Annotated in this window: 47 protein-coding genes and 1 other annotated feature (1 of these 48 running past the window's edge); of the genes, 28 read left to right on the forward strand and 19 right to left on the reverse strand. The window is 39.5% G+C overall.

Features of this window, described 5'->3' with window-relative positions; genetic code table 11:
* Nucleotides 1-50 precede the first annotated feature (50 nt).
* A protein-coding gene (locus tag ND6B_RS17675) for an IS3 family transposase (RefSeq protein WP_089368775.1) occupies nucleotides 51-1,270 on the forward strand; the annotation gives its coding sequence in 2 pieces (ribosomal slippage) (nucleotides 51-330 and nucleotides 330-1,270; 1,221 coding nt in all).
* Nucleotides 329-445: a sequence feature (AL1L pseudoknot), on the forward strand. Its footprint overlaps the gene before it by 117 nt.
* A 384-nt stretch (nucleotides 1,271-1,654) precedes the next feature.
* Nucleotides 1,655-3,763, forward strand: coding sequence for a TonB-dependent siderophore receptor (locus ND6B_RS17670; RefSeq protein ID WP_033102582.1), 2,109 nt, complete (start codon nucleotides 1,655-1,657; stop codon nucleotides 3,761-3,763).
* 41 nt (nucleotides 3,764-3,804) lie between these two features.
* Here the strand turns inward: ND6B_RS17670 and ND6B_RS17665 are convergent, their stop codons facing one another.
* Entirely contained in the window at nucleotides 3,805-4,185 is a 381-nt protein-coding gene (locus ND6B_RS17665; RefSeq protein ID WP_033102583.1) for a hypothetical protein, read from the reverse strand.
* A gap of 873 nt (nucleotides 4,186-5,058) precedes the next feature.
* On the opposite strand from ND6B_RS17665, the gene ND6B_RS17660 reads away from it, so the two are divergent.
* From ND6B_RS17660 to ND6B_RS17645, 4 genes are all read left to right on the forward strand, one after another.
* Nucleotides 5,059-7,125: a catalase gene (locus tag ND6B_RS17660; protein WP_033102584.1), complete on the forward strand. Its 2,067-nt coding sequence runs from the start codon at nucleotides 5,059-5,061 to the stop codon at nucleotides 7,123-7,125.
* Nucleotides 7,126-7,211: 86 nt separating this feature from the next.
* A complete protein-coding gene (locus ND6B_RS17655) occupies nucleotides 7,212-8,195 on the forward strand; it encodes a DNA topoisomerase IB (protein WP_033102585.1) in 984 nt (327 codons plus the stop codon).
* A 213-nt stretch (nucleotides 8,196-8,408) separates the two neighbouring features.
* The gene (locus ND6B_RS17650; RefSeq protein WP_033102586.1) at nucleotides 8,409-8,903 is read left to right on the forward strand and encodes a general stress protein; all 495 of its coding nucleotides are present in this window, start codon (nucleotides 8,409-8,411) and stop codon (nucleotides 8,901-8,903) included.
* 118 nt (nucleotides 8,904-9,021) lie between these two features.
* Nucleotides 9,022-9,615, forward strand: coding sequence for an acyl carrier protein phosphodiesterase (locus tag ND6B_RS17645; RefSeq protein WP_033102587.1), 594 nt, complete (start codon nucleotides 9,022-9,024; stop codon nucleotides 9,613-9,615).
* 23 nt (nucleotides 9,616-9,638) lie between these two features.
* Here ND6B_RS17645 and ND6B_RS17640 read toward each other — a convergent pair whose 3' ends face one another.
* Nucleotides 9,639-9,947, reverse strand: coding sequence for a hypothetical protein (locus tag ND6B_RS17640; protein WP_010390782.1), 309 nt, complete (start codon nucleotides 9,945-9,947; stop codon nucleotides 9,639-9,641).
* A gap of 173 nt (nucleotides 9,948-10,120) precedes the next feature.
* Here ND6B_RS17640 and ND6B_RS17635 point away from each other — a divergent pair, with 173 nt between their 5' ends.
* Both ND6B_RS17635 and ND6B_RS17630 read left to right on the forward strand, forming a co-directional pair.
* Nucleotides 10,121-11,233 carry an efflux RND transporter periplasmic adaptor subunit gene (locus ND6B_RS17635; RefSeq protein WP_033102588.1) on the forward strand — a complete coding sequence of 371 codons (1,113 nt, stop codon included), beginning with the start codon at nucleotides 10,121-10,123 and terminating at the stop codon, nucleotides 11,231-11,233.
* 21 nt (nucleotides 11,234-11,254) lie between these two features.
* The gene (locus ND6B_RS17630; protein ID WP_033102589.1) at nucleotides 11,255-14,416 is read left to right on the forward strand and encodes an efflux RND transporter permease subunit; all 3,162 of its coding nucleotides are present in this window, start codon (nucleotides 11,255-11,257) and stop codon (nucleotides 14,414-14,416) included.
* Nucleotides 14,417-14,481: 65 nt separating this feature from the next.
* Here ND6B_RS17630 and ND6B_RS17625 read toward each other — a convergent pair whose 3' ends face one another.
* Together ND6B_RS17625 and ND6B_RS17620 are read right to left on the reverse strand one after the other, a co-directional pair.
* Entirely contained in the window at nucleotides 14,482-16,662 is a 2,181-nt protein-coding gene (locus tag ND6B_RS17625; RefSeq protein ID WP_033102590.1) for a GAF domain-containing hybrid sensor histidine kinase/response regulator, read from the reverse strand.
* A gap of 236 nt (nucleotides 16,663-16,898) precedes the next feature.
* Nucleotides 16,899-18,593, reverse strand: a complete 1,695-nt coding sequence (locus ND6B_RS17620) for a GGDEF domain-containing protein (RefSeq protein ID WP_033102591.1) — start codon at nucleotides 18,591-18,593, stop codon at nucleotides 16,899-16,901.
* A gap of 219 nt (nucleotides 18,594-18,812) precedes the next feature.
* Here ND6B_RS17620 and ND6B_RS17615 point away from each other — a divergent pair, with 219 nt between their 5' ends.
* The 3 genes from ND6B_RS17615 (at nucleotide 18,813) to kynU (ending at nucleotide 22,312) form a co-directional block, all read left to right on the forward strand.
* Nucleotides 18,813-20,114, forward strand: a complete 1,302-nt coding sequence (locus tag ND6B_RS17615) for a metal-dependent hydrolase family protein (protein WP_024601245.1) — start codon at nucleotides 18,813-18,815, stop codon at nucleotides 20,112-20,114.
* A 126-nt stretch (nucleotides 20,115-20,240) separates the two neighbouring features.
* Nucleotides 20,241-21,074, forward strand: coding sequence for an alpha/beta hydrolase family protein (locus ND6B_RS17610; protein ID WP_033102592.1), 834 nt, complete (start codon nucleotides 20,241-20,243; stop codon nucleotides 21,072-21,074).
* Between the two features lie 2 nt (nucleotides 21,075-21,076).
* On the forward strand, nucleotides 21,077-22,312 hold the full coding sequence (gene kynU, locus ND6B_RS17605; protein ID WP_028834390.1) for a kynureninase: 1,236 nt from the start codon (nucleotides 21,077-21,079) through the stop codon (nucleotides 22,310-22,312).
* 92 nt (nucleotides 22,313-22,404) lie between these two features.
* Here the strand turns inward: kynU and ND6B_RS17600 are convergent, their stop codons facing one another.
* The gene (locus tag ND6B_RS17600; protein WP_033102593.1) at nucleotides 22,405-25,656 is read right to left on the reverse strand and encodes a methyl-accepting chemotaxis protein; all 3,252 of its coding nucleotides are present in this window, start codon (nucleotides 25,654-25,656) and stop codon (nucleotides 22,405-22,407) included.
* Nucleotides 25,657-25,904: 248 nt separating this feature from the next.
* Nucleotides 25,905-27,062, reverse strand: coding sequence for a hypothetical protein (locus ND6B_RS17595; protein WP_033102594.1), 1,158 nt, complete (start codon nucleotides 27,060-27,062; stop codon nucleotides 25,905-25,907).
* A gap of 212 nt (nucleotides 27,063-27,274) precedes the next feature.
* Between ND6B_RS17595 and ND6B_RS17590 the strand changes: the two genes are divergently transcribed.
* From ND6B_RS17590 to ND6B_RS17580, 3 genes are all read left to right on the forward strand, one after another.
* Nucleotides 27,275-27,781 carry a DUF3087 domain-containing protein gene (locus tag ND6B_RS17590; protein WP_008465950.1) on the forward strand — a complete coding sequence of 169 codons (507 nt, stop codon included), beginning with the start codon at nucleotides 27,275-27,277 and terminating at the stop codon, nucleotides 27,779-27,781.
* 15 nt (nucleotides 27,782-27,796) lie between these two features.
* Nucleotides 27,797-28,450: a glutathione S-transferase family protein gene (locus ND6B_RS17585; RefSeq protein ID WP_033102595.1), complete on the forward strand. Its 654-nt coding sequence runs from the start codon at nucleotides 27,797-27,799 to the stop codon at nucleotides 28,448-28,450.
* 66 nt (nucleotides 28,451-28,516) lie between these two features.
* Nucleotides 28,517-28,969 carry a low molecular weight protein-tyrosine-phosphatase gene (locus ND6B_RS17580; protein ID WP_033102596.1) on the forward strand — a complete coding sequence of 151 codons (453 nt, stop codon included), beginning with the start codon at nucleotides 28,517-28,519 and terminating at the stop codon, nucleotides 28,967-28,969.
* A gap of 40 nt (nucleotides 28,970-29,009) precedes the next feature.
* Here ND6B_RS17580 and ND6B_RS17575 read toward each other — a convergent pair whose 3' ends face one another.
* On the reverse strand, nucleotides 29,010-30,107 hold the full coding sequence (locus tag ND6B_RS17575; RefSeq protein WP_033102597.1) for a TonB family protein: 1,098 nt from the start codon (nucleotides 30,105-30,107) through the stop codon (nucleotides 29,010-29,012).
* 232 nt (nucleotides 30,108-30,339) lie between these two features.
* Between ND6B_RS17575 and ND6B_RS17570 the strand changes: the two genes are divergently transcribed.
* From ND6B_RS17570 to csrA, 6 genes are all read left to right on the forward strand, one after another.
* Nucleotides 30,340-30,963, forward strand: a complete 624-nt coding sequence (locus ND6B_RS17570; RefSeq protein ID WP_008465954.1) for a GTP cyclohydrolase II — start codon at nucleotides 30,340-30,342, stop codon at nucleotides 30,961-30,963.
* A 353-nt stretch (nucleotides 30,964-31,316) separates the two neighbouring features.
* Nucleotides 31,317-32,105, forward strand: a complete 789-nt coding sequence (locus tag ND6B_RS17565) for a BPSS1780 family membrane protein (protein WP_008465956.1) — start codon at nucleotides 31,317-31,319, stop codon at nucleotides 32,103-32,105.
* Complete coding sequence (locus ND6B_RS17560) at nucleotides 32,105-32,557, forward strand: regulatory protein RecX (protein ID WP_008115122.1); 453 nt, start codon at nucleotides 32,105-32,107, stop codon at nucleotides 32,555-32,557. Before ND6B_RS17565 ends, ND6B_RS17560 begins: the two co-directional genes overlap by 1 nt.
* Nucleotides 32,558-32,576: 19 nt before the next feature.
* Nucleotides 32,577-35,177 carry an alanine--tRNA ligase gene (gene alaS, locus ND6B_RS17555; RefSeq protein ID WP_033102598.1) on the forward strand — a complete coding sequence of 867 codons (2,601 nt, stop codon included), beginning with the start codon at nucleotides 32,577-32,579 and terminating at the stop codon, nucleotides 35,175-35,177.
* 6 nt (nucleotides 35,178-35,183) lie between these two features.
* A complete protein-coding gene (locus ND6B_RS17550) occupies nucleotides 35,184-36,401 on the forward strand; it encodes an aspartate kinase (protein WP_013464126.1) in 1,218 nt (405 codons plus the stop codon).
* A 90-nt stretch (nucleotides 36,402-36,491) separates the two neighbouring features.
* A complete protein-coding gene (gene csrA, locus ND6B_RS17545) occupies nucleotides 36,492-36,683 on the forward strand; it encodes a carbon storage regulator CsrA (protein ID WP_004587515.1) in 192 nt (63 codons plus the stop codon).
* Nucleotides 36,684-36,738: 55 nt separating this feature from the next.
* On the opposite strand, the gene ND6B_RS17540 is transcribed toward csrA, so the two are convergent.
* From ND6B_RS17540 to ND6B_RS19800, 3 genes are all read right to left on the reverse strand, one after another.
* On the reverse strand, nucleotides 36,739-37,206 hold the full coding sequence (locus ND6B_RS17540; protein WP_008115132.1) for a YcxB family protein: 468 nt from the start codon (nucleotides 37,204-37,206) through the stop codon (nucleotides 36,739-36,741).
* Between the two features lie 171 nt (nucleotides 37,207-37,377).
* Nucleotides 37,378-37,569, reverse strand: coding sequence for a hypothetical protein (locus ND6B_RS17535; protein ID WP_013464127.1), 192 nt, complete (start codon nucleotides 37,567-37,569; stop codon nucleotides 37,378-37,380).
* A 47-nt stretch (nucleotides 37,570-37,616) separates the two neighbouring features.
* Nucleotides 37,617-37,790, reverse strand: coding sequence for a DUF1328 domain-containing protein (locus tag ND6B_RS19800; protein ID WP_002961939.1), 174 nt, complete (start codon nucleotides 37,788-37,790; stop codon nucleotides 37,617-37,619).
* Nucleotides 37,791-38,312: 522 nt separating this feature from the next.
* Between ND6B_RS19800 and ND6B_RS17525 the strand changes: the two genes are divergently transcribed.
* The 5 genes from ND6B_RS17525 to ND6B_RS20245 all read left to right on the forward strand — a co-directional run bounded on the left by ND6B_RS17525 (nucleotide 38,313) and on the right by ND6B_RS20245 (nucleotide 42,842).
* Nucleotides 38,313-38,558, forward strand: coding sequence for an OadG family protein (locus ND6B_RS17525; protein WP_013464128.1), 246 nt, complete (start codon nucleotides 38,313-38,315; stop codon nucleotides 38,556-38,558).
* 12 nt (nucleotides 38,559-38,570) lie between these two features.
* Nucleotides 38,571-40,352, forward strand: a complete 1,782-nt coding sequence (oadA, locus tag ND6B_RS17520) for a sodium-extruding oxaloacetate decarboxylase subunit alpha (RefSeq protein WP_016900617.1) — start codon at nucleotides 38,571-38,573, stop codon at nucleotides 40,350-40,352.
* 14 nt (nucleotides 40,353-40,366) lie between these two features.
* Nucleotides 40,367-41,497, forward strand: a complete 1,131-nt coding sequence (locus tag ND6B_RS17515; RefSeq protein WP_013464130.1) for a sodium ion-translocating decarboxylase subunit beta — start codon at nucleotides 40,367-40,369, stop codon at nucleotides 41,495-41,497.
* 140 nt (nucleotides 41,498-41,637) lie between these two features.
* Nucleotides 41,638-42,609: an aldo/keto reductase gene (locus tag ND6B_RS17510; protein ID WP_033102599.1), complete on the forward strand. Its 972-nt coding sequence runs from the start codon at nucleotides 41,638-41,640 to the stop codon at nucleotides 42,607-42,609.
* 56 nt (nucleotides 42,610-42,665) lie between these two features.
* The gene (locus ND6B_RS20245) at nucleotides 42,666-42,842 is read left to right on the forward strand and encodes a hypothetical protein (RefSeq protein ID WP_013464132.1); all 177 of its coding nucleotides are present in this window, start codon (nucleotides 42,666-42,668) and stop codon (nucleotides 42,840-42,842) included.
* An 81-nt stretch (nucleotides 42,843-42,923) separates the two neighbouring features.
* Here ND6B_RS20245 and ND6B_RS17505 read toward each other — a convergent pair whose 3' ends face one another.
* Nucleotides 42,924-44,237, reverse strand: a complete 1,314-nt coding sequence (locus ND6B_RS17505) for a peptidoglycan DD-metalloendopeptidase family protein (RefSeq protein ID WP_013464133.1) — start codon at nucleotides 44,235-44,237, stop codon at nucleotides 42,924-42,926.
* 490 nt (nucleotides 44,238-44,727) lie between these two features.
* Between ND6B_RS17505 and tyrS the strand changes: the two genes are divergently transcribed.
* The gene (tyrS, locus tag ND6B_RS17500) at nucleotides 44,728-45,927 is read left to right on the forward strand and encodes a tyrosine--tRNA ligase (RefSeq protein ID WP_028834382.1); all 1,200 of its coding nucleotides are present in this window, start codon (nucleotides 44,728-44,730) and stop codon (nucleotides 45,925-45,927) included.
* 39 nt (nucleotides 45,928-45,966) lie between these two features.
* Here the strand turns inward: tyrS and ND6B_RS17495 are convergent, their stop codons facing one another.
* From ND6B_RS17495 to folE2, 4 genes are all read right to left on the reverse strand, one after another.
* Nucleotides 45,967-46,929, reverse strand: coding sequence for a cobalamin biosynthesis protein CobD/CbiB (locus tag ND6B_RS17495; RefSeq protein ID WP_033102600.1), 963 nt, complete (start codon nucleotides 46,927-46,929; stop codon nucleotides 45,967-45,969).
* On the reverse strand, nucleotides 46,930-47,637 hold the full coding sequence (gene mtnN / locus ND6B_RS17490) for a 5'-methylthioadenosine/S-adenosylhomocysteine nucleosidase (RefSeq protein ID WP_016900621.1): 708 nt from the start codon (nucleotides 47,635-47,637) through the stop codon (nucleotides 46,930-46,932).
* Nucleotides 47,638-47,746: 109 nt separating this feature from the next.
* Nucleotides 47,747-48,343 (reverse strand): DUF2726 domain-containing protein, encoded by a 597-nt coding sequence (locus ND6B_RS17485; RefSeq protein WP_013464137.1) that lies wholly within the window; start codon nucleotides 48,341-48,343, stop codon nucleotides 47,747-47,749.
* Between the two features lie 102 nt (nucleotides 48,344-48,445).
* A complete protein-coding gene (gene folE2, locus ND6B_RS17480) occupies nucleotides 48,446-49,366 on the reverse strand; it encodes a GTP cyclohydrolase FolE2 (RefSeq protein WP_016900622.1) in 921 nt (306 codons plus the stop codon).
* A 207-nt stretch (nucleotides 49,367-49,573) separates the two neighbouring features.
* On the opposite strand from folE2, the gene arcB reads away from it, so the two are divergent.
* Nucleotides 49,574-51,892 carry an aerobic respiration two-component sensor histidine kinase ArcB gene (arcB, locus tag ND6B_RS17475; RefSeq protein WP_013464139.1) on the forward strand — a complete coding sequence of 773 codons (2,319 nt, stop codon included), beginning with the start codon at nucleotides 49,574-49,576 and terminating at the stop codon, nucleotides 51,890-51,892.
* A gap of 7 nt (nucleotides 51,893-51,899) precedes the next feature.
* Here arcB and arcA read toward each other — a convergent pair whose 3' ends face one another.
* The 4 genes from arcA to trmB form a co-directional block, all read right to left on the reverse strand.
* The gene (gene arcA, locus ND6B_RS17470; protein ID WP_008110444.1) at nucleotides 51,900-52,616 is read right to left on the reverse strand and encodes a two-component system response regulator ArcA; all 717 of its coding nucleotides are present in this window, start codon (nucleotides 52,614-52,616) and stop codon (nucleotides 51,900-51,902) included.
* Nucleotides 52,617-53,075: 459 nt separating this feature from the next.
* The gene (locus tag ND6B_RS17465; protein WP_033102601.1) at nucleotides 53,076-54,680 is read right to left on the reverse strand and encodes an ATP-binding protein; all 1,605 of its coding nucleotides are present in this window, start codon (nucleotides 54,678-54,680) and stop codon (nucleotides 53,076-53,078) included.
* A gap of 183 nt (nucleotides 54,681-54,863) precedes the next feature.
* On the reverse strand, nucleotides 54,864-55,889 hold the full coding sequence (locus ND6B_RS17460) for a methyltransferase (protein WP_033102602.1): 1,026 nt from the start codon (nucleotides 55,887-55,889) through the stop codon (nucleotides 54,864-54,866).
* Nucleotides 55,890-55,925: 36 nt separating this feature from the next.
* Entirely contained in the window at nucleotides 55,926-56,651 is a 726-nt protein-coding gene (gene trmB / locus ND6B_RS17455) for a tRNA (guanosine(46)-N7)-methyltransferase TrmB (protein ID WP_024601262.1), read from the reverse strand.
* 150 nt (nucleotides 56,652-56,801) lie between these two features.
* Here trmB and mutY point away from each other — a divergent pair, with 150 nt between their 5' ends.
* On the forward strand, nucleotides 56,802-57,671 hold the 5' portion of the coding sequence (gene mutY / locus ND6B_RS17450; protein WP_033102603.1) for an A/G-specific adenine glycosylase. It continues 192 nt past the right edge of the window; 870 of the gene's 1,062 nt are visible here — the first part of the coding sequence; it begins with the start codon at nucleotides 56,802-56,804; its stop codon lies beyond the right edge, outside the window.

Genomic DNA, 57,671 nt, shown 5'->3' on the forward strand with positions numbered 1-57,671 from the left:
TGAATCGCCCCGTGTTTGCCAGAGACTCAATAACTTGAGAAACTGGAACTATGAAAAAATCAAATCGCTATACATCAGAATTTCGTGAACGTGCAATTAGGCTTGTTACCACACAACAGCATGAATACCCTTCTCTTTGGGCTGCGCTAGTATCGATTTCAGATAAACTGGGATGTACCCCAGAAACACTTAGAGCATGGGTCAAGAAATCTCAAGCTCAACCGTCTAAACCCTCTTCTAATACGCAATCAACTGAAGAACGCCTTGCCGTCTTAGAGCGCGAGAATAAAGAGCTCAAGCGAACGAATGATATCCTGAGGCAAGCTGCCGCTTTTTTCGCCCAAGCGGAGCTCGACCGCAAACAGAAGTAATAGTGGATTTTATTGATGCTTGCAGAGAGCATTACGGTGTCGAGTCAATTTGCAAGGAATTGCCGATTGCACCATCAACGTATTATTCTCATAAACAGATACAAAGAGAGCCTGAGCGACTGTCTAACCGCAAAAAGCGTGATGCTGAGCTGATAATACTCATTCGCGAAGTGTGGGAGGATAATATGTCAGTTTATGGTGCAAGAAAAATATGGAAGCAGCTACAGCTTGACGACCATCAAGTCGCCCGCTGTACAGTCGAACGATTGATGCGAGTTATGGGAATTCAAGGTGTTCGTCGGGGTAAAGCACATAAGACAACGATACCTGACGAGCAACAAGATAAGCCACTTGATTTAGTTAATCGTCAATTTACTGCTGAGCAGCCAAATCAACTTTGGGTAGCTGACATCACCTATGTTGCCACATGGAGTGGGTTTGTTTATGTCGCTTTCGTGATAGATGTTTTTTCACGATACATTGTAGGTTGGCGTGTATCAACGACAATGCACACAGAGCTTATTCTTGATGCGTTAGAGCAAGCTATTTGGCATCGTGGCAACCCCGAAGGGTTAATTCACCACAGCGACAGAGGCAGCCAATATTTGTCTATACGATACACTGAGCGACTTGCTGAAGCTGGAATTCAAGCGTCTGTAGGCAGTGTGGGTGACTCTTATGACAATGCATTGGCTGAAACAATAAATGGATTATTTAAAACAGAGATTATTCGCAGAAATGGCCCGTGGAAGAATGTTGATGCTGTTGAATACGCAACGTTAGAGTGGGTCAATTGGTTTAATAATCAACGCTTATTATCTTCAATTGGGTATATTTCACCAGCTCAATATGAAACAGACTACTATGATAATTTAAACGAGTCAGGTAAAGTGGCCTGACTTAAACAAACTGGTCTCCGATGAACTCGGGGCGATTCACGCTCTGCAAACCATATTGCATGAGCCTGTGCTTGTTCGCTGTATGCGCTTGATATTGAAGTGACTAATGCCATGCAGGCGAAAGGTAATATTTTCATTTTTTTCTCTAAATTTTAGGAGGTATTTATTTTTCGATGTTGAATACGTTTAACTCAAAAATAAAAACAACCCCTAATAACTTTGTAAAATTTGTTGCTGTAGGGTAGCTCTTTTTATTCTGCTTGTATATTATTGCAAATAACAATTATTACCATTTGTATTTCGTGCTTGTTTAATCGGCTCTAGTTAAAAATTTTTTTAGTGAAAACTTAACCGATTAAGCTTGTATGATATCTAAGAGATAGAATGAACTTAATAAATCGATACCAAATATCAGCCCTAACAATTGCTATAAGTACCATTTTAGCGCCTTCTGTATACGCAGCTTCAGCATCAGATAACATTGAGAAAATAGCGGTTTCGGGGGTTAGACAAGCTTTTCGTGGCGATGTGCCTTTAAGCGAGCAACCACAAAGTATTGAGTTTATATCAGCAGAAAACCTCGATGACGCAGGAGTGACTACACTCACCGATATATTTGATTTAACGCCGAGTATTTCTGAACAAAATGATTTTGGTGGATTGTGGGAAAGCTTTGCAATACGTGGGTTAGTAGGCGATGAGAATATTCCTTCAGGCTTTTTAATTAATGGTTTTTCATCGGGTCGAAGTTTTAGTGGTACCCGCGATACTAGCAATATTGATTATGTAGAAGTGATGAAAGGGCCTGGCTCAGCTCTTTATGGCCGTTCTGAGCCTGGCGGTACTATTAATATCATCACTAAAAAGCCACAGTTTGAAGAGCAGGGTTCTTTGAAAGTAACAGCCGGTAGCTGGCAAAGTTATCGCGCTGAAGGCGACTACACTAATGCAATTAATGATCAAGTTGCTTTTAGAATAAACGGTGCAATTGAAGACGGTGAGGGTTTTAGAGACTACCACGAAAATAAAAAAACGGTGATCACACCTTCAATTCTTTGGTTAATATCCGACACAACAAAATTAAATTATGAACTAGAGTATGTTGATCAGAGTGTGACGTTTGACCGTGGTATTGTTGCTCTAGATGGGAAGATAGACGCATTACCTATTGAAACGTTTTTAGGTGAGCCAAGCGACAAACCAACAGAGGTTGATGCGATTTCTCATCAACTGACCTTTGAGCATCAAATAGGGCAATGGTCACTTTTAAATGGGCTTAGCTATAGCGATTCTAAATTTATAAGCGAATCGAGTGATGCTGAACTCGCCCCTAGCAGGCAGCTTTATTTTACTGATGGCGAAACCTTAAGTCGGCAACATAACGAGCGTGATTTTCAAACTAAAAACATCTCAGCGCGCACTGAGCTAAGTGGTAGCGTTACTGCTGCTGGGTTTACCCATCACTTATTAATTGGCGCAGATGCCAGCAAGTTTGATTTTGATAAACTCTGGTACAGATACCGCCCTACGCTTGAAGATACGCGCTATGCAATCAATATGTATAACCCCGTGTATGGGCAAACGGCACCCGAAGGCTCACTTTTATTTAACAGCACTGAAGTACAGCACAGTTACGGGGTTTATATTCAAGATCAAATCGACATCACTGAGCAGTGGAAAGTACAAGTAGGCGGTCGTTATGATTGGTTTGATCAGCAAATAGATAATCACATTAATCAAAGTCAGTCTAAAAGCAATCAGAGTACATTTAGCCCACGAGTAGGCTTGGTGTATGCTTACTCAGACGACATACAGTATTACAGCAGTTACTCGGAAGGTTTTAGGCCAAACAGTGGTTACGATATAAATGGTGATGCATTTGAGCCAGAATCGACAACCTCTATTGAGGCGGGTGTTAAATTTAGCACCGATACCCTAAATGGTAGCTTTACAGTATTTAGCGCCGAAAAAAGCAATATGTTGACCACAGATTTGCAAGCAGGCGTGTCGACGGCGTTAGGCGAGGTAACTAGCGAAGGCGTTGAGTTTGATTTACACGGTTATATTACAGAGCGCACCTCATTTGATTTTGCCTATACCTACACCGATGCAAAAACAGCAAACGACACGGTTAATACAGATTGGTGGGTAAAATTACCAAAAGGTAGCCCTTTACTTAATATTCCTAAACACAGTGCAAATGCGCGTATTAAAAGAGAATTAAATGATTTAATCGATTTAAATGCACGCGTTGGTATAGCTGTTCAGTATGAGGGGGAGCGCTTAGGTGAAACCATAGACCCTACGTATTACTTACCTTCGTATACGCTGGTGAATTTGTTCGCAACTTACAACGTTAATGAAGATGTGATGGTACAACTGAACATTAATAACGTGCTTGATAAAGAATATTACTCAAATTCTTACTCTGCAATTTGGACTCAACCCGGTGAGCCAGTTAATTATAAGCTGAGCTTAAAATATAGCTTTTAATTTATCCTTGGGGCAGGCTTAACGATGCTTGCCCCATCACTTTATTCAGGCTGTGCACCTGTTCCAAGTAAAGTGTCAATATAAGCGAGCTCTTCGCTAAAAATACCACTAAAGAATGCAGATTGTTCAATTATTACAGCGTCATTAGGCTGGGCTTTGTAGCTTTGCTGGCACCTGGCAAGTTCACGGGTTAACCAGGAGCACTCATTACTTGCAGTGTTTATAGCTGCTTTTAAAAAAGAGGGCCATTTGATTTTTTGTAAATTAAAGCGATAGAGCATTACAGCGATACAGCCATAGGCTTGTTGTTCTTGTGATGGTGGGTTATCACTCGTTACTACGTCGCTGTTTAACAGTTTACTGTTGAACAGTGCTTGTTGCAGTGCGACCTGTTGTGATTGACTTAAAAAGCTTGTTGTCATAATGCGTGAGTAGCCCTGGTTACAATAGAAAATAGCATTTTGTATTAAAGGCTAAGCAAGGCGTTTTATGACTCATGCAGCACCGAAAAAATGCAACAACAGTGATAACAAAATTGGCCTGACTCTTTACTGAATTATTAAAATACAATTGTAATTGATTGGATAGTTTTGAAGTATATTAGCATCAATATTTTAATATCAATGCAGCGCATAACTGAGTTAGGTAATTGACTAAATAATCACTATTAGATGCGTTTTTAAAGGAATAAAGATGTTTTTATCATTTTTTAAAAATCTTTTATATTGTTTATATAGTAATTTAATCGGTCAAATCTATCACTCATCCGCAGAGACAGATGTTATTGCTTAAGGTGCTTTATCAGTTGAGTTATCAATCTGCGCTAGGTGTTACTGAGAAATAAGAGTTATATACTTTATCAAGGTGTGGGCGTTATGCAGTAAGCCGTTTAAAGAAACTATGCCCAGATAAAGCGAGTAAATTTTTATTACCTAAACTGACATGTACAAAAGCAGAACGCTATTTTAAATAAGAATAAAGCCGAGTAACATTTACGTTCAAACCTTTCTGCGCCCTCAATAAAGACAAAGTCCTCACTAAATCTATCATTGTAAAAATACAGTAATAATGAAAATAAGAATAAGCTGATTGCTTAGTAATTGAATAAAATGATGCTCTGAGGAAAGCTTACATTAGTTGTGTAATTTTTATAGTTTGTATTGGTAAAATATTTTCATTTCTTTCTTAGTTATTGATTTTAAAGCTATTTAGATATGGTCTTTTTTTTGCTTGGTTGTTGTTTTTTAACCCTTTAAAAATATAGAAATCAAAAAATCATTTAAGGAAGAAAAGTTATGGCAGAGTCATTTAAGTACGCAAATAATAAAGGACATGCAGGAGAGCTTCATCAAAAAGCTAATGAAGACCACCCCGTAATGACAACCGCACAAGGTTGCCCTATTAGTGATAATCAAAATTCATTAAAAGCTGGTCAACGCGGACCAGGACTATTGGAAGATCATGTGTTACGAGAAAAGTTGTTTCACTTTGATCACGAGCGAATTCCTGAGCGAGTTGTTCACGCAAGAGGGTATGGAGCACATGGTTACTTTGAAACGTATGATGCTTTAGATGATTTGACCTCTGCTGATATTTTTCAACGTAAAGGTGAAAAAACCCCTGTTTTTGCACGTTTTTCAACAGTGGCGGGTAATCAGGGCTCGCCTGATTTAGCACGTGATGTGCGAGGTTTTGCCGTTAAGTTTTATACGCAGGAAGGTAATTGGGATCTGGTAGGCAATAATATCCCAGTTTTTTTCATTCAAGACGCGATGAAGTTTCCCGACCTTATACATAGCGCAAAAGCAGAACCAGATCGTGGTTTTCCACAAGCGCAAACAGCCCACGATAATTTTTGGGATTTTGTAAGTTTGTCGCCAGAATCCATGCACATGGTTATGTGGGCAATGTCAGATAGAGCTATCCCGCGCTCATTAAGGTTTATGGAAGGGTTTGGCGTTCATACTTTTAAGTTTATTAATGCACAAGGTGAAGAAAAATTTGTTAAGTTCCACTGGAAACCTAAAGGCGGTATGCAGTCAGTGGTTTGGAATGAGGCATTGAAATTAAATGGCGCTGATCCTGATTTTCATCGTCGTGATATGTGGGAATCAATTAATAATGGTGACTATCCGGAATGGGAGCTGGGCATTCAAGTATTTGATCAAAAATTTGCTGAAGAGTTCGAGTTCGATGTTTTTGATGCCACTAAACTGATACCCGAAGAGCAAGTACCAGTTAAAATTATTGGTAAAATGGTGCTCAATCGAGTCGTAGACAACTTCTTCGCAGAAACCGAACAGGTTGCATTTTGCACACAGAATATAGTACCAGGACTTGATTTTACTCCTGATCCTTTATTGCAAGGCCGTAATTTTTCTTACCTAGATACACAAACCAAACGCCTAGGTGGGCCTAATTTCACACAAATTCCTATTAATGCAGCAAAATGCCCGATGAGACATTTTCTTCAAGATGGCCACATGGCAATGCAGAACCCTAAAGGCCGGGTTAATTACGAACCGAATTCATTCAGCGGGGGTGAAAACAACCCGCGAGAGTGCCCTGTACACGGATTCAAAAGCTCAGAATCTGAAACTGACGGTGGTAAATTACGCTATCGCTCAGAAACATTTAGTGATCACTATAGCCAAGCACGACAATTTTATTTAAGTCAAACCGACGTTGAGCAAACGCATATTCAAGACGCTTTAATTTTTGAGTTATCTAAAGTAGAGCATTTACGTATTAGAGAGCGCGTGGTTTCTCATCTGTTAAACATTGATAACAAGCTTGCTGAGAAAGTTGCATTGGGTTTAGGTTTACAAACTATGCCAGATGCGGCAGAAGCGGCGCTTGATACCCGTCAAGATTTACCAGTATCTGATGCGCTAAGCATTTTAAAAAATGCGCCAAATACATTTAAAGGCAGGAAGCTTGGTATATTAGTAAGTGATGGTTTTGATGCTGAAACCTTTAATTTATTAATACAAAGCCTTAAAGAGGAAGGTGCAAGCCATGAAGTTATTGCGGCTCAAGTTGGTGGTGCTAAAAATAGTAAGGGCGAGATTGTTGAGGCCTATCAGGTGATTAACGGCGGACCTTCGGTGCTTTACGACGCAATAGCTCTGCTTACCACTAATGAAGGCGCCAAAAAGCTTGCTGAAATACCGGAGGCGAAAGATTTTGTCAGTGATGCTTATGCACATATGAAGTATATCGGCTTTAGTGATAAAGCAGCTCCTTTAATCGAGGCTACTGGTTTAAATGGACAACTTGATGATGGCTGGTTGGATTTAAATAAAATTTCCGCAAGTGAGTTTGTCTCAAAAATTCGTAACCTTAGGTATTGGAGTCGATAAATCGTATAACAAGGGCTAGTGAGAACTAGCTCTTGTTATTGATGGCACCGTTTTATTTGAGGATTACAAAAATTTAAAGGAATAAAATGAAACTAATTTATGTCGATGATAACTTGCCGGGCATTACTCGAAAGAGGCATGAAAACCAATGGGTTTATTATGATCCTGCAGGAAAGAAAATACATGATAAAGATGAAGTAGAGCGGTTAGACAGCCTCGCTTTTCCCCCCGCATACAAAGATGTATGGTTATGTCCAGAGGAAAATGGGCATATTTTAGCTACTGGCTACGACAGCAAAGGCCGCAAGCAATACTTTTATCATCCCGAGTTTAGGGAGCAGCAAGAGCTTAAAAAGTTTGAAGCATGTGCTTTATTTGGAAATAAACTGCCTTTGTTAAGAGCAAAACTATCGGAATATTTGCGAGGTAATGAGCTTGATTACCAGCGCACAATTGCAGCCGTTGTACGTTTAATGGATCTTGGAGCCCTGCGCGTTGGCTCTAAAAAAAATGCCAAACATAATAATAGTTTTGGTGCTACAACATTGCGTAGCCGGCATGCAAAACTAACGGGTAAAAATATTCGCTTAAAGTATAAAGCAAAATCCGGTAAGCAAAGAGAAGTGAACATAACAGATAAAGTGCTTAGCTCTATCATACAGCAGTTGCAAGATTTGCCTGGGCAGAGCTTATTCCAATATATCGATGAAGGCGAGTATTGTGATATTACCTCCAAAGAGGTGAATGAGTTTATTCAAAGTGTTATGGGCGAGCAGTTTAGTGCAAAACATTTTAGAACATGGCGGGCCAGTGTTTTGGCATTTGAAGTCTTACATAAATCAAACGGCCAGCTTTCGCTTAAAGATATGTTAGATAGCGTTTCAAGTAATTTAGGGAATACCCCAGCAATAGCTCGTAATTCATATATTCATCCAAAGTTGATTGAGCTGTGTAAAGGAGGCAAGGAAGCTCTAAAGGACTTTAATAACTTAGACAAACTACCCCGTAAGACTAAGTACCTGAGTCGCTATGAACGTGGGTTGTTGATGTTTTTAGAAGAACAATGCTAATAACGTTAGTCTCTTTGTAATTCTACTCATATTTCAATCGCTTGAATGATACCTATGTGTGTGAACTTTTTACAACTTCTAGCAACTTTTACTTTAAAGCCTAGAGTTTCACTCTGCTTTTTTATTTATCTAGCTGATTTTAAAGGATTAAAACTTTGGTTTGAATGTTGCTAATTACTAAGCGTACTTTCTTAAACAAATAAAGGAGTTATTATGAGTACTGTTATTACTGGGTTATTCGATAATGCATCACAAGCAACATTAGCAATTTATAGATTAGAAGCTTTAGGTGTAAGTGAGGCGGATATAAGCATTGTCGCTAACGACTCGTATACAAAGGAAGACTTTGCTGTAGATGAAGGGACCAAAGCTACAGAGGGCGGTTTGTTGGGCGCTGCATCTGGTGGCGTGTTAGCGGCAATTATTGGTGGTTTTACCGCTGTTGGAGCAGTCGCTTCGGGTGGTGCCGGTTTATTAGTTGCAGGTCCTTTGGTTTCAGCACTTGCAGCTGGTGGCGCAGGTGCTGCCGTTGGTGGGACTTTAGGCGCAGCAATTGGCGCATTTATTCCAGAACATGAAATTAAGTATTATGAAGACGCAATTGAGAAGGGTTCAATACTCGTCGGTGTTAAATATAACAGCGATAACAAAAATAGTGTTGAAGAAATTCTTGATAATGCTGGTGCAAGCAAGGTTTCAAAAGCGTAATATTTTAGAATGCGCTATCAGTATCTAAAATGTATAAAGGTGGAACTGCGTTCCATCTTTTTACGTGTTTGAATTTAAAACTATCTGAGTTTGGTATATTAATCTATATTGGCAACCAATGAATTACTTAGCCCACCTTTATTTAGCACAGCCTACGGCTGATTCTCATTTTGGCAATTTGCTGGGAGATTTTGGTGGCCAACGACAGGTAACGCATCTACCTACAACTGTAAAAAGTGCGCTAGATAACCATTATTTAGTGGATAAATTTACTGATATACATCCTCTAGTAAAAGAAGCTAAGCAGCTTTTTTCAGCCAAGCGCAGGCGCTTTGCAGGAGTGGCAGTTGATGTGGTGTTTGATCATTTTCTTATTGCGCATTGGCAGCAGTTTAATAACCAATCACTAATTGATTTTAAGCACACCAGTTATGATCTTTTGGACAGGCGTATACCTGTAATGCCACAGAAAATGCAGCGTGTAGTAACCAGTATGACGAAAAACGATTGGTTTAAGGAGTACGAAAGCATTGATGGGGTGGGGCGGGCGCTTGATAATATTGCTAAACGTATTCGCTTTACTAATAATTTTGCAGGTACCGCTGAAGATATAATCCGCCATTATAGTGAGCTAGATGAGCTCTTTTTAGCGTTTTTCCCTGAGCTGATTAAGCACGTTAATGAGTTTAATTTGGAAAGCGCACCAAAGTAGAGTGCGCTTACAAAATAAGTGGTTTAGTCGTCTGGTCCTTTTAGGGTAAATACTAAATGTTTGCGCATATCTTTTAAAATTACGCCTTTTTTGAGCATGGCACCGCTTAAGCGTTTTTGCCACTTTAGTAGCTCTGGCTCTGCGGCTGTAAGTGCTTGTTGGTTTTCAAATTGAAAACACATTAGTAAAGAACCTGGAAATAAATGATATTCCACATCAAACCAGCATTGCAGCATACCTGGGATTTCAGCACGGCCTTGCTCTTCTATTTTGTCAGCAACATTGAGAACGAGAGCTTGTTGTTTTACTTGCACAGCAGATAGTTTTTTCATGTGGAGATCCAATTTAGAGGCTAAAAATACAGCCGGAATATTGCATTATACCCAAGCTTTCAGGGTGATAACAATGTTAGCCATACTTTAAATTAGATGGCTCACTGTGAATATTGATTGTGGTTAGTTTGGTAGTACAACCAGTTTGAATACACTATTTATCAAAGGAAATTATGAATTATATAGCTGTTTGTTTCGTTATTATTTTTATGTTGTCAGGGTGCTCTGAAGAGCAAGTTTCTGAGCAAAAATTAAAACCTGTTTCTGTCATAGAGTTAAATAAAACTAAATCGTTTGATAGTCGTATTTTATCAGGTGTTATCCAACCTGCTAACACAGCCACTTTAATGTTTGAGGTTAGCGGAAAGGTCGAAGACGTTTTTTTTGAAATTGGTGAGGCTTTTGAAAAAGGTGAGCCGTTAGCTAGGCTGGAACAAACAAAGTATTTATTGGCGGTGCAAGAGGGCGAAGGGCAGGTCTCTAATGCGAAGGCTATGCTGCTAAATGTTAAGCAAGATTTTGAGCGCAAAGCATCACTGGTTGATGATGGCGCTGTGTCACGCGCGCAATACGATGTAGCAAAGTCGCAATATGAGAGTGCCAAAGATAAAGTCGAGATTGCTAAAGTTCGACTAGCGATGGCAAAAGAAGAGTTACAAGATACCACGCTAATTGCGCCCTATGCAGGGAATATTTCAAAACGTAATATTGAACCTTCACAACAGGTAAGCCCAAATACGTCTGCATTTATAATTCAAGGTAAAGAAAATTTTGAAGTCTCTACCCTTGCCCCTGAAGCGATTCTCTCCTCATTAGCTATTGATAAGCCTGCTAAAGTGACTATTTCAGCGTTAGATAAAACGTTGAATGCCAAAATTAAAGAAATTGGCACAGCTGCTCAAGGCGCGAATGCGTTTCCTGTTATTTTAAAGATATCTGAAAATGATGTTGCAGACATTAGAACGGGTATGAGTGCTGAAGTACAATTTAAACAACAGCAGGAAGCCACAGATGCTTTTGTAGTACCTGTAAGTGCCATTATGGCGCAAGAAAATAATCAGCATTTTGTTTTTAAGCTGGTACCTACAGCGCAAGCTGAATCACAACAAGCAGGTTATGTTTTACAAAAAATAACCGTGGACGTAGTAACGTTTTTTGCGCAGAAAGCGCAAATTAAAGGCGATTTAAAAGAAGGGGAGCGAATTGTTAATGCGGGAATGGCTTTTTTACACGATGGGCAAAAAGTGACGCTTATCGAGGGTGAAATCAAGCGCTTTAATCCATAACCCGTGACGGAGATTTAAACGATGAAAATCCCTACTATTTCAGAGCTTGCTCTTGATCATAATCGCTTGATGCTGGCCATCGTCTTTGGCCTTATGCTATTTGGCGCATTTAGTTATTATCAACTACCCAAACAAGAAGATCCTAAAATAAAAATTCGTGAGGCGGTTGTAACAACCGCTTACCCTGGCATGAGCGCAAAAAAAGTAGAGCTGTTGATCACTAAAACACTCGAAGAAGCGATACGTGAAATGCCCAGTATTGCCGAAATTCGCTCAGTATCTATTCCAGGCCGCTCTATTATTCACGCAGAGCTCAAGCAAAGTGTTGAGCAAAGTGAGTTTGATCAGCAGTGGGATATCCTGCGCGACCAAATTAACGCGGTTCGAGGCGAGCTACCCAGTGGTACTTTACCTTATGTAATTAATGATGATTTTGGTGATGTTGCCGTTTTAACGGTGGCACTTATTGCAGATCCCGCTTATAGCATGGGGGATCGCCAAGATGTGGCGCAACATATTGCTGATATGATGCATCAAGTCGAAGGCACAAAAAAAATTGATATTTTGGGTATTCAACAAGAGCGTATTTTTATTGAAACTAAAAACGCTAAGCTCGCTCAATTAGGGATTGCACCCACACAATTGATTGCGGCTTTAAAAAATCAAAATATTATACGTCCCAGTGGCATTATTGATGCCGATGGTGAAAACTTTATTATCCAGCCTTCTGGGAATTATCAAAGCCTAGCTGATATACGCAATACGCTGATCACTGTTCCCAATCAATCACAAACCATCTTATTACGTGATATTGCCAAAATAAGCCGTGAAGTGATCGACCCCCCATCAAGAACAAGTTACTACAATGGCCGTCAAGCCATTATTTTTGCAATCTCTAAGGATGAACAAGCGGATGTGCTGAAGTTCACTCCTAAAATGGAAGCGATGATAGCTCAAATTAATCAAACTATACCTGCGGGCTATCAATTAAAAAATATTACCCGACAAGCTGATGTGGTTGCCGATGCTGTATTTGGTGTGAGCTTTAGTGTGTTACAAACCATTGTTGTTGTCTCTATTGTGGTTATTATGTTTTTAGGTCTACGCACTGGCTTGATTGTGGGTTCGATTGTACCTGCAGCTATTCTAATCACGCTTTCAATTATGAACTTCATGGGTATTCCGCTGGAGCGTATGTCGCTTGCCACGTTAATTATAGCGCTTGGGCTACTGGTTGATGATGGCATAATAATGGCTGAAGATTTTAAAAAGCGTATAGAAGAGGGCGAAACGCGTGACGAAGCTATTCGTAATACCTCGGGTACGCTTGCGATACCCTCTTTAACCTCATCGTTGACTACTATTCTTGTGTTTTTGCCATTGATGTTGGCGCAAAGTAGTGCGGGTGAATATACACGCTCTATTTCGCTGGTGGTGTTAATTGCATTGCTTATTTCATGGGCGTTGAGCCTAACCTTTACTACTTACTTGTGTCATCGCTTTGTGAAAAAGGAAACGAGGCAAAAGCAAAATATTATTCGCCGTAAAATTAATGGATTTTTCGATAGCCTTAGTCCGCTTTATGAAAAAGTATTAAGACGAATTATGCGCGCTCGCATAATTTTTGTTGTTGTTATATTAGGGCTGTTTTTTGTTGGTGGTTGGGCTATGAGTTTAGTGCCTGCTAAGTTTTTTCCAGACTCCGACCGCGCGCAAATTTTAGTGTATTTAGATATGCCAGCCGGCACGTCAATGCGTAAAACTGATGCAACGATACAAGCCATTTTAAAAAAATTGGATGATAAAGCGCGTTTTCCGCATATTAAAAAATATGCTGCTTATGGTGGATTTGGCGGGCCACGGTTTGTTTTGTCACTCACACCGATTGATCCTGAGCCTTCAAAAGCATTCTTTATGATTGATGTTGGAGAGCGAAAACTAGCTGAGCCAACAATAAATAGCGTGCGCGACATGTTTGCTCAAGACTTTCCTGAAGTTATGGGGCGCGCTACTAAAATGTTTTTAGGGCCATCAGATTCTTCACTGATAGAGATTCAAATTAAAGGCCCAGATAGTAATTATATTTATTCTATTGGCGAGGAAATTAAAACCTTATTGCGCAATACAGACGGCGCATTCGATATTAAAAGTGATTGGGAAAACCGCATTACTACACTTAAAGTTGAGGTTAACCAGCAAAATGCTCGTCGTGCTGGGGTTAGTTCAAGCGATGTTGCCCAAGCATTAGAAACCTACTTTTCGGGACGCACAATCTCTGAGTTTCGTGAAGGTGATGACATATTCCCCATTGTGTTAAGGGCACAAAACAGTGAACGTTACGATCTGGACCGTATTAACAGCGTAAATGTTTATTCTTCGGCTCGAGGCGTTAATGTACCTTTAATGCAAGTGGCCGACATTCGATATGAAACGCAATTTGCGCGTATTGCGCGTGAAAATTTATTTCGTACTGTAACAGTACAAGCTAAAAACCAGATTATGTCGGCGCAAAGTATGGTGCCATTAATTGAAGGAAAGCTTGATAAAATAAGAGAAAAATTACCCCCTGGTTATGAAATAGAATATGACGGTGTAATTGGAGACTCTGCGGAATCGCAAGCGTCAATTTTAGCTAACTTACCGCTGTGTATTGCCATTATGGTGTTTATTATTATTGCGCAATTTCGCTCTTACCGTGCAACTAGTATTGTATTTTTGACTGTGCCATTGATCATCATTGGTGCTGCTTTTGGTTTGTTGATTATGCAGGCAAACTTTGGGTTTATGGTTATTTTAGGTCTATATGCGCTTGCCGGAATTATCATTAATAATGCGGTTATATTAATTGACCGTATTAATATTGAACGTAAACAAATTGAGCACAGTGAACAACAAACCGCTGAGCAGTATAATCAGCAAAATTATGAGGCGGTGATCAGCGCTTCTTTAAGACGTTTACGACCTATATTAATGTCTACTTGTACAACAATAATAGGCTTAATGCCGCTCATTTTATCTAAAGATGTTTTGTTTTATGGCCAAGCAAGCACTATTGCGTTTGGTCTTGCAATGGGAACAATTTTAACATTAGGCTTTGTTCCGGTTGTGTATACTTTTTTCTTTAAAATAAAGCCGGTTAAAGCAGATAAACAACAAACCCAGCGTGAGTTAGAGCAGGCTTAATACGAAGGGCTGATAATAGTTTTATCCCTATTTAGTGGTAATTTTAGCCACTAAATAGGGCTGTTTTATTCATGCTTTATTTGTTTAGATAAAAACAAGTTAGTAACGTCTGCGACTTTGATTAACGACTTTTTATCAGCTTGACTCCAAGTTACCTTTGAGCCCACACTTTCACAACAAATGACACCTAACGGTTTGCTATTAAGTGTATAAATGTAATCAAGTAAAGAATAAATATCGAGTGGCTCAAAGTAAGAGTGAGAGAACGGCTTGGTTACTTCGTTATTTCTGGCATCAGAAGCGTCGAGTACTTGGTTAGCTAAAATATAGTTGAAATAAGCAGGGGAGTTTTCTGTGTATAGAACAGTTCCACTTGACACGTCATTATTTTCATCAAGGCAAATTAAGCAATTTAATGTACTGTATTCCTTATTAAATAACCAAAGGCTCACTCGATTAGCATTGGGAATAAGCGCTTTTAACTCTTTGCATATTTGCTTTAGCTTCCGGTCGCTAGAAACATTAGGATCGCTAATTTTTACTGCTAAGTTTTTTAGGTTGAGGTTTTTAGGATTATAAACATTGAGTAAGCTATTGATCTTAGCTTTATCAAACGGTTTAGTTAAGTAGCCATCTATACCAATATCTAAATAATGCTCAATGTCTTGTTTTAGGGTATTTGCTGTCATAGCTATAATCGGAACGGTTTTACCTGTAGGAAGCGCTCTAATAGCTTGCGTAGCTTTTATGCCATCCATTTCAGGCATTTGTATATCCATGAAAATTAAGTCTACCGAGTGCTCCTTGAAGTACTTAACGCATTCTTTACCGTCCTCTGCGATAATTAAATTAGCATTATGTGCTTTGAGCATTTTAACAATAATAAGCTGATTTATTTTATTATCTTCGGCAATTAAAACAGTACTACCTTGAAGGTTTGTTATATCAGTGCACTGCTTCGAGGTTGGTGGCAATAAAGCAATCTCAAAGCTTTGCTCATAGGTAAACGTGGAGCCCTTATCTATTTTGCTGGTAAAGCTAAGGTGCCCCTGCATTAACTCACTTAAACGAGCGCAAATTGATAAGCCTAAACCTGTGCCTCCATATTTCCTTGAGGTTGATGAGTCGGCCTGATGAAATTCTTTAAATAAATGCTCTTGAACAGTCTCATTAACACCAAGGCCTGTATCAATAACTTCAAAAGTGAGTACTTGTGTTTGCAATGTACTATTTTTAACACTTATCTTCAGTTCTACTTGGCCAAAGTTGGTAAATTTAATCGCATTTGAGCACAGGTTATTTAAAATTTGCGAAATTCGAAGAGGATCGCCTTTTAAATTGTCTGCTATTTTTGGGTCTATCGATGTAATCAGCTTTATGCCTTTAGCAGATGCCTGCTGTAACAGGGGTTTTATTACATCGCTAATAACCTCATTAAGACTGAAGTTGATATGTTCAATTTCTAATTTGCCAGCCTCAATTTTAGAAAAGTCTAAAATATCGTTAACAATATTTGATAAGTAATGTGCTGACTTTAATATGCTTTTTAAGGTGCTGTTTTTTTCCTCTGTGGTGGTCTCTGAGATAGCAAACTCAGCTAAATTTAAAATTCCATGTAATGGGGTTCTCAGTTCATGAGTCATATTTGCCAAAAATTTACTCTTTGTGTTATTGGCGATATCCGCGGCTTCTTTTAACTTTTCTAGCTCTTTATTGTGTTCTTTTTGTTTTTCTAACGCCATAAACAGCTTTTTATTATTAAGCCGAAGCTCTAATTGCGCAATGACCTCTTTGCTCAAAACCGTGAGTGCATTTATTTGTTTGCTTGAAAGCTTTTTTGGTTTATCGCTAATAACACATAACGTACCTATAGCGTTTCCTCTTGGTGTGATCAGAGGTGCACCTGCATAAAAGCGAATATTTGGGTCGTTTGTAACTAAGGGATTATCGTGAAAGCGGGTGTCAGTAAGTGCATTTTGAACTTCGAATACTTGGTTTTCTAGAATTGCGTGAGAACAAAACGAAATATCTCGTGCGGTTTCGGCTACATCAATACCATGCTTTGACTTAAACCATTGCCTGTCAGGATCAACAAGACTTATTAGTGAGATTGGCGTTTCGCAAATATCAGATGCAAGCTGGGTTAAATCGTCAAAGGATTTTTCAGCTTCAGTGTCTAAAACGTCATACTCATATAAGTCTTTTAGCCGTGATAGTTCATCCTCAGGTGTTAACGCTTTTATCATTATGTAACCTTGTTTTTGTTATGCTTAACAATGAGTAATAGAATAAAAATAATAACGCATTGGCTAGTATAAAATGAAAAAATACGCGTTTAATGTCAATTTGCTTAAAGTGTATTTTTATTTACGAATTTATCTACTGTTGAAAACTTAAGCTAAATTATTGTGCTTAAGTATTTAGCTTATATGACCTTTTAAATTTTTACGAATTGATTTAAAACAATCCGTCTTATAGCGAGTCAATCAACTATTTTATTTCGACCACTATTTTTTGCCTCGTATAAATAGTCATCAACGTATTTTAAGCTGCTTTGTAGGCTAATTGTGCCATCGTGGGTAAGCAGTCCAATACTGACAGTAAAGCTAATATTTTTATTACGATAGTAAACTTTATGTTCATTCACTGCGTTTTTAATACGCTCAGCGGCTTGCTTAGCTTCGGCTTTGTTTGTGTTAGGCATAATAATTAAAAACTCTTCACCGCCAAGGCGAAATACGGCGTCATTTTTTCTGGTGAGGCCATGTAAAATATTAGCGAGTTCTTTTAAACCCTTATCTCCAGCTTCGTGGCCGTAGTTATCATTTATGGCTTTAAAGTGATCTATATCGAGCATTAATAATGAAATATAGGTATTTTCATCTTGTGTTTTTAATAGCTCATCGGTAAGAAACCTGTATAAGGTTCGCCTATTTAAACATCCTGTAAGTGGGTCTACATTAGCCTGTTTTTCTAACTCTTTGTTAAGTGTAAATAGTTCTTGAGTGCGTGCCTGTATTCGTTGCTCTAAACTGGTATTAAGGGCTATGAGTTTGTGTTCTATGTTTATTTCTTTGCTTACATCGTTTTGCACCGCAAAGTAATAAGCGATTTTTCCATCTCTATAAATCGGCGATATTGCCAACTCATTCCAATAGGGTTCCCCACTTTTGGTGTAGTTTAAAATTCGGGTGCTTATAGGTAGCCCTTTTTTGAGATGAGTTTTAAGTTTAGCTATCGTTTTTAAATCAGTGTTTTCACCTTGTAAAATAGAGCCGAGCTTTTTGCCTTCGACTTCAAAAAGGCTATACCCTGTCATTTTTTCGAATGATCTATTAACCCAAATAACATGCTTATTTTTATCGGCAATGACCATTCCTACCGTAGTTTCTTTGAGTGCGGTAACTAAAAAGTCTCGTTCAAGGGCTATTTTTTCACTTCCTGTTATATCCTGAAAAATGCCGTATAGCTTAGTAATTTCACCATTTTTATTTCTTGATACGTTACCGCTTGATATCACAGTGCGTTCTTGTTGGTCGTCATCTACAACACGTAATTTTATACAACTCCACTCTTGCCCCGTTAAAAGCGCATTTTCGACAGCGCTGGCTATTTTGGACTTATCATCTGCATGATAAAAGTTTATTGCAGTATCTAACTGTGGTGAATAGCGACTAGGGGAAACACCATGGATAGTGTAAATTTCATCGGTCCAAAATAATTGGTTGCTATTACAGTCGAGCTGCCAATAACCTACTTTTAAAACTTCGCCTGCGTTTTCTATGATGGTTTGTAATTCGTTATTACTAATAACAGAGGACACTTGGGCAAAATGCTGGTTAAAAACTAAAACCATATATTGATGTTGGTTTTGATCCACATTATGTAAGCAGCAATTCAGTTTAATAGAGTAATCGGTTGCAAATGTGAGCTCAATATCAAATTGGTCTAACTCATTATGTTGCGATTTTAGTGCGAGAATTTGTTGCTGTAATAGTGTTTTGCTTTCAGTTGTACAACAGGCATACAGGCTTTCAATGGTTGGCATGTTTTTGGTTGTAATATTTAGCTCTGACCACCCATCTGAGAGATAACTGAGCTGATCATGGTTATCAAATACCATTAAAAGAAAGTTGCATTTTTCTAGCAGTGCAATATTTATGTCTTTAATATCCATAAGCTCCCTACATATGAAAAGTATTACAACAATATTGTTGAGTATAGACATCTTTTTTATTTTTTCCGTTTGAAGACAGTGTAAATAGTGAACAGAATTTTTACTAAAAACGTATTTCAGGTTTGTTTTTGTGACTTTCCTGATAAGGTATTGGTTGTTTAACAATATTTTAACGTTACTTCGTTGCTGTTAACGAAAAGCGAATCATTGGAGATTTTCATGAGCATATTTCGATTGAGTGTTATTACCTCGATTTTTTTAGCCGCAAATTTTTGCGCCAGCAATGCACAAGCCAATACTAAAGTGATTCATGCGGGAGAGCTATTAAGCGTCCCTGGCGAAAAATCACAGCAAAAACAAACTGTAGTAATAGAAAATGGCAAAATAGTGTCTGTATCCGCTGGTTTTTTACCGGCCTCTCGATTTGGTGATGATGCCCAATTAATCGATTTATCGACCAGCTTTGTTATGCCAGGGCTTATGGATATGCATGTGCATTTACAAGGTGAGCTTGGGCCAGATAATAAAAAAGAACTGGTTGAAATGTCTGATGCAGATGTAGCAATGCGCAGTGTTCATTTTGCTAATAAAACCCTAATGGCGGGATTTACCACCGTGCGTGATGTAGGTAGTCAAAGCGAGCAAATGTACGCATTACGAAAAGGGGTGGCGAATGGTTGGGTTAATGGTCCGCGTATTATTGCCGGTGCTGGAGTTACTATTACTGGTGGGCATTTAGATGTTGATGGTATGAGTCCTGATTTACTCACCATAAAAACACCACCAACAGTGTGTGATGGCGCAGTTGAGTGCCGTAAAAAAACACGTTATGCAATTAAGTATGGGGCCGATTTAATTAAAGTGGCCTCTACCGGTGGTGTGCTTTCTGATACCACCACGGGGACGGGTCAACAAATGGAAGACGATGAGCTCAAAGCCATTGTAAAAACCGCACATGGGTTAGGGCGAAAAGTAGCAAGCCATGCCCATGCTGCACAAGGTATTAATGCCGCACTTCGTGCAGGGGTTGATAGCATTGAGCACGGAAGTTACACCGATGAAGAGGGCATTAAGCTCTTTAAAGAAACCGGCGCTTACCTTGTACCAACGTTATTAGCTGGCGATACTGTGGTTAATATGGCAAAAAATTCAGATTTTATGTCTGCACCTATTAAGGCTAAAGCAACGAGAGTGGGGGGCGATATGCTCAACAACTTTACTAAGGCTTACAAAGCCGGCGTTAAAATTGCCTTTGGCACGGACAGTGGCGTATCAAAGCACGGTATTAACGCAAAAGAAGCCGTATTGATGTATGAAGCCGGTATGAGTACCTCCGATATTTTAAAGTCGGCAACCGTCAATGCTGCTGATTTAATTGATATGAGCCAGAGCTTAGGCACTATAGAGCCTGGTAAGTTTGCCGATATTATTGCCTTAGATTCCAGCCCACTTAGCGATATTAGCGCTTTAATGGATGTTGATTTTGTGATGAAAGAAGGCGTAATTTTCAAACAACAATAAACACTATATTTATTTTATTATGAATGACGTTATAACGCTGGTAGGCCGTACAACAGAATGTTTGTAGACGATTGACCAGCGTTATTTTGTTATACCGTTTTTGGATAAAAAAGGAAGTAGTTTATTTTGAAGAGCTTAGTGGTTTTATTTTTTAGTGTATGGCCTTTGTTAGCAAATAGTGCCTCGCAGCAACCAGTTCAATTTCCTGATGTTGAAAATGATGTAGCTTATGCAAAAGTGGCTTCATTGGGATTTAACTTAGCCGATGAAAAAATAGCCTACGGCAGTGATGAGTCACAGTACGCATTACTTTGGCGCGCAAAGCAAGCACTGGTGCAAACGCCGTTAGTTATTTTACTCCATGGTGGCTGTTGGCTTAGTGAGTACGATATTAAACACACGTATGCGTTAAGTACGGGGCTTGCACAAGCTGGCTTTAACGTGTGGTCATTAGAGTATCGAAGAAGTGGTACAAGCGGTGGTGGCTGGCCTGTCACATTTAATGATATAAAAGCCGGTATTTTAGCGGCAAGTACTTACAATAATGGCGAGTTTAAATTAGCTGACTCGGTTGCTGTAGGGCACTCTGCTGGTGGACATTTAGCACTGCTTGCAGGTGGTGAAATAAGCCAGCTTAAAGGCGTTATTGGCTTAGCCCCTATTACTGATATAAAAGCATATGCACGTGGTAATAACAGCTGTCAAAAAGTGACAAAAGATTTTATGCAAGGTATGCCAACTGATAAACCTAAGGCTTACACGCAAGCTAACCCGAGTGAGCAGCCACTTCATCCCCAAAGCATTATTTTACAAGGTGACAAAGACGCCATTGTCCCCGCTTTTAATTTAGCGCAGCTTAAACGCCCGGTGGTGATGCTCGAAGGCGTGGGGCATTTTGATTGGATCCACCCAGGAACTGAGGCATTTAGTACACTAATAAAAAATTTAAATGAGATATAAAAATGAATTTTAATGAGATTGTAGCGCTTGATAAAGCCGACCCGCTGGCTAATAAACGCGATGAATTTGATTTACCCGCAGACACTATTTATCTCGATGGTAATTCACTAGGTGCCTTGCCTAAAGCCGTTAAGTCGCGCGTGGCAGAGGTGGTAAATCAACAATGGGGTAGTCACTTAATTAGAAGTTGGAATGATCACCAATGGATTGATTTACCCACTCAGGTAGGAGATAAAATAGCGCCGATTATTGGTGCTGCAAAAGGCCAAGTGATTTGTTGTGACTCTATTTCAGTTAACTTGTTCAAGCTGTTAAGTAGTGCGTTATCGTTAAACCCTGGCCGAAATGTGGTGTTATCCACGCAAGATAACTTTCCAACCGACTTATACATGGTACAAGGGTTAAGTGACTTATTAGGCCCTGACCTATGTCAGCTTAAATTAGTAGCAGAGCAACACATTGAACAAAGCCTTAGCGATTCAGTGGCGGTGCTGCTATTAACGCAGGTAAACTTTAGAACCGGGCAGCTATTAGATATGCAAAAGCTGACCAAGCTTGCCCACGAAAAAGGCATTTTAGTGATATGGGATTTAGCCCACAGCGCGGGTGCTTTACCGGTTGAGCTCGATAACTGTAATGCTGATTTTGCCGTTGGCTGTGGCTATAAATACTTAAACGGTGGCCCGGGCTCGCCTGCATTTTTATATGTGGCAAAACGTCATCAGGCTAGTGTAAAGCAGCCACTATCAGGCTGGATGGGTCATGCTAAACCGTTTGCTTTTAATGCTGAATATCAGGGCGCTGATAATATAAATCAGTATTTATGTGGCACACCCAGTGTGATTGCTATGAGTGCGTTAGATGCCGCCCTTGATGTATGGCAAAACGTAGACATTTCTCAAATAAGAGAAAAGTCGATTGCACTTGCCGAGGTATTTATTAAATTGCTACAAACACATTCATGCTTAAGTGATTTGCGTTTATGCTCTACTGAAAATGCCTGTCAAAGAGGTAGCCAATTGGCGTTTTCACATACAGACGCGTTCGCTATATGCCAAGCGTTAATTGAAAAAGGGGTTATTGCTGATTTTCGTGCGCCCAATATATTACGATTTGGTTTTACACCTCTTTATACCTCATTTGAAGATATATGGAATGCGGTCACGATTTTGGCTGAGGTGGTTAAAACCCAGCTATATACTCAGCCACGTTTTAATTTAGCAGGTAAAGTAACGTAACGTCATGATGAGCCATTATTCAATAATGGCTCATTGAATTACTTAAGTTAAAAAAGCATCGTGTTAGCAAAATAACTTGCAGTGCTTTTAGTCTATTGTTGCTCTTTTTTTAGATTAAAGTAATTGAGTTGCACTCTCATCTCGGTAGCTTGTTCTGCCATTTGACGTGCTGCCGCCATTGTTTCTTCTGTAATAGCCGAGTTTGCCTGGGTTAAACCGGTTAAACGTTGTACAACAAGGTTAACCTCTTTAATCGCTTGCTCTTGTGCGGAGGTTGAATGCGCTATATGTATGATATTTTTATTAACATCGCTAACAGCTTGCATTATGTGTTTTAATTTCTTCCCTGAGGTGTCTGCTAATTCCGTCCCAAGCGCTATTTTTTGATTACTATTTACAATAATACTTTTTATTTGCTTTGCCGATTTAGCACTACGCCCCGCTAAATCACCTACTTCATTAGCAACTACGGCAAAGCCCCTTCCGTGGTCGCCAGCCCTAGCAGCTTCCACGGCGGCATTAAGTGATAGCAAGTTTGTTTGAAAAGCGAGGTTGTCAATAACCGTAAGTATTTCGTTAATGTCTTTACTGGCTTCATTCACGTCATCAATCGCGCTAACGGTTTGTATTGATAAGCGATTTCCTTCTTCAGCAATTTGCTCTGCATTGCTTGCCAATGCCACGGCACTTTTTGATTGTTCAGATACTTTAGTTAGCTCATCTAGCATTTGCTCAGTACTTGAGCTTGCCTCTTCAAGGTTGGCTGCTTGTTCCTCTGTGCGTTTGCTTATCTCAGTATTACTTGAAGCTATTTCACCCGCATTTTGCATAACTTGACTAGCCGATACTTGAATTTCTTGAATGACATTAGTTAATTTCTCGATAGTTGCGTTGGTGTCGCTTTTTAGGGTATCGAATACGCCTTGATATTGTCCCTCAATATTTTTGGTAAGGTCACCTTTAGCTAAGTTTGATAAAACGCTACTGACTTCATTTATAGCCAATGAAACTAATGAGGTAGACTCATTAACATTATTTTTTAAATCTTCCAACTGGCCTTGTAATGGCTGTTTTAATTGATGAGAAAAATCGCCGTTTGCCATCGCAGCCATTACTTGGTTGAGGTCGTTTATGACACGTTCGAGGTTAGTTACCGAATGGTTTATATCTGTTTTTAAACTATTTAGTTGGCCTGTCATAGCCGATGAAATAGTATGATCAAAACGCCCCTGACTAATTGCTAGCATGACTGATGAAATCTCAGTTAAAGCAGTATCAATAGCAGTGATTGATGTATTGATGTTACTTTTTAACTGCTCAAGTTGACCGCTGGCTTCACCTTTTATCATCTTTTTAAAGTCACCTTGACTAACAAAGGTCATGACTTCACCTATTTCATTCATTACATTATTTAAATTAGCCATACTGGAATTAATATCTTGTTTTAAAATATCAAGCTGGCCAGCTAAGGGGGCCTCTAATTGCGCAGAAAACTGGCCTTGTCGTAATGCACTCATAACGTCACTAATTCCATCTATGGCAATACTTAAACTACTAACTGAGTTATTGACGCTGTCTTTTAGTTGCGCAAGTTTTCCTTTCGCTGGATAGGTGATTTGTTCTTTAAAATTACCTTGTTCTACGTTAGCCATAATATCGACGATACTATTCATTGTGTTATTTATTGAAGAAAGCGATTCGTTAATATTACTTTTTAAGGTGCCTAACTCGCCTGACATTGAGGCATTAATTTGAATATCAAATTGACCATCAGCCATAGCAATCGCAATGGTATTTAATTCGTTTATTGCTCCGTTTAGTGAACTTGCGCAATCGTTGGTTGCTTGTTTTAACGTATCTAATTCCCCTCGACATGGCGCTTCAATACGTTGATCAAATTTACCCGCAGCCATTTGATTCATAACACGGTTTGTTTCACTAATTGATAGCTGTAGTGCATTTAAAAGAGTATTAAATGCTTGAGTGCTGACTCCTATTTCATCATTTGAATAGACAGTTGCTCGTAATGAAAAGTCACCTTGTTGCTCCACTTTTTTCATTGTATCAGCCAGTGCATGTACAGGCTTTGTTAGTGTTCTCGCAAACCAATATGCGGCAATAGTAACAATAAAAATAGTGATAAAAAGAATAACAATGAGTTGTTGGGAAAGTGTTGTTATCGACTCAAAAGCTTCTTGTTCGTCCATTTCTGCTATGAGTGCCCAGCGAACATTAAATACATTTACAGGTGCAAATGCAGATAGCACCATTTCATTGTTATAATCATTTATAACATGTTGTCCTTTTTCATTTCTCAGTGCTTTGATTACAGATAAGGTATTTACTGTGCCTTTATTTGGGTTTCTAAATGAGCTTTCTACAGAATGATTTTTCGGGTCAATATAAGAGTCAGAGCGCATTAACCCCTCAGGACCTACAAGGTAGGTTTCTCCGCTTTCGCCCAACCCGCCACGTTCTTTCATGATTGAATTGACATCTTCAATCGATAATTGGGCTGCTAAAATAGCAATTGTTTTACCATCAACAACAATAGGCTTACCTATAAAGCTCGCAGGGGCGTTATATGAAGGGGAGTACTGTTTATAATCTGCAAATGCAATTGCTTGTGGGTCGTTGCTGTCTTTTAATTGTTGAAACAAGCTCGCTAAATTACTATCAGCGTAGGGGCCTGTTTGCAGCGATGTTGCAAAGTCGACTTCTTTATAAACAGAGTAAACAATATTGCCATTTGCTGGGTCGATAATAAAAATATCGTAGAACTTATTTATATTAGTCATATCGCGTAGATAAGGATGATATTGGCGGTGCGCTTGCTCGTAACTGTCTGATTGCTCTGTGGTGGTTAGTTTTTGTTTTTCACCAATTGGATTTGGGTTATTAGCTAGATAACGTGATTGCAGCTCAATACTTTTTGGATTCATTTGCTCTAATAGAGATGAAGAGACTGTATTTGTTGGGTTTAGCTGTTTAAATTTTGGGGTAAAAGACTCTTCATAAAAGCGATTTAGCGACGCTGATGAATCTGAAGGGGAGATATCATTAAATCCTGCTATAAACTTTGTCGCAATAGTGGCCATTTCTGGATTTGCTTGCAGCGCATTTAGTTTATTTTCAATATTGTTAAAGTAGCGCTTAACAGCGCTTTGTTTTACTTCACTCACCGCATCTAAACGGGAATAAACCTGTTCAGTCATCGAGTTTGACGCTGTATTGATAGTGACCGTGATAATTATTGCTATTGGCACTAGAGCAACAATTAAAAAGGCGGAAATAAGTTTTTTTGTTAAATTTAAAGAATTAAAAAAGTGATTAATTGTGAGCATTACTATGTCCCTGTAATAAGGTTTGTACCTCAAATGAGCATAGAACACAATTTGTGAAGATCTAGTTAATAATTAAAGTAATGAGTTTTTATTATAAAATAGCCGAGATTGATACAGAGCGCTTTTAATTTTAATGTAATTTCAGCATGCTTTTTTAGCGGTTTAAAGCAAAAAAACGTAGAAGCATTTAAGTGCTCCTACGTTTATTAATAGTCGTTCTAACGTTGAAGTTGAAGAAGCAAACGATGTTAGAGTGCGACTAAACTGCGCTCTAACATAGTTTGAATTTGCTTTACTATTTTAGCTTCAGTTTCGGGTTCAAACTGAGCAATTCGTGGGGTGTGAATATGCCCTGTCGGAATATCTGAATTTAGCTGATTTCGCAGGCGAATACTGCGATACGAAATTTCATTAGACAAATAACCACCGCCACCGCCTCGCACTGCAATAGCGTCTTTTAATTCATCGAAACTATTAGGCTCAAAGTCTTTTTTTAGGGTAATAACATGATGGTTATCATTAATAGGAAAAGGGCCTTTTGCGCTTAACATAGCGCTAACGGGTAAGCTAAATTCTACAAACTCAGTACCTGGTAATGGGCGGTCGTTCAAGCTTGGAATGAGCGGCGCTGTTTTACTGCCTCCATACACTACATTGGCGTTGTCGGGCGCTGTTACACTGCGGCGCTTGCCTGGAAAGCGCTCAAGGTCAAAGTCTTTACTACCCATGCTAACGGTAACCACCATATCAACATTATTAAGTGCGTAATAAGGGGCAAGTAAGGATTCTATAATACCGTGATCAAAGTCTTCATAACGCACAGGCACCATCACTGTGTTTATTTCAGCACTAATCCCTTTATAGTTAATGACTTGGCCATCAAGAAGCAGTGCTGCAACACCCGATGGGTTGCTTTGGTTTATATTTCTATCAAGTAAAAACGGGTCAAATCCAGTTAATAATATTTTTTTAGAGGTGTTTTGTGAGTAGCTAAGATCGGTGCGACCCCGGCTGCCATTCTCTAGAAGTGTTAATAACACTGTTTGCTGCGCAGTGCTCAGCGAAAATGCAGGTTTTGTGGTACGAATTATTTTACTTGATTGTAAGCGAGCCCAATAAAGCGCGCGATCATCTAAGTTTTGCGTTGTAGCGATGCGTTTTTTTGCACTAAACCATAATCGTTTTGAGTAGTCATTAATGGCATCTACGGCTTGTGCATAGCTTGAGAGTGACTTGAATTGCTGCTCAAATTGATTAACTTCGCTGGCAAAAGCGCTTAGTACGGCTGGCATCGCTTGGCTGGCTTTTTCAATTCGCAATTCTTCTGGGGTTAGCGGTGTGTTTAAGTTGGCTAACGCATTAGAAGAAGAAAATATTAAACTTGTGGCAATCAGTGTTTTTATCATGATGTTCCTAAACTGAGTCGTATTTGTTGTCTACTATCCTATGCCTAATATGTGGGTGCAAATAAAATCGTTGGTTGGTTTTATGTTGAAAGCAGTATAAAACAGGCGCTAAATCAAAAACTACGGGTATTTTATTAAAAAGAGTCGAAACTCTGTGATGGGTTTAGCTACAATGGGGCTGTGTATTTTTAGTTTTTTACTTTTAGGCAGCTATGCAACTTATTCAAATAGATAAAGCACGTTATCGTAAACATTTAAATCGCGTTATTGTCGGCTGTGCAGCAGGTTTAGCTGTGGGCAGTTTAGCAATTTCACAAACCTTAATTGCATTATTTCCCGATGAAAGTGGCAGTCATTTTCATTGGAACTTATTAGGCGTAATTGTTACGAGTATTGGCATAGGCTGGTTGTTAAATAAATACCGTACACATCCTTTTATGAGTGAGGTGGTGTATGTGTGGGAGCTTAAAAAAGCGCTTAATAAAATCACTCGTAAAATGGCAAAGCTTAAAGCGGCGGGACGAGAAGGTAATCCTGATGCGCTATTAGCCATTCACTATAGTTATGCAGGTTCACGCTTGTTATGGCAGCTTGACGATAACACCATCACCATGGATGATTTAGCGATTAAACAAGCCGAGTTAGATAGCGTTGCGGCTAAATATAATTTAACTCTTAATGCCGATGACTACGATGACGCAATTTTAAAGCAGTTTTAATTTATAGGAATCACAATGAGCATAATTCTCTATGGTGTCCCGCTTTCTCCCTATGTACGTAAAGTGCGTGTATGTTTAGCGCATAAACAACTAGACTATAAACTCGAAATAGTCTCGCCGTTTAATCAACCTGATTGGTTTTTAGAACTGAACCCTCTAGGGCGAATTCCGGCGCTAAAAGACGACGAGTTAAGTTTGGCGGATTCTAGCGTTATCTGCCAATATCTTGATGAAAAATACCCTAATTCAGCGTCTTTACTCGGTGATACTATAGAGCAACGTGCAGCCGTTCGCTGGTTAGAAAAATACGCAGATTACGAGCTGGCTCCTTCTGCAACATTTACGGTGTTTCAGCAACGTATTATTGCCCCCACAATGCAAAAGCCAACCGATGAAGCCTTAGTGCAAAGTGCATTAAATGAAAAACTACCGCCTTTATTTGATTATTTAGAAGATTATTTAGGGGATAACGAGTTTTTTGTTGGCGAGAGCTTAACCCTTGCCGACATTGCTGTGAGCTGCCAGTTAATGAATATGGAGCATGGTGGTGAGCAACTTGATGAGTCGCGCTGGCCTAATCTTGCAGCATTGCATAGCCGTGTAAAACAGGGCACTGCCATGCACACAATGCTTGAAGGCGAGCAAAAAATATTAGCCTCGCTTAAGTAGCTTTTTAATGTTGGTGACTGGAATGTCGCTTATTTTACAAAATCTTAAACAATAAAGGAGCTATCATTGAAAAAAGTACTGATAGTGTGTTTGGGAAATATATGTCGTTCACCTACCGCAGAGGCGGTATTAAAAGCGCGAGCTAAAGAGTTAGGCATTGATTTGCTAGTGGACTCGGCTGGGACTATTGGGCACCACGAAGGTAATCCGCCAGATAGACGCTCTATGCAGGCTGGTGAAAAACGCGGTTATAGTTTTAAAGGTATTTTTTCGCGCAAGGTACGCAGTAGTGATTTTAGCGAGTTTGATTTAATTTTAGCAGCCGATAAACAAAACCTGACGGATCTAACCGCACGCTGCCCTGAGCATTTGCAGTATAAGCTTGCGTTATTTTTAGAGTATGGCGAGCAAGCACAAAGCGCAATTCCCGATCCTTACTATGGCGGTGATGATGGCTTTGAAAAGGTACTTGATTTAATAGAGGCCGCCAGCGATAACATTTTAGCTAAGTTAAAGTAGAATAAACTAAAAAGGCGCTTAAAGCGCCTTTGGTATGTTATTAACGGTTTACTTTAAAGTCGAGCTGTACTTTGGAAGTTGCTGCAACGGCTTTTCCATGTTCAAACTTAGGTGCATAACGCCATTGCGCTAATGCTTCTACTGCCGATTTTTCAAAGGCCACGCCACCTTCAGAACTAAGTACTTGCGGATTTTTTACAAAGCCAGACTCATCTACTTCAAACTCCATAACGACTTTTCCATCTTTACGAAAGCGCGCTTTGTTTGTAGGGTATTTAGGGTTAACGCGGTATAGCGGCGTTTGCTCTTGGCTTTCTTTCCACGGCACCATTTTAGCAATCGCGATGCAGTGTTTGGTGGCTTCATCACTTTTGCCTTGTTTTTCATACAAGCCAATCAATCTTGAGTGTGCGGTAAGCTCGGCGTTGTGATCGTAACTTAAGCTTTCATCAAACACATTTACTACACGGTTAAGTCGTTCTATTGCTTGATCGTATCTTTTTCGACCTTCTGCAAACGATGCAATTAAAAAATCAGCTTTTATTTGTTCAACTGAGTTTTTAGGTAAGTTAGCCAGATAATACTCATCGGCTTCTTCTAGGTAGTTTTTAGCTTCTCGGTATTTTTCATAGCTGAATTTATTAGCTAGTATGGTTGCCGCTTCTAGTTTCATATCAGCCACAAACTTAGGGTTGTTTTGTGTGTTTGCGATTGCTATCACTTGCTCTAAATAATAATCCGCTTTTTGAGCCGAAGGGGCAAAACTAGCCATACCGACTAAAGCATCAATGGTTTCAGGCGATTGCTTACCATGGTTATTAACTAAAATAGTATAGGCTTGTTGATAGAGCGAAAAACGCTTTTCAATCCACTGTTTACCGTATCGATTAATTGATTTTGCATAGTTAATCGCTAAGTTTGCGGTGTTATCAGCATTTTCACCGTAAACAGTTTTACCTAATGTGTAAGCCTGCTCCGCGGCTTGTTGCACATTTTCTTTGGTTTTAATCGCATTTAAGTAATTTTGATACGCGTCGTTGAAAACGGCTTGAGCTTTATTTGTTTGTTCGGCAAATGACGTGGTGCTCAATACAGATAAACCTAAGCCCATCAGTAATGCAAGTTTGTTTAATTTCATAATGATCCCTATTATTTGTCGATAACAAATTAGCAAATCCTTATGTATATGTCATCACTTTAGGTAAATCAAGGTAAACGCTCGCTAGTAATATATTTGCGGTTTAAGATTGAAAATAGTCGCTACCGTCGCCATATATTTGCCATAAACAGTCTTGTACTACGGTGTATTTAACCTATTTTGTGATATTATCACTTTATCGTGTCGTAGTTTTTTAATATTTGGATTGGTCGTGGCGCAAGTAAGAGCAAGAGTCCAGCTTAATGTTGGCAAAAATAGTGATATTCCTGCAGAAATTATTTCCTTTAGTGGCTTAAAAGATGGCCAAGAGCATGTTGCGTTAGTGTTTAAAAACGCCGATACCGAGCAAGATGTTCCGCTTATTCGTATGCATTCTGAATGCTTAACCGGTGATGTGTTTCACTCGTCACGTTGTGATTGCGGTGAGCAGTTAAATGAGTGTATTGAAATGATGCACGAACAAGGCGGTATTTTACTTTATTTACGCCAAGAAGGGCGTGGTATTGGTTTATACAATAAAATTGATGCGTATGTACTGCAGTCACAAGGTATGAACACTTACGAGGCCAACAATCATTTGGGCTTTGCTGATGATTTACGTGATTTTTCGGATGCTGTATTAATGCTCAATGCGCTCAATTTAAAGCATGTAAAATTAATGACTAACAATCCTAAAAAGCTTAACGCATTAAAAGATGCTGGCATAGAGGTGGACTCTGTTGTGGGCACTCATGCACACATTAAAGCTGGGCTTTCAGGTAACAAGGCGTATTTAGAGACTAAAATTAAGCATGGCTCTCATATGCTAGATATTAAGAAAATTAAAAAACCTTAGGGTCTGTTGACCTTTCAAGGTTAAATTTGCAGCAGTCTGTTTGGTATTTAGGCAAGGCAGAGCCTATGTGGTGTGGTTATTCCCCATAAATAGGCGATAACGCAGCATCAATGCCAAACAGGCGCTGCCCGAAGGGTTCTGCCTAGGGGCGATTTACTCTTTGTTGCTCGGTTTTGACTTAGCCCACTAGGTTACAAACCTCGCGCCGCGATTAAATCGCCCCTAGTTTGAACAAATTTTAATCCGTAAAGGGCAACAGACCCTAATATTAACGGCATTTATCGCCGCCACCTCTGTAATACCAACCAACGCCGAGTTATACTCGGCGTGTTTTGTTTTAATTAAGAGCAAGTATGTCTACACAATTACGAATTTTTAAAGCGGATGCGGCATTAAAATGGTTTAAAGCGGGTTGGCTAATTTTTAAAACTCAGCCATTAACCTTTATCTTTATGCACTTGTTTATTGGCATTGTTGGCTTGTTGTCTTTATTTTTGCCGTTATTACAAATAGTCGCAGCATTGGCTACACCATTTTTAACCGCTGGTTTTTATCAAGCCGTGCTTACCAAGCAGCAAGGCGGAAAAATTATGTTAGCCGACATTTTGAAGCCCTTTTCAGCAAAAGGAAATCGGTTAGGCTTATTTCGCTTAGCGCTTTATCAAATGGGTGCCGGTATTTTAATTGCGCTGCTCGCCAATGGGTTATTTGCCGATGCGATGGCGGTTATGACGCAGCCTGACTTAGATCCTAATACAGCAATTAGCCAAATGCTTGAGAGTATTTCGTTTGCCAATGTGGCACTGTTTTTAATTGCGCTGTCGATATACTTTACTTCGTTTGCCTATGCGGTACCGCTGGTTTACTTTAATAAAGAACAACGTATTTTAAATGCCTTAAAAAGTTCGTTTATGGTGTTTTATTATAATATTTTACCATTGAGTGTTTATGGTATTATTTGCGCATTATTAATTGTGGTGTCGATGTTCTTATCGCTACTACCGCTGTTGATTTTAATGCCAATTTGCTACATTAGTTTCTTTGTTTCTTATCAGGCTATTTTTATGCCCGTTGTGCCACCAAGTGATGACAGTAACATTAAGCCTTTAAGTAGCGAGCAAAGCGGGCGCTTTGACGCTTAATGGATGATACGTTAAAACAAAAGTTAAAAAACTATGTGCTTTGGTTACTAGGAAGGCAAGAGTATTCGCGCCGAGAGTTAACCCAAAAGTTACAGCAAAGAGAAGCAACCGACGAGTTCATAGAAAACCTGCTTGATTGGTGCGAAAAGCACAATTTTATTAACGAGCAGCGTTACTGTGAAGGGTTTGTAAGAAAGCACATATTTAAATGCCATGGCTTAAAGCGAATTCAAAGTGAGGCCATGAGTAAAGGGATTGATAGAGCACTGCTTGAAACAGTGGTTGAAGAGCTGGAAATAGATTGGTTTGAGCTCGCGCAGGAAGCGTACAACAAAAAATATTCAACGACACCGGCAAACCTCGAGTACAAAGAAAAAGCTAAGCGCGTGCGCTACTTAATGTATCGAGGATTTAGCTATGATCAAATAAATTTTGCAATGCAAGCACAGTAAATACAGGTGAGACTTTCACATGCAGCACATGACTACCGCACAAATTAGGCAACAGTTTTTAGACTTTTTTGCCAGCAAGCAACACCAAGTTGTTCCTTCTAGTTCGCTTATACCGGGTAACGATGCCACGTTGTTATTTAATAATGCCGGTATGGTGCAATTTAAAGATGTATTTTTAGGCGCTGAAAGCCGCCCTTATACACGCGCAACCAGTTCGCAGCGTTGTGTGCGTGCTGGTGGTAAACATAACGATTTAGAAAACGTAGGTTACACAGCACGTCACCATACCTTTTTTGAAATGCTAGGTAATTTCAGCTTTGGTGATTACTTTAAGCAAGATGCAATTAAATTTGCGTGGGAGTTTTTAACTGAGGTTGTAAAACTACCAAAAGAAAAGCTGTTAGTAACCATTTACCATGATGACGAAGAAGCCTTTGGCTACTGGGCTAACGATATAGGCTTACCTGAAGATCGTATTATTCGTATTGCAACGAGCGATAACTTTTGGTCTATGGGTGATACGGGTCCTTGTGGTCCATGTTCTGAAATATTTTATGATCATGGCGAGCATATTTGGGGCGGTCCTCCGGGCACATCTGAAGAAGATGGTGACCGTTTCATTGAAATTTGGAACTTAGTATTTATGCAATACAACCGTCAAAGCGACGGGACTATGGAGCCACTTCCTAAGCAATCTGTTGATACAGGTATGGGCCTTGAGCGTATTTCAGCTATTTTACAAGGTGTGCATTCAAACTACGAAATCGACTTATTCCAAGGCTTAATTGCGGCCGCTGCAAGTGTTACCAATGCACAAGATATGGATGATAAATCACTTCGCGTGGTAGCCGATCATATTCGTTCGTGTGCATTTTTAATTTCAGATGGGGTTATGCCATCAAATGAAGGCCGTGGTTATGTATTGCGTCGTATTATTCGTCGTGCAGTACGTCACGGTAATAAGTTAGGTGCTAAAGGCGCGTTTTTCTATAAATTGGTTGCTGCACTTATTGAGCAAATGGGTCAAGCGTACCCAGAGCTTGCTAAGCAACAAGAAATTATTGAAAAAGTACTACGTATTGAAGAAGAGCAGTTTGGTAAAACGCTTGAGCGTGGTTTAGCTATTTTAGAAGAAAGCCTAAGTGATTTAACCGGGGATGTGATCCCGGGTGACTTAGTATTTAAGCTTTACGATACCTATGGTTTCCCTGCTGATTTAACAGCCGATGTTGCGCGTGAGCGCCAGATGACGATTGACCATCAAGGTTTTGAAGCATGCATGGCAGTACAACGTAAAACTGCGCAACAAGCGGGTAAGTTTGGGGCTGATTACAATGACCAATTAAAATCAGACAAGCACACTGACTTTAAAGGCTACGATAGCACTCATTACAGTGGCACAGTGGTAGAAATTTTTGCTGGTGGCGAAGCTGTATCATTACTTGAAGATGGTCAACAAGGTATTATTGTTTTAGACCGTACTCCGTTTTACGCTGAATCAGGCGGCCAAATTGGTGATAGCGGAACAATCACAGTAGCCGGCGGTGAGTTTGTGGTGACTAATACCACTAAACTGGGTAATGCTTTTGCTCACCATGGAACAGTTCAAGGGCGTATTGGCGTTAACGATAAAGTGGATGCAACTATTGACGATGCGCGCCGTGACAGCATTAAGAAAAACCACACCGCTACGCATATTTTGCATGAAGCACTGCGTCAGCTTTTAGGTGAGCACGTATCGCAAAAAGGCTCACTTGTGCAGCCAGATCGTCTGCGTTTTGACTTCTCACATTTTGAAGCGGTGACCAAACAAGAACTGCGCGAAATTGAGCGCGTAGTGAATGACGAAATTCGTCGTAACTTTGCTCTTAACACTGAGCTAATGGCAATTGATGATGCTAAAGCAAAAGGTGCAATGGCACTGTTTGGCGAAAAGTACGATGACGAAGTACGCGTTGTGACTATTGGTGATTACTCAATCGAGCTTTGTGGTGGTACACACGTAGAGCGTGCGGGTGACATTGGTTTATTCAAAATTGTATCTGAAAGCGGTATTGCTGCTGGTGTTCGTCGAATTGAAGCGGTAACAGGTGCAGAGGCAATTGCTTATGTAAGCGAGCAAGAGCAACAATTAGCTGATGTTGCAGCGCTTGTAAAAGGTGACAATGCGTCAGTGCTTGAAAAAGTAACTGCCTTGCTTGAAAAGTCGAAAGGGCTTGAAAAACAAGTTGCCCAGCTTAACGATAAACTAGCCAGTGCGGCAGGTGCATCGTTACTTGATTCAGTGGTTGAAATTAACGGGGTTAAACTGTTAGTGGCCAACGTTGAGGGCACAGAATCAAAAGCGCTTCGCGGTATGGTTGATGACCTTAAAAATAAAATTGGCTCAGGTGTTATTGCCTTAGGTGTTGCCAGCGGCGACAAAGTAAGTCTAATTGCGGGTGTAACTAAAGACTTAACTGGCAAAGTAAAAGCGGGTGAGTTAGTTAATCACATGGCAGGCCAAGTCGGTGGTAAAGGCGGCGGTCGTCCAGATATGGCGCAAGCGGGTGGTTCTGAGCCACAAAATTTAACAGCAGCACTTGATAGCGTAACAGCTTGGTTAACTGAGCGTACTTAAGCTTAAGTGGCACTTATAGTTCAAAAATTTGGCGGCACTTCGGTAGGCTCAATAGAGCGTATTGAAGCGGTCGCCGACCTTGTTGTTAAAACTAAGCAACAAGGCCACCAAGTGGTGGTGGTGCTTTCGGCAATGTCGGGAGAAACCAATCGCTTAATTAATCTTGCCAAACAAATCGACTCTCGCCCGAGTAGTCGTGAACTCGATGTATTACTCAGTACCGGTGAACAAGTCTCTATTGCTTTATTAGCGATGGCCATTATTAAACGCGGCCATTCAGCGGTAAGCTTACTAGCCGATCAAGTGAATATATTAACCGATAACATGTTCGGTAAAGCCCGTGTAGAAGAAGTTGCGGCAACGCGTTTAAAACATGAACTTGAACATAACCGTATTGCTATTATTGCCGGCTTTCAGGGGCGCGATATTGAGGGCAACGTGACCACGCTTGGGCGTGGTGGCACCGATACCTCTGCGGTTGAAATTGCTGGTGCAATAAAAGCCGATGAGTGTCAGATCTATACCGATGTTGATGGCGTATATACTACAGACCCGCGTGTGGAACCTAACGCACGACGTTTAAGTCATGTCACCTTTGCTGAAATGCTTGAGCTGGCAAGTTTAGGCGCTAAAGTGTTACATATTCGCTCTGTAGAATCTGCTGGTAAACACAATGTTCCTCTGCGGGTGTTATCTAGCTTTAAACCCGATGAAGGCACGTTAATTAGTTTTGAGGAGAGCGACGTGACAAGCAATGTCGTATCGGGTATTGCATTTAATCGAGATGAGTGCTTAATTAAGGTGCATGGAATGCCGCAAGGCACCAAACATCTTGCAAAAGTTTTGAAACTTTTTGCTGATAATGGCATCGAAATAGATATGATTAATCAAATTAATCATAAAGTTGAAAAAGTCGACTATGCTTTTACTGTGCATTTAAATGATTACTTAAACGCACTTGATTTGTTAACGGCTGAGCAACAGCAATTTGACGCACAGGCAATTGACGGATTGACCAATGTGGCGAAAGTGTCAGCGGTGGGTATGGGGATGAAATCTCATTCCGGGGTAGCGAGTTTATTTTTTGATTCGCTAGCACAAGAAAACATTGATGTGATGTTTGTTGCGACCTCAGAGATCAAAATTTCAGTTTTAATAGATGAAAAATACCTAGAGCTGGCTGTTCGTGCATTACATAAGACATTTTTAACAGAAAATGAATAGATTGAGAGTTTTTACTTACTTTTTAGTCTAATTTTAATTAAAATGTTTGTGCGGAATCTTATAATTTTATTGGAACATGGGAGCAAGAGAATGCTAATACTAACTCGTAGAGTAGGCGAGACCCTTATGATTGGTGACGAAGTAACCGTTACTGTTCTAGGTGTTAAAGGAAATCAAGTTCGTATCGGTGTTAACGCACCTAAAGACGTATCAGTTCATCGTGAAGAAATTTACATGCGCATACAAGCTGAAAAGTCTAACCCTAATCCGGGCAATGCTTAATCAACATAGTATAAAATGTGCTAGTTAATATAACTATGACATTTGTAAAAGCCACTCATTGAGTGGCTTTTTTGTTTATAAAATCAATCGTTTCTTCGTCGAGTATTGCCTTGGAAATGTATTGCATACCGCTTTTACTTTTTAACAATAGTCCACAATCTGTAGTAATAATTTCGTTAATGTCGTGCCAAGCTAACTGGTAATTTTTGTAATGATTGGTTGATTTTATTCCGTCTTCGTCGAAGGTGAGAGTGACTTCAGAACCAGACGCTCTGCTTAGCATTTGCCTGGTAACCCACCATGGGCGGCGATAGTAAAAGGCGATGCATTCGAGTAGGGCTAGCATCAGCAAAAATGTACCTAGGTAATGATCTCCTAAACCATAAATACCAAATAATCCCAATACAACAAGCAGTGCTAATAAAAAATATTTAGGTTGCGCGCGTTTACTATAAGGCAGCGATTGGTCGAAGCATTCATAAAAGTAAGGTTTATCGAGTTTATAGGTTGTCGTAAATACCATGCATCTATACTTAAAAGCTATTTTTTATCATTTTAGCAAGCTATGTGGCAAATGCGCAGCTTAAAAAGAATTAATAGTTCAGAGTTTATAATTAATGGGTAGCAACTTGGCGACTAGTACTAAACACAAAAAAAAGCGACCAAATGGTCGCTTTTTAAAAAGAGGGCTGAATTAGCAATTTGTTTCTTCAGCGTTGACACCTTCTTTTACTTCTTCACAGGCATCTTCTACTTTATTTTGAACATCTGTCACGGCTTCGTCGATGCGTTCACCGGCTTCTTCTGCATGATTGTCTTCACAACCCATAATAAATGCACTTGCGAATAGGCCAATAGCTGCTGCTTTAAGTGTTGATGATTTCATAATGTAATTCCTTGTATATAAATTTAAAAAAGTTCGTTGTTTCTTATCTACCTGGGGCTTTTACCACGTAAAGCGCCAGAGACAAGTGAAATAACCAGTAAAACTAAAAAGATAAAAAATATGATCTTAGCAATTCCTGCTGCGGCTCCTGCAATACCACCAAATCCTAAAACGGCTGCGATTAGTGCGATCACCAAAAATGTAATTGTCCAGCGTAACATTGTCATCTCCTTGATTTATCTAAGTGTTAAAGTGTTGTTTTTATATAAGCGAGTAATGTGCCAGTATTTTATTTTGTTTTAAATCAATAGTTTGATTTGTTTTTTTGAGTTTGGCTTTATATTAGGTTGGTAATTTTTACGGTTTTATCTGTAACTTATTCACAGTGGTGTCTGATGAGATAATAAATAGTTTTTACAGTCGTTATTTTGGTAAGACCAATTAACATTTTCTTTGGCGGTTTTTAGTGGATTAGCTCATTAGGTATATTTTTATGTGTTTTTACAGAATATTAGGGTTTTTATATATTCTTTGTTTATAACGAACATTTTTACCATCTATATATATAGGTTAAATAAGCTATTTTAGATGGTGTTAACCTTATTGGTGATATGTTACTTTTAGATTAATTGGTTTTACCAATTTACAATGTGTAGACAAAAGAATAGTTTTTGTTACTATTGGTGAATATTTATTTAAATAAACTGATTTTTTATGTATTCAGTTTTGAACAGGGGAGAATTATGGATATAGGGGCTTTGCTCACAACTGCAGGCAATTTAATGCTAACCGGTATGGTGGGTGTGTTTGTATTTCTTTCTTTATTGATTGGTGCAGTGACAGTTATGTCTAAGCTGGCTAGCAAATTTTCTCAGCCAGAACTTGAAGTATCACAGAGAACACCATCTTTTAAATCTCAAGGTGTGCCAAATGAGCACATCGCTGCAATTAGTGCTGCCATTGCTCAGTACAAAACAAATAATAATTAGAGGAGCATACCAATGGCTAAATTAAAAATAACAGAACTCGTACTTCGTGACGCACATCAGTCGCTTTTAGCTACCCGCATGCGATTAGACGACATGTTACCTATTGCAAAAAAAATTGATGACGCAGGTTATTGGTCTATAGAGTCTTGGGGTGGGGCTACCTTTGACTCATGTATTCGTTATTTAGGCGAAGATCCGTGGGAACGTATTCGTGCGCTTAAAAAGGCGATGCCAAATACACCCCAGCAAATGTTACTTCGCGGTCAAAACTTATTGGGGTATCGCCATTATGCTGATGACGTTGTTGAAAAGTTTGTTGAGCGCGCACACAAAAATGGCGTAGACGTATTTCGTATTTTTGATGCCATGAATGATGTACGTAACTTAGAAACTGCCATAAAAGCGGCGGTTAAAGTAGGTGCGCATGCCCAAGGTACGATTTCTTACACGGTAAGCCCAGTACACACATTGGATATGTGGCTAACACTTGCTAAGCAGCTTGAAGAATTAGGTTGTCATTCAATTTGTATTAAAGATATGGCGGGATTGCTTAAGCCTTACGATGCAGAAAAACTGATTAAAGGCTTAAAAGAAACGGTTTCAATTCCTATTGCCATGCAATGTCATGCAACAACGGGTTTAAGTACCGCAACGTATCAAAAAGCGATTGATGCCGGTATTGATATGCTCGATACGGCTGTATCGTCTATGAGTATGACTTATGGTCATTCAGCAACTGAAACAATTGCTGCAATCGTGGAAGGTACTGAGCGTGATACTGGGCTTGATTTAAACCACCTTGAAGAAATTGCAGCTTACTTTAGAGACGTACGTAAAAAGTACGCTGCGTTTGAAGGCAGTTTAAAAGGTGTTGATGGCCGAATTTTATTAGCCCAAGTGCCGGGTGGTATGTTAACTAACATGGAAAATCAGCTTAAAGAGCAAGGCGCTGCTGATAAACTAAACGAAGTATTACTTGAAATTCCACGGGTGCGTGAGGATTTGGGCTTTATTCCATTAGTTACACCGACCTCGCAAATTGTTGGTACTCAGGCAGTACTTAATGTGCTTACTGGCGAGCGCTATAAAACCATCACCAAAGAAACCGCTGGCGTATTAAAAGGTGAGTATGGTTCAACACCAGCTCCTATGAATAAAGAGTTACAAGAGCGTGTACTTGATGGCAGCGAAGCAATTACCTGTCGCCCTGCAGATGTGATCAAACCTGAACTTGAAACGCTTGAGGCTGAATTAAGTAAACTTGCGCAAGAGCAAGGCTTAACGCTTGCTGATGAGCAAATTGATGATGTGCTCACGTATGCCTTATTCCCACAAATTGGTTTGAAGTTTATTAAAAACCGCAATAACCCTGACGCATTTGAACCTGTTCCTAGCGCTGATGATAGCTCCAATAAAGCACCTGAAAAATCAGCGGCAAACAATAAAGGCGTTAAGGCTGAGCAATACAGCGTTAAAGTAGATGGCAAAGTATACGATGTCGTGGTTGCTCAAGGCGGTGAGCTTAAAGAGGTGACGCTAAAAGACTCTGAGCATATTCCACAGTCGGCATCAGTTGCCTCAGGTGAAACTCTTAATGCGCCACTTGCCGGTAATATCTTTAAAATTAAAGTAAAGCCAGGTCAGGTAGTAAATGAAGGTGATGTGGTGATTATTATGGAAGCCATGAAAATGGAAACCGAAGTACGCGCCATGCATACCGGTACAATTGCAGACGTGCTTGTCTCTGAAGGTGATTCAGTGTCAACCGGCGATGCAATGATTGCATTAGCTTAAGGAGTAATTAGAGGATGGATGGTATTTTAAACCTCTGGCATGCCACAGGCATTGCTAACTTTACATTTCCTGGGCTGATCATGATTGCCGTTGGTTGTTTGTTATTATTTTTAGCTATAGTTAAAAACTTTGAGCCGCTACTATTGCTGCCCATTGGTTTTGGGGCTATTTTAACTAATATTCCTGTGGCAGGTTTATCTGACCCTGGTGGCTTACTTTATTATGTTTACTATGTAGGTATTGATACCGGAATTTTTCCGTTATTAATATTTATGGGAGTGGGCGCGCTCACTGACTTTAGTGCCTTAATTGCCAACCCGCGTATGTTGTTATTAGGTGCTGCGGCGCAGTTTGGTATTTTTGCTACCTTATTTGGGGCTATTTTACTTAACTTTATTCCAGGGTTTGAGTTTAGTTTACAAGATGCGTCAGCAATTGCCATTATTGGTGGCGCTGATGGGCCAACCGCTATCTTTCTAGCGTCAAAGCTGGCGCCTGATTTATTAGGCGCTATAGCCGTAGCAGCGTACTCATACATGGCGTTGGTTCCTATTATTCAGCCGCCTATCATGCGTGCGTTTACAACGCCTGAAGAGCGTAAAATTCAAATGCCAGAACTGCGTAAAGTATCAAAAAAGGAAAAAATTATTTTTCCGCTGATGGTACTCACTTTAACTGCGCTCTTTTTACCAGCCGCCATTCCACTGGTTGGTATGTTTTGTTTGGGTAACTTAATGCGTGAGTCGGGTGTGGTCGATAGGCTAAGTAACAGTGCTCAAAACGAAATTATTAATATAACCACCATATTTCTAGGACTAGCGGTAGGCTCTAAGCTTGCTGCCGAGCAGTTCTTAACGGTGGAAACCATTGGTATTTTAGTGCTGGGCGCAATGGCGTTTGCTATTGGTACGGCCTCAGGTGTATTTATGGCAAAAGGCTTAAATAAAATATCAAAAACCCCAATTAATCCATTAATTGGTGCAGCGGGTGTATCGGCTGTTCCTATGGCGGCTCGTGTAGTTAATAAAGTCGGTCTTGAAAATAACCCGCACAACTTTTTACTGATGCATGCCATGGGGCCTAATGTAGCTGGCGTACTGGGAAGTGCTGTTGCTGCAGGTATTTTACTTGCTCTTGTGGGTTAAATATAATTTAGACTCAACCTATTAGCGCAGTTTACTGCGCTTTTTTTTGCATAAAATTCACTGTTTTGACTTAAGCGGTTTCTTGTATAGGGTTTTTTGTTTAAAGTAATCACTCTTCATTTTTTTAAAAGGGCTGTCAAATGTTACACACTCCGCTGGCAAAATATTTACCCAAGGTTAGTAAGCTTGTATTTGGTTGTATGGGTTTAGGAGGTGCTTGGAATAAAGACGCCATCAACAGTGGGCACTTAAAGCAAGCTCATTCATGCATAGACGCAGCATTTGAAAGCGGGATTAACTTTTTTGATCACGCTGATATTTATACCTTAGGCAAAGCTGAGCACGTTTTTGGTAAAGCGTTGGCTGAGCGTCCTGAGCTCAGAGAACAAATGTATATTCAGTCTAAGTGTGGTATTCGCTTTGCTGATGAGAAAAACCCGCAGCGTTATGATTTTTCTGCTGATTGGATTGAGCGTTCTGTTGAGGGCTCACTTAAACGATTAAATACCGACTACTTAGATGTGCTTATGTTGCATCGCCCCGATCCATTAATGGAGGTGGAGGAAGTTGCGCAAATATTTAGCTGTTTAAAAGAAAGTGGCAAAGTGCGTCATTTTGCAGTTTCTAATATGTCTCAACATCAAATAAGGTTTTTGCAGCGCGCTTTAGATATGCCAATTGTGGCAAATCAAATAGAGGCCAGTTTACAAAAGCATCAGTGGGTTGATGAGGGCATTTATGTAGGTAATGCCGATGGCAAAGATATTAACTTTACCCCAGGGTGTGTTGAGTATTGTCGTGAGCATGACATTCAAATTCAGAGTTGGGGCAGTTTGTGCCAAGGTTTATACTCAGGCGGTGACCTGTCAAAAGCGTCACAAGCGGATGTAAACACGAGTATTTTAGTTAGTAAGCTTGCCGTTTTATATGGCACAAGTGCAGAAGCTATTGTATTGGCATGGCTACTTCGCCATCCTGCATCGATTCAGCCAATTATAGGCACAACTAATATAGATCGTATTAAGGCATCGAGTGATGCAATTAATATTAATTTAAGTCGAGAGCATTGGTATGAGTTATATATTAGCGCGAAAGGCTGCGCTTTGCCGTAAGTTAATACCCGTTTCAATATTATTTGAACGAATTGGTATAATACAAAGGTGTTGATATGAATATATTTGTCATTTTAATTAGCTTAGTGATTGCTTTGGTGATCATTATTCCTTTGCTAGAAAAGTACCAAAGTAAAATGGGGCTAGAGGGTGCTACCAAATACAGCAAGTATATTTGGCCATTAGTCATGATATCTTTGGTTGTGCAGCTAATTTATGTACTTGTAAATTAAGTTTTAAACTTAAATATCACACACAAAAAAGCCTTTGCGGGTAACCCCAACAAAGGCTTTTTTATTTAATCAGTGAAGTGGTTATCTAAGTGCTAGTTGTAGCTCACGATTACGCTCTAGTTGTGCGATAAAGTTATCAGCAATAGGCTTAAATTTAGCAAGCTCTGAACGAGGTAATGGTTCAGACTTAGGTAGTTTTACGGTTTTAGGGTTACGGTGAACGCCGTTAACCAAAAACTCATAATGTAAATGCGCACCGGTTACACGACCAGTTGAGCCAACAGTACCTATTTTTTCTCCCTGTTTTACCTTTTGCCCTGTTCTGACTAGGCGCTTGTTAAGGTGTAAGTACTTAGTAACATATTGAGTACCATGGCTAATAAATACGTAATTACCATTATATTTGCTATAGCCTGCTTTAATTACTTTACCATTACCCGATGATACAACTGGCGTGCCTGTGCGTGCAGCGTAATCAATGCCGCGATGTGCTTTCACTTGCCCTGTAACAGGGTGTAGGCGGCGAGGGTTAAAGCTTGAACTAATATATTTGAAATTAACAGGCGCACGCAAAAAGGCTTTTTTCATACTACGGCCTTCAGGGGTGTAAAAGTTACCGTCTGTGTGACGAATAGCGGTGTAACGCTCACCTTGGTTTATAAATTCAGCGGCAATAATTTTACCGGTGCCAATAAACTCACCGTCAACAAAATGAGACTCATAAATTAAGCCAAATTCATCACCCTTGCGAATGTCGTTAGCAAAATCGACGTCCCAACCAAATATATCGGCAAAGTTCATGATTTGGCGTTCACTTAAACCTGCTGCAATTGCAGAGGTCCAAAAGCTACTTGAAATTTCCCCACCGGCTGTTTTGCTCAGTGTTTCTATTTCTTTGCTGTCAATTGAGGTGTCGTATTGGCCTTCGTCATTAAGTGTGACGAATAGCGTATCCGTTTTAGAAATAACGTAGCGTAATTGAGCTAATGAACCGTCTTCGGCGGTAGCAAAGCTTAACGTTTCACCTGGGTGAATTTTAGTTAGCTTACGTGTTTCAGCGTTGGTGTTTACAAGTTTATGCAGCGTTTGCGCAGAAAAACCAGCGCGCTTAAAAATAATCGCTAAGTTGTCACCATTTTTAACTTGGTGATCGACAAAATCATATTCTGGAAGTTTTTGTGCTGCCTGCTCTGAATTTAGGTCAGTGAGTTTTTCGTTCTCACCAACTTTAATTTGTAATTCATAGCGCTTACCAATTTCTAGTGTGTTTTCACTATTGTCTTTGGATGCAGTGGCTTTTTCAGAAGGAAGAAAGGCTAAGGCAACAATAGCAGAAACCAAACCTAGAATAAGCATTTTGTGTTTTTTGGGGAGCGTGTTAACCACGTGAACCATAACGTGCCTTTTTCTGCTGTCAAGATAATAAATAGGTTATATTGCAGGATATAACGAATAATCTGTGAATACTAGTATTTTGTAGATTTAAACTCGAGTTAAATTAGGCTAAAATCATAGGGTATTCAGGCTGTTTGTGTTTAAAGTTGAACTGTTACACTATTTTATATTCTTGGATACTTTGCTTTTTCATCATAATGTTAAATTAGCTTATAAAACGGTTTAATTACGAGAAGTGATTAATTTGTAAACTGTTTTTAGTTTGTGATAAACACTTTTGGCGTATTATTAATCGCTCGTTTATATCCCCTTTTAGAACGTACACCCTGCATTTTAGTTGGTGCTGCGATTAGTTAAAAAAGTTGTTCTAATTAGGTGGAAATTTGTTATGTTAGCTAAATAGTTTTATTTGCTTTGTGATAACGCGCTAGCAATAAACCGTGAGCATATTACACCCCTTCGTTGTCAGAATTTTTTGGAGTAACACACAGTGGATTTACAAACCGCTCTAGCAGAGATAAAACGCGGTGCAGAAGAGATATTAATTGAAGATGAGTTGGTTGAAAAATTAAAGTCGGGGAAAAAGCTAAAAATTAAAGCTGGTTTTGATCCTACGGCTCCAGATTTACACCTAGGTCACACTGTACTCATTAATAAAATGAAAACCTTTCAAGATTTAGGTCATGAGGTTATTTTTTTAATTGGTGATTTTACCGGTATGATTGGTGATCCAACGGGCAAAAATGTGACCCGTAAACCACTTACACGTGATGACGTGCTTGCCAACGCCGAAACCTATAAAGAGCAGGTGTTCAAAATTTTAGACCCGGCTAAAACAACCGTCGCTTTTAACTCTACATGGATGGAGAAATTAGGCGCTGCGGGGATGATAAAATTAGCCGCGCGTCAAACTGTGGCGCGTATGCTTGAGCGTGATGATTTTAAAAAGCGCTATGCTGGCGGTCAATCGATTGCGATTCATGAGTTTTTGTATCCACTGGTGCAAGGCTGGGATTCAGTCGCATTAGAGTCAGATGTTGAGCTAGGCGGCACCGATCAGCGTTTTAACCTATTAATGGGTCGTGAGCTGCAAAAAGATGAAGGTCAAAAACCACAAACAGTATTAATGATGCCTTTACTTGAGGGAACTGACGGCGTTCAGAAAATGTCGAAGTCACTCGGTAATTATATTGGTATTACTGATACGCCTTCAGATATGTTCGGTAAAATCATGTCAATTAGTGACGTACTCATGTGGCGTTACTACGATTTGCTAAGTAGCCTTTCTATTGAGCAAATTGCAGCGCAAAAACAGCGTGTAGAGCAGGGCACTAACCCGCGCGATATTAAAATTGAATTAGCTAAAGAGCTAATTGCGCGTTTTCACAGTGAAGCTGATGCGCAAGCTGCTCATGATGACTTCATCCAGCGTTTTCAGAAAAAAGCCTTGCCAGATGAAATCCCTGAGCTGACAGTTAATATTGATGAAGAGTCAATTTTAATCGCTAACTTACTTAAAGAAGCGGGCTTAGTGGCGAGTACCTCAGAGGCCATGCGGATGATCAAACAAGGTGCTGTAAAGCTTAACGGCGAAGACAAAATTACAGATACCAAATTGGAAATTGCAAAAGGCACAACGGCTATTTACCAAGTAGGTAAACGCAAATTTGCAAATATCACCGTAGCTTAAAACTTCGGACATTATAAAAACCAGCTACGGCTGGTTTTTTTATGCGAACTTAAAAACGAGAACAGCCTTAATAATTTCAACGCTAATAATAATCAGAAGCCAAAAAAAGCGAGTTTGGTTAAGTGTATTGAGTAGTTGTGGTACGTCATCGGCGTTGGGAAGACGCTCTACACCGACACGCATTTTATTAAAACGCTGTGTATTATAAATAGCAGGCCCACCAAGTTGAACCCCCAAAGATGCAGAACATACACTAAGTAACCAGCCTGTATTGGTTTGATAGAAGTGTCGGCCATAATGCTTAATATAATGCATGCTTTTTTTACTGGCCTTTAGTGAGGCAATTGTCAGCGCGAGTAAACGTATGGGAATGTACTCAACAATAAAAAGAACCAGTTTAAGCGGCATCAAAAAAGAGCTGTTTGGGGCTATATCACTTCGCCACGCCTGTTGAATTAAAGTGATTAAACGATAGGCGAGAGCGGCGACGGGGCCCAATACTAAAAATATGAAAATTACCACAAAGTAATGACGCGCCGTTCTAAGTATGACACTTTCCATAATGGCTTTAATGATCCCGGGGCTTGAAAGCGCATTAACTTCACGGGCTACTAGTGGCTTTAATAATTCGCGTGCTGTCGATTTTTGATTTTTTTTGACTAGCCTAGCTATGCGTATCGCTTTTTTATTCAGGCTACTGTTTTCTAGGCATAAATATAAAATAAGACCTGATAACAGCTCGGGGTAAAAGGCAAACTGAAGCAGTAAAACTACAATAATAAGCACAGTACTAAGTATAAGCGTACTTGCCATTGAGGCTGCTAAATAATGATATTGCTTGGTGTCTGTTTTTTTATAAATACGCTGGCTTATAGCGCTAAAAATAGCAGAGAGTATGTGGTTAGGGTGATACCAACTTACTAAAGGCAAAAAGCGCTCAGCAAGGAGCGCACAAATAAATACAATAAAGTCCAAATGATTTTGAACAATATTATTGAGCATTTACAGCGTAACCGCCGTTAATTTCTCAAGTAAAGCTACGACCATTTTTGATGAATTTATAGAGGCTGTTTCTAAGTATTCTTCAAATGATTGCGGCGACTCTTTGCCTGCAATATCAGACATTGAGCGAATAACAACAAATGGTGTATTAAGTGCAAAACACGTTTGCGCAATTGATGCACCTTCCATCTCTACTGCTAGCATTGTAGGGAAGTCACTGCGTGCTTTTTCAATACGAACAGGGTCGCACATAAACGAGTCGCCAGTGCAAATTAAACCAACAAGGGTTTTTACTTCACTAATTTGTGCAATTGTTTGCTCGGCTGCTTCTACAAGTTTAGGGTGAGCAGTAAAACCTGCTGGCATTTGTGGTACTTGGCCAATTTCGTAACCAAACGCTGTTACATCAACATCGTGATGACGTACTTCAGATGAAATTACTACATCGCCAACGTTTAGTGATGGGTCGAATCCACCGGCAGAGCCTGTGTTAATAACACAATCTGGATTGAAGTTATCGATAAGTAATGTGGTTGCGATTGTCGAAGCGACTTTACCTATACCTGATTGCACTAAAGTGACGGTATTGCCTGCAAGCTCGCCTGTGTAAAAAGTAAAACCAGCCTTGGTTAAAACTTGTGGATTTTGCATCGCCTCGCGCAAAATTTTAACTTCTGGCTCCATTGCGCCAATAATACCAACATTCATAGTGTTAAATTCCTGAGTTTGAATACGGTGATTATACTGCAAAAAATAACGTGGGGTAAAACAAACAAAAATGCGAGCTTAAAAAGCCCGCACTTTATAAACTTATTGATTATATTTCAGCAAGGGCTGTTGATTGTGCCTTTGCTTGAGAAGGAGACAATACCGCAGGTTTATGAACTCTAGCACGCGTAGGTCGTGAAGGTTTAGATGCCGCTGGCTTACCTAATTTAAACATAATTGCATCGCGTACTTCGCTTGGGCGGTAGCCTGCCTTCACTTTCATACGAATATGTGGAATACCTGCGGCTTCCAATGCGCCATTAACAAACCAGTCGCGCTGTGCTTTGTGGCCATCTTTATTGGCGTTATTAACTAAGTCAACCGCAGCCACTATGGTCATTTTTTCTTTATCTACTAAAACAAAGTCGAGCTGCTTATTTTTTGCTTTAGCCATTGCCGCACGTTTAGATTTAACAGACAGGCCTTGTTTACAGTCAATCACATCGATTAGTTTAACGCGACTAACAATTTTATATTGATCGCCAACAGCGCGCTCTAATAAATTCAGAAACGCCCCTTCTACTTGGGTAAATACACTTTGCTTACGAGTAAAAGGATAAGGGTTTCCGCCGTCATCATTAAATTTTGACGCAACGACAGATGCCCCAACAACTAGCACTAATATTAATAATAAAGCGAATTCCATACGGTAACTCCATAACAACAAATTGACACTGCTTTTCTAAAGCAATTTATGTGCCCAAATAGTTGTTATGGTTGTTTTATTAACGAATGGGGATGAGCACTATTATGCTTTATAGCCGCCTTCAATACCTTTTACGGCAATCGCAACTGCATCATGAGCATGTAAAGACTCATAATGGTTAATTTGCAGGAAGTAATCGCTAAACTCTTTTGACTCTAACGTCGTTTTAATTTTTCGTGCTGCGTCTTCACAAAACATTAAATTTTGACCGTTTAAGCGAGCAAACTCTTGTTCGTCTTCACGTTTTACCGCAGCTTGTACTGGTGTTTTTAGCTCATCTTCTAGTAAGTTTATTAAGTTAACCACATCAAACTGTTCAATGTTATTTGCTAATTTAACTTTAACATTAGCAATTGAACGCTGTGAATGCGGGGTTGCTACAATCCCTTGAGTTGTTCCAAGCCACTCTAAAACTTCTGATTGAGTGAGTGTTTCTTGAGAAAACTTTTCGCTGAATGCGTTTTGAATTAATTGGCGAGCCAGTGCTGCAGAACAGGGGCAAGTTGATGAATAAGTCACATCAACGCTGAGCTCAAAACTAATAACGCCTTGATTTATAGTGCTGGTAAGTACAATGGGATAGCTTTTCCAACCTGCTTTACCACTAAGTAATGACTTACGGCGTAGCGGCAATTCAAATTTAAATTCAATGTGTGCTTTATCACTTAAGCCTTCATGACTGGTGATAAAGGTATCTAAGGCTTGTGCTAAGGTTTGTGGATTGACCTGTTGCTCAGTTGAGAGGTGATCCAACGCTAAAAATAGTCGCGACATATGAATGCCTTTAGCATCTTCTTTGTGTAAATTAACAAAGGCGCGTGCTTTTGCATTAACGGTAACTGGAGCTAAATCAAGAGATTCAAAAATAAAAGGCAGCTCTATATCGCCCATACCTACCCAGTCTAATTTACCTGTTTGTAATGCGGCAGCCGTGTTAGCAATATCTGGCATAGTTTTTTGCATGATACGTTACTCGTTATTTGCAATATTTAAAACGCCGCATTTTACACTAAATAAAGATTTGCTGAAATGCAGCAAATAACACCAAACATGAAATTTTATTGTTTTTGTCGCACAACATGAAAATAGCTGATAGAAAATGCTAAAATTAGCCTTTAACCTTGAAAGGTCAACAGACCCTAAGCATTTAGCTAAGAGAAAAACTGATATATGACTGATTCTTCTTTGAACCCGTGGGTTCGAGTTCTTTCCAGTTCAATAACTCGTTTTGGTGAGTTTAAAACTGCAGCTATTTGCTATGCATTATTACTGACAATATCGCTGGTTTTATCAAGTATGTTTTATTACGTTGCCATAGGCGAAGTAAACTTGGTTGATATACTCGCCGTGGTATTTTTTACCTCGGTTGTTTCTCCTTTAGTTATCAGTATATTATTAAACTCTATTCGGCAACTTGATGCCTCTTATGCTTATTTAGATAGTGCCACAAAACAAGAGAAGCTTTTAAATCAAACCCTCAAAGACAATATTAACCGCTTAAATATTGAAATTGACGAACGTAAAATGGCTTTTCATGCCAAACACCGAGCAATAGAAGAGCTTAGGCGTGAAATTGCAGAGCGTAAAAAAACACAACAAGAACTCGCACAGCAAGGCATGTTACTGCGCTCAATAGTAGACTCCTCGCCGGATTTATTTTATTACCGCGATAACAACGGGGTGTTTGCCGGTTGTAATAAAATGTTTGAAGAGGTAATGGGCAAAACCAGTGGTGAACTTATTGGTAAAGCCGCAGAAGAAATATTCCCAAGCCACTTTTTATCAGAAGTACTCAGAACCGATGAGCAGGTTGAGCGTACGCACCAAGGTTTAACTATAGATGTGGAGTACTCAGTAAACGGTGAAATTAGGTGGTTTGAATTGCGTAAACTTCCCTTTATTAATGAACAAGGGGATTACATTGGTTTACTTGCGTTTGGCCGTGATATTACCAGTCGTAAAGAAGCTGCGCAGGCACTAGAAACAGCTTATAAAGATAAAGGGAAATTTATTGCCACATTAAGCCATGAGTTACGTACACCGCTTAATGGTATTGTGGGCTTAACGCGTATGCTATTGGATACCGAATTAAACAAACAGCAACGCAGTTGGTGTAATACCGTGTTTTCAAGCGCCGAAACGCTAGGTAACATATTTAACGATATCATAGATTTAGATAAAATTGACCGTGAGCAGTTAGATATTGCCGCCAACGAAATTAATGTTTCGGACTTTATCAACGATGTAGTTAACTTTGCAGGCCTTATTGCTGAGCAAAAAGAGCTTTCGTTTGAAGTGAAGCGTTCTGGCATGCTTGACATATATGCTTTGCTTGACCCGACTCGTTTACGCCAAGTGGTGTGGAACTTAATTAATAACGCCGTTAAGTTTACTCAACAAGGGAGCGTAATCTTAGATTGTGCCAGAGAAAACCGTGAAGATGGCCCTTGGCTTATTATTAAAATACTCGATACCGGTGAAGGTATTCCACAAGAGCAACTAACACGCATTTTTGACATGTACTATAAAGCACCAGATCTTAAAGGCACCAATGCCATAGGTTCAGGTATTGGCTTAGCTGTCACCAAAGCGTTAGTAAGCGCAATGAAAGGCACAATAACGGTTAATAGTACCCCAGGAGAGGGCAGCTGCTTTACGGTACAAATTCCGCTGAATTTATGTAGTGCACCTACCGAACATAGTTATGTTGGGCGTAGCTTATATATTTTATTAGTGGAGGATGTGCCACTTAATGCTGAAATTGCTACTAACCTACTAGAGCAACGTGGACACGAAGTGCTGTGGGCTGAAACGGGTGAAGATGCTTTATCGTTTGTCGAAACTGAAGATGACTTAGATTTAGTATTACTTGATATGCAGTTGCCTGATATTAATGGTGACGAAGTGGCAAGACAAATTCGCGCTCAAAGTCATTTTGATCAGCTACCAATAGTGGCATTAACGGCCAATGTTCGCAGTGCTGAAGAAGAGCTTGAGGGTATATCTATTCAAGGCGCACTAGCTAAACCAATAAACACAAGCAAGTTAGATAATATGCTCGCTGAACTCTTTGGCATTAAGCAAGCGCAAACCGAGGCTCCTCAACGAGTGGTCAATCAAGCGTTATTAAATCAAATTAATACTGACTTGTTGGATGTTGAAACCATTGAAGACTTTGTAAATTCGATGGGCGTTGAAGTATTTAAACGCAGTAGCCAGTTGTTCGCAAAGCTAAATCCGCAGTACCAACAAGAGCTATTAGCTTCGTTAAACGCTGCTGATAGAGAAGAGTACAAATCGGTTGCGCACAAATTAAAAGGTGCGGCAGGTTCGGTGGGTCTTAATGATGTTCAGTTGCATGCAAAGCAAATGGAGCATGGGGCGCTGGAGCAAAGTGACGAAGTGTTGGCTGTGTGGCTTGAGGAGTTAACAGATAAAATAAATGAAGGACAACAGGCCCTTCATTTATTTTTACAGCAATTAGAGTAATAACTAATTAGCTGTCGATTTTACCAATGAAACGGTAACCTTCACCATGGATGGTGCTGATTAACTCAGATGTTGAGTTGTCGCTTTCAAAGTGTTTGCGGATACGACGAATTGTTACGTCAACCGTACGGTCGTTAGCGCGAAGCTCTCGGCCAGTCATGTGCTTAATTAGTTGCTCACGGCTAAATATACGACCCGGAGAGTCAAGCATTAAACGCAGTGCTCTGTATTCGCCTTTAGGTAGACGTTTCGCGTCTCCGTTTGGAGAAGTAAGGCAACGACTGTTTTCGTCAAGTTCCCAACCGTTAAAGGTGATCACGCCATTTGTTTCAATAGCAGACTCTTCACCACCTAATGCAGTACGCGTAATTAAGTTACGAGCACGAATAGTTAATTCACGCGGGTTGAAAGGCTTAGTAATATAGTCATCAGCACCAATTTCAAGACCTAAAATACGGTCTACATCGTTGTCACGGCCTGTTAAGAAAATAAGACCAACTTTGCGTTTTTGGCGTAATTCGCGAGCTAAAATAAGCCCGTTTTTACCTGGCAGGTTGATGTCCATAACTACAAGATTGACGTCATCGTTATTTGTAAGCTTATCATGCATATCATCGCCATCAATGGCTTCAATAACTTTGTAACCTTCGGCTTCAAATAAACTAACGAGGTTTAGTCTAGTTACGTCTTCATCCTCTACGATCAGAATGACTGGCGTTTGCATTTTTAATTAACCTTTTTGGAGTGTGTTTTATTTTAAAATCGGTGTGATCATCAAAACCGACTACTAGAATTATAGGATTATATCTAAATGTTAACAAGTAAAAACAAATTAGATAAAAACAGCTGCGCGCCCAAACCTACTTTGACGTATTATTAAAAACCGCGGCTTAATTGATACTTAACGTTGGATGTATAATTTGAATTATAAAGTCGAAGCCATTTCCCTTTAATAATTGATACATCCATCAACCACCTAAAGATACTTAAAATAATCAGACTAATTCAAAACGAAATTATATCACTTTACAATTTTTCATCAATGTATGTGATATGTTAAACACAATTAAGTTCATTAATTGTGTGAAAATACAGCATTAATGATACAACTGTTCAATGAGTGCTGTCTTAGTATGGTCATAAAGTCGTAATTCAAGAGCAGGCAACGGATTTATTTCACTTTTTAAAATAGCGTAATAATAAATCGTGCTCCTGATTGATACTCAGTATCTAACACAATCTCTCCAGCCAAAGCCTGGGTCACTAAGTTGTAAACTAAATGCATGCCTAAACCACTGGCTCCTTGACCGCGTTTTGAAGTAACAAAGGGGTCAAAAATTTTCGCTCTTATGTTGCTCTCTACACCTAGGCCGTTATCGGTGTAGGTAATTTGTGTTTTTGTGTTTGTTGCCACAATATCAATTTGCACTACATTGTCACCGCCAGCTACAAATCCGTGTAGTAGGGAGTTTAAAATTAGTTGATGGAAAACTTGCTGCAGTGGCCCTTTTTTACTTTCAACGGTTAAATCTGCTGGACAATTTATAAGAACTTTAGGATTTTTTATTCTTAATTCTTGCCCCATAGACAATAATGTATCGTTTATGAGCTGCTGTAAGTGAACGGTGCTAGTGATTTCATCATCTTTGATCACGGCCACTTTTTTAAAGTTAGAAATAAGCTCTGCGACACGGTTTAAACTACTGTAGATGAGGTCTAAGTTTTCAATGCCATCGTTAGTAAATTGCTCAAATTGACTGGCAGTCAATGACTTATTTTGAAAGTTAATTTGTAGCTCCGCGAGTTTATCCCTTAGTAAAGTAGAACCGGTGATCCCAAGCCCTATAGGGGTATTTACCTCATGAGCTACACCTGCCACCATTTGCCCTAATGAAGCCATTTTTTTGTTTTCGACAATTTGAGTTTGGTATTGGTGCATCTTTTCAAGTGTAGATAGCAACTCTTTATTTGCTTCTCTGAGCGCGATGGTTCGTTGGCTTACTTTTTCTTCAAGATTTGAGTTTAGTAGCTTAATTTCTTTTTTATCTTCTTCGTGGCGCTCTATTTGTCTTTGTGTTCGCGCCAGCATTACATTTAAGCTGTTAGAAAGCCTGGTTATTTCAGTTAAGTTTGTTAAAGGCGCCCGGGCGTAGTAGTTATGATTTTTAGCTATGTTTTGCAGTAACAAGCTTAAGTTTTCTATGGGGCTGGCTATCCTTTTTTGTAGCCTTAAAATAATCAAAGAGATAAAAATAAGTATTAAAGCGATAATGGCAATGTCAATTATAATTTTTTTAGTGATAAGCTTATTTAAGTTATCCAAGCTGCCCCTAATATACACATAACCCAGTAACTGATCATTATTGAGTATTGGAGTAATGTACTCAATAAACTCATCACCTACTTGGGGTTCTATAAAGTCGTTAATACTGTCTGTTTTGATTGGTACAGGTGGCGATTTTCGGGCATTAAAACTGGTAAAAAATACTGGTTTTCTTGTTTGCTCATCTAGCGCATAAATATGTAAGTTTGTAACCGATGAGACTTGTTGAAGAAGCTTTAACCGCCTTTCTTCTGCAGGTCTATTTTTATTTAGTAATGACGGCATTGCATCAAAGGCAATGATCTCTGACACCAGCACAAGTTTACTAATCAGCTGCTTTTTTTGCTCTTGTGTACTTAAGTAAGTAGAAATAGAAAGAGATAATAGCAAACAGATGGCTGTTATAAGCATGATGGTTTTAAACAATATGCTACGAATGCTATTTTGCTCTACAGTTTTAGGCATTGCGAGAGGGTCATCCGTGTCAATTGTGAATGTAATAAATACTAGTTTAGCAAAAACAGGAAAAAGTGAAGCAAAAAGATTAGCTTAATTACACTATTTATTCTCAGTTAATCTACGTCATAAAGTAAATATGCGGCTAATATACCGCATATTTATGTTTTGATAGGGGATTAATAATAAGTTTTAGCTACTGTATACTGCAAACTTATTATTCTTAAACACCGTTTGATAACTATCAAATTGGGCTTCTAAAATAGGTGGATATTTTAAAAAGCTATTAGCAACAATAGTGAGCTTACCTGTTTTAGTTAGGTGCTGTTTGGCATTATTTAAAAACGATTCGGCCACTGTGTAGTCAGTTGCAATACCGGTATGAAATGGTGGGTTACTAATAATTAAATCAAACTTACCTGCAATGCTGTTTAAACCATCGCTCAGTACGGCTTCACCATTAACGTTATTAAGTTTAAGCGTTTGTGCTGTTGCATAGGCAGCTAGTGCGCTTACATCACTACATGTAAATGTAAGAGCCGGATTTTTTAGCCCTAAAAACGTAGCAATAAGCCCCGCGCCACAACCAAAATCAAGAACTTTACCGTGTTTTATATTTGGTGCATTTTCTAATAGCATTTTAGTGCCTGCATCAAGGCCGCCATGGTTAAACACGCCAGGAATACTTACAGCAGTAAACTCAATATCACTTACGTTTACCATAAACTCTTTGTGGTAAGTACTAATATCAAATGTTGAATTCAGGGTTATTTCTGAAAATGAATATAAAACGCAGTGTTTTGCAGAGTCAATTTTATTACTAAACGCCGTTTTATTGGCGAGTTGCTTTTCAATTGATTTTACACCGCTTTTGTTTTCGCCAACGACTAGCAGCTCAGCTTCTTTACTTATCACTGCGCGTATGTTGTCTAATGCCATTAATAGCTCGGGCTTAGACTTGGGGTAATAAAGAATTACTAAATCATATTCACCGGCGCTAATCGTGTGATTAACTTCTACATTTATGCCCGATATGTTTTTAGCAAATTCACCATTTGCATGGTTATAGCTAAAAGCCGTTATTTTACTTTGTGGGTTGAGCGTTTTTAGCTCATTTAAAAAGCCATCTTGAACAAAGTTGACCACCAATATTGATTTACCTTTTAGCTCCTCGCTGTTGCGAAGTAATAATAGGCTCGGATTGGTTAATACGCTCATAAATGGCTTTACCTTACTTGATTATTTAATTAACGGTTATTTAGTACGTTCGAACATTAAATCCCATACGCCATGGCCTAAACGATGGCCACGTTGTTCAAACTTAGTCAGCGGACGTAAATCAGGACGTGGTACATAGTCGTTAGTCTCTGATTGGTTTTTGTAACCAGGTGCTGCTTGCATTACTTCAAGCATATGCTCTGCATAGTTTTCCCAATCGGTTGCCATATGAAAAACGCCGCCAATTTTTAATTTAGAACGTAGTTTTTCTGCAAACTCAGTTTGTACAATACGGCGCTTATGGTGACGCTTCTTGTGCCATGGATCAGGGAAGAACAATTGTAAGGTCGATAAGCTTTCATCACTTATACAATCTGCAAGGACTTCAACGGCGTCGTGTTCAAATACACGAAGATTAGTAACGCCTGCTTCGTCGGCATCCATTAAACACGCGCCAACGCCTGGGCGATGTACTTCTATACCGATAAAGTTAAGATGTGGTGCGTTTTTTGCCATTTCAACCAATGACTTGCCCATACCAAAGCCAATTTCTAACACTACATCATTGTCATTGCCAAATACTGCGTTTAAATCAAGCAGACCGTTTTTATGCTCAAGCCCCATTGTTGGCCAGCATTTTTCGATTGCAGCGGCTTGGCCTTTGGTTAATCGGCCTTCGCGTTTTACAAAACTACGAATAGTGCGGATATACTTACCTTCTTGCTTAGCTTGCTCAAGGTTGTTGTTACTTGATTCACTCATATTATTGGCCTGACAAAACAATGTGTTTAAAAATGGTTGCGTATTATCCCTGACCCGCGCAGGGTTGACAAGCTCTAGGGCGTTATAGCTTGATCTTTTCAACAACTACAATAGACTGAGCCGCCATTAAGCATTAGTAAAAAAGTAAATATGTTGGATTTAAAAAAGCAGCAGTCTGATTGGTTTTCTAACCAAGTAGTTGATTGGTATCATCTCCATGGGCGCAAAACATTGCCATGGCAATTAGCTAAAACACCTTATAAAGTATGGGTGTCTGAGGTGATGCTGCAGCAAACCCAAGTTGTGACTGTTATTCCCTATTTCGAAAAGTTTATGCAAAGCTTTCCCGATATTATTGCTTTAGCAAATGCTGATGAAGATCAGGTTCTGCATCACTGGACTGGTCTAGGTTACTATGCACGCGCGCGAAACTTGCATAAAACGGCCAAAATAGTGCGAGACAAATATCAAGGCCAGTTTCCCAGCACGCTTGAAGAGGTAATGGATTTACCCGGAATAGGACGCTCCACTGCGGGTGCTGTTTTATCTTTATCTTTGGGGCAGCATCATCCTATTCTTGATGGCAATGTAAAAAGGGTGCTTGCACGATTTTTCATGGTTGAAGGTTGGTATGGCGTCAAAAAGGTAGAAAATCAGCTGTGGCATTTAAGTGAACAACTCACTCCTAAAAATAATGTGACTGAGTTTAATCAAGCTATGATGGATTTAGGGGCAAGCCTTTGTTCACGAAGTCGTTTTGACTGTGAAGCATGCCCGTTAAAAACACAATGTGGTGCTTTTAATGCGGGTAAGGTTAAAGAGTTCCCACATTCTAAACCTAAAAAAGCAGTGCCTAAAAAAAGTTGTCATCAGTTAATTATTAAACATAACGACAAAGTACTCATGGAAAAACGCCCAAGTAGTGGCATTTGGGGGGGATTATTTGGATTTTTTGAATTTAATGAGCACAGTGAGCTCGATATTTTTTTAGCACAGCAAGGGCTAAAAAGTGAGCTTGAG

This window comes from Pseudoalteromonas sp. ND6B (assembly GCF_000764215.1).
Lineage (GTDB): Bacteria > Pseudomonadota > Gammaproteobacteria > Enterobacterales > Alteromonadaceae > Pseudoalteromonas > Pseudoalteromonas tetraodonis.

What these genes read in the sequence shown, in the direction of transcription:
- ND6B_RS17670 (WP_033102582.1), top strand. Translation starts at nt 1,655, where the DNA reads ATGAACTTAATAAATCGATACCAAATATCAGCCCTAACAATTGCTATA.
- ND6B_RS17665 (WP_033102583.1), bottom strand. Translation starts at nt 4,185, where the DNA reads ATGACAACAAGCTTTTTAAGTCAATCACAACAGGTCGCACTGCAACAA.
- ND6B_RS17660 (WP_033102584.1), top strand. Translation starts at nt 5,059, where the DNA reads ATGGCAGAGTCATTTAAGTACGCAAATAATAAAGGACATGCAGGAGAG.
- ND6B_RS17655 (WP_033102585.1), top strand. Translation starts at nt 7,212, where the DNA reads ATGAAACTAATTTATGTCGATGATAACTTGCCGGGCATTACTCGAAAG.
- ND6B_RS17650 (WP_033102586.1), top strand. Translation starts at nt 8,409, where the DNA reads ATGAGTACTGTTATTACTGGGTTATTCGATAATGCATCACAAGCAACA.
- ND6B_RS17645 (WP_033102587.1), top strand. Translation starts at nt 9,022, where the DNA reads ATGAATTACTTAGCCCACCTTTATTTAGCACAGCCTACGGCTGATTCT.
- ND6B_RS17640 (WP_010390782.1), bottom strand. Translation starts at nt 9,947, where the DNA reads ATGAAAAAACTATCTGCTGTGCAAGTAAAACAACAAGCTCTCGTTCTC.
- ND6B_RS17635 (WP_033102588.1), top strand. Translation starts at nt 10,121, where the DNA reads ATGAATTATATAGCTGTTTGTTTCGTTATTATTTTTATGTTGTCAGGG.
- ND6B_RS17630 (WP_033102589.1), top strand. Translation starts at nt 11,255, where the DNA reads ATGAAAATCCCTACTATTTCAGAGCTTGCTCTTGATCATAATCGCTTG.
- ND6B_RS17625 (WP_033102590.1), bottom strand. Translation starts at nt 16,662, where the DNA reads ATGATAAAAGCGTTAACACCTGAGGATGAACTATCACGGCTAAAAGAC.
- ND6B_RS17620 (WP_033102591.1), bottom strand. Translation starts at nt 18,593, where the DNA reads ATGGATATTAAAGACATAAATATTGCACTGCTAGAAAAATGCAACTTT.
- ND6B_RS17615 (WP_024601245.1), top strand. Translation starts at nt 18,813, where the DNA reads ATGAGCATATTTCGATTGAGTGTTATTACCTCGATTTTTTTAGCCGCA.
- kynU (WP_028834390.1), top strand. Translation starts at nt 21,077, where the DNA reads ATGAATTTTAATGAGATTGTAGCGCTTGATAAAGCCGACCCGCTGGCT.
- ND6B_RS17600 (WP_033102593.1), bottom strand. Translation starts at nt 25,656, where the DNA reads ATGCTCACAATTAATCACTTTTTTAATTCTTTAAATTTAACAAAAAAA.
- ND6B_RS17595 (WP_033102594.1), bottom strand. Translation starts at nt 27,062, where the DNA reads ATGATAAAAACACTGATTGCCACAAGTTTAATATTTTCTTCTTCTAAT.
- ND6B_RS17590 (WP_008465950.1), top strand. Translation starts at nt 27,275, where the DNA reads ATGCAACTTATTCAAATAGATAAAGCACGTTATCGTAAACATTTAAAT.
- ND6B_RS17585 (WP_033102595.1), top strand. Translation starts at nt 27,797, where the DNA reads ATGAGCATAATTCTCTATGGTGTCCCGCTTTCTCCCTATGTACGTAAA.
- ND6B_RS17575 (WP_033102597.1), bottom strand. Translation starts at nt 30,107, where the DNA reads ATGAAATTAAACAAACTTGCATTACTGATGGGCTTAGGTTTATCTGTA.
- ND6B_RS17565 (WP_008465956.1), top strand. Translation starts at nt 31,317, where the DNA reads ATGTCTACACAATTACGAATTTTTAAAGCGGATGCGGCATTAAAATGG.
- ND6B_RS17560 (WP_008115122.1), top strand. Translation starts at nt 32,105, where the DNA reads ATGGATGATACGTTAAAACAAAAGTTAAAAAACTATGTGCTTTGGTTA.
- alaS (WP_033102598.1), top strand. Translation starts at nt 32,577, where the DNA reads ATGCAGCACATGACTACCGCACAAATTAGGCAACAGTTTTTAGACTTT.
- csrA (WP_004587515.1), top strand. Translation starts at nt 36,492, where the DNA reads ATGCTAATACTAACTCGTAGAGTAGGCGAGACCCTTATGATTGGTGAC.
- ND6B_RS17540 (WP_008115132.1), bottom strand. Translation starts at nt 37,206, where the DNA reads ATGGTATTTACGACAACCTATAAACTCGATAAACCTTACTTTTATGAA.
- ND6B_RS17535 (WP_013464127.1), bottom strand. Translation starts at nt 37,569, where the DNA reads ATGAAATCATCAACACTTAAAGCAGCAGCTATTGGCCTATTCGCAAGT.
- ND6B_RS19800 (WP_002961939.1), bottom strand. Translation starts at nt 37,790, where the DNA reads ATGTTACGCTGGACAATTACATTTTTGGTGATCGCACTAATCGCAGCC.
- ND6B_RS17525 (WP_013464128.1), top strand. Translation starts at nt 38,313, where the DNA reads ATGGATATAGGGGCTTTGCTCACAACTGCAGGCAATTTAATGCTAACC.
- oadA (WP_016900617.1), top strand. Translation starts at nt 38,571, where the DNA reads ATGGCTAAATTAAAAATAACAGAACTCGTACTTCGTGACGCACATCAG.
- ND6B_RS17515 (WP_013464130.1), top strand. Translation starts at nt 40,367, where the DNA reads ATGGATGGTATTTTAAACCTCTGGCATGCCACAGGCATTGCTAACTTT.
- ND6B_RS17510 (WP_033102599.1), top strand. Translation starts at nt 41,638, where the DNA reads ATGTTACACACTCCGCTGGCAAAATATTTACCCAAGGTTAGTAAGCTT.
- ND6B_RS20245 (WP_013464132.1), top strand. Translation starts at nt 42,666, where the DNA reads ATGAATATATTTGTCATTTTAATTAGCTTAGTGATTGCTTTGGTGATC.
- ND6B_RS17505 (WP_013464133.1), bottom strand. Translation starts at nt 44,237, where the DNA reads ATGGTTCACGTGGTTAACACGCTCCCCAAAAAACACAAAATGCTTATT.
- ND6B_RS17495 (WP_033102600.1), bottom strand. Translation starts at nt 46,929, where the DNA reads ATGCTCAATAATATTGTTCAAAATCATTTGGACTTTATTGTATTTATT.
- mtnN (WP_016900621.1), bottom strand. Translation starts at nt 47,637, where the DNA reads ATGAATGTTGGTATTATTGGCGCAATGGAGCCAGAAGTTAAAATTTTG.
- ND6B_RS17485 (WP_013464137.1), bottom strand. Translation starts at nt 48,343, where the DNA reads ATGGAATTCGCTTTATTATTAATATTAGTGCTAGTTGTTGGGGCATCT.
- folE2 (WP_016900622.1), bottom strand. Translation starts at nt 49,366, where the DNA reads ATGCAAAAAACTATGCCAGATATTGCTAACACGGCTGCCGCATTACAA.
- arcB (WP_013464139.1), top strand. Translation starts at nt 49,574, where the DNA reads ATGACTGATTCTTCTTTGAACCCGTGGGTTCGAGTTCTTTCCAGTTCA.
- arcA (WP_008110444.1), bottom strand. Translation starts at nt 52,616, where the DNA reads ATGCAAACGCCAGTCATTCTGATCGTAGAGGATGAAGACGTAACTAGA.
- ND6B_RS17465 (WP_033102601.1), bottom strand. Translation starts at nt 54,680, where the DNA reads ATGCCTAAAACTGTAGAGCAAAATAGCATTCGTAGCATATTGTTTAAA.
- ND6B_RS17460 (WP_033102602.1), bottom strand. Translation starts at nt 55,889, where the DNA reads ATGAGCGTATTAACCAATCCGAGCCTATTATTACTTCGCAACAGCGAG.
- trmB (WP_024601262.1), bottom strand. Translation starts at nt 56,651, where the DNA reads ATGAGTGAATCAAGTAACAACAACCTTGAGCAAGCTAAGCAAGAAGGT.